This is a genomic window from Enterobacter sp. B79-1, from assembly GCF_057444735.1.
Genome location: NZ_JBYAZJ010000012.1, coordinates 1 through 57,671 on the forward strand (window position 1 = coordinate 1; position 57,671 = coordinate 57,671).

The following is a 57,671-nucleotide window of genomic DNA, read 5'->3' on the forward strand; positions in this document are numbered from 1 at the left end:
TGCCTGGCGGCTTTAGCGCGGTGGTCCCACCTGACCCCATGCCGAACTCAGAAGTGAAACGCCGTAGCGCCGATGGTAGTGTGGGGTCTCCCCATGTGAGAGTAGGGAACTGCCAGGCATCAAATTTAGTAGTAAGCCGGTGCATTAATCCGGTGGTTACAAGCAGTCTTCGGTGGAGCGGTAGTTCAGTCGGTTAGAATACCTGCCTGTCACGCAGGGGGTCGCGGGTTCGAGTCCCGTCCGTTCCGCCACTTATTAAGACATCAAGCCTGCCTTTTAGGCAGGCTTGATGGTAAGAAACTTTAGGGGCGTAGCTCAGTTGGTAGAGCACCGGTCTCCAAAACCGGGTGTCGCGAGTTCGAGTCTCTCCGCCCCTGCCATATAGAATCCTTTGCTTCGGCAAAGGATTTTTTTTGCCTGTAATACGACAAACACCTCTTCTAATAAAGAAGCCTGCATCTCTGCAGGCTTTTTGTGTTAGTCCATGATATTGATTTTTAGAAGATCTTTAATCTGCGACTGCTTATCGCTGTTCTGCAGCCAAATAGCATATAACGGTCTGGAAAGGGTCGTGGAATCTGCGACGGTATGCAGACCCGGTCTGCTGTCTGCCCAGCGAGTAGGTAGCCAGGTGCAGCCCTTTAATAAAGGCAGCTGCTGGCAGGCAATCTCCGCAGAGCTTGTTGTTAACTGGGGGACATCATCGCTGGCAATCAACCCTGACTCATGTTGCTGAAAATCCGGGCCCCATTCCAGGCGCAGATAACTCAGATCGGCTTTCATCATTGACGGCTCAGACGCATAAAGCGCAAGACCAAACTGCCCTACGATCTGGCTGCTAAATTCGTCCATCTTGGGGGCTTCGGTCGTGATCAGAAGATCAAGTTGGCGCTCATGGAGTTGCTTAACCAGCGACTGACGTTGCGCAATTCTGGCCTCAAATTGCAGATGCCCATGTGAATGATACAACCGGCTCAACCATTGACTGAGCATGCATTCCCACAGGGATGCGCTGGCCCCAATCGAGAATTCATTGTGTCTTGAGGTATGCGCAACCTCTTTACGCGCCGCTTGCCAGGTGTTCATCAATGTCTCCGCATACGGAAGCAGTTTTTCACCGGCAGGCGTGAGGCGGATATTGTTGCGATGGCGGGTAAAAAGATTCACACCCAGTTGATTTTCCAGCTGTCGAATACGAAAACTGACTGCTGACTGCGTCAGGTAAAGGGCTTCAGCGGCTCGCCCGAAGTGACGCGTTCTGCTCACTTCAAGGAAAGTTTTTAACAATTCCGTATCCACATCTTTCTCCACAAAATTATTTGTCGTTATGATTTAAATGTTTTGTTTTACACTCTGTCAAGCGTAACTAATACTCCGCGCCATAAATAGCTCGGCCAAAGAATTAGGAGCGTGTAGGATGGCGGAAAGCTTTACGACGACTAATCGTTTTTTCGACAATAAACATTATCCGCGCGGGTTCTCTCGTCACGGCGATTTCACCATCAAAGAAGCTCAACTGCTTGAGCGCCATGGTTATGCCTTTAACGAGCTGGATCTGGGTAAGCGCGAACCTGCTACCGAAGACGAGAAACAGTTTGTTTCTGTATGCCGTGGTGAGCGTGAGCCGGAGTCTGAAGCAGAACGTGTATGGATCAAGTACATGGCACGCATTAAGCGTCCAAAGCGCTTCCATACGCTGTCTGGCGGTAAGCCGCAGATGGAAGGTGCAGAAGACTACACAGAGTCTGACGACTAAGATGGTGAGAAGGGGCTACGGCCCCTTTTTTATGCCAGCAACTTCTGCAGATGCAGCAGCAAACGGTCGATAGCGCGATAGCTCAGCGCTTCCTGCAGATGTTTCCTCTCAATATCATCACACCCCTCCACGTCAGCAATGGTTCTGGCCACTTTCAACAGACGCTGCCACGCACGTATGGACAGCCCAAACCGCGTCAACGTCTCTTCCAGCCACCCCGCATCCTCACCGTTAAGTGAACAAAACTGTCGGATCCCGGCATTATCCAGCCGCGCATTCAGTCTGTTCTGACGAGCATACTGTCGCGCCTGCGCCGCGATAACCCGCTCGCGAACATTCGCAGAGCTTTCACTCTGTATACCCGTCTGCCTGAGTATGCCAGGCGGTGGAAGCGGGATTTCCAGTGATAAATCGAAACGATCGAGGAACGGGCCGGACAGCTTTCCCAGATAGCGCAGCGTCTGCTCTGGCGTACAGCGGTTATGATTCCCCTGATAGTGTCCCGTGGGGCTGGGGTTCATCGCCGCGACGAGCTGAAACCTGGCGGGATAGCTTATTTTGGCACGCGTGCGTGAGATATGTATCTCGCCGGATTCAATGGGTTCCCTCAGTGCATCCAGCACGCGGCGCTCAAATTCAGGCAGCTCATCGAGAAACAGAATGCCATTGTGCGCCAGTGAGATCTCACCCGGCCCCGGAATAGACCCACCGCCGACCATTGCCGTCAGTGAAGCGCTATGATGCGGGGAACGAAAAGGACGTCGACGCCACTGTTTTTGCAGCGACGTAGAACCGATCAGGCTATATATCGCGGCGCTTTCCAGCGCTTCATGATTATTAAGCGGTGGGAGCAACCCACTCAACCTGCTCGCCAGCATGGTTTTACCCGTACCCGGTGGGCCAATCAGCAGAAGATTATGTCCACCCGCCGCCGTGATCTCCAGCGCCCGTTTCCCTTGCTCCTGTCCCATAATCTCGCTGAGATCCTCTGGTACATCCGTTACCTCATCGTCACACTCCTCCGGTTCGGACAGCTCATGTCGCCCTTCCAGCCAGGCACACACTTCCTGAAGATGCCCCGCTATAAGGCATCCCTTTTCTGCAATAAGACTCACCTCTGATGCGTTTTCATTGGCGACAATGATTTGCCGCCCAGCACGGATTGCCTCCAGCGCTCCGGATATTGCACCGGGAACGCCTCTTAACGCGCCTGTGAGCGCGAGTTCGCCCACAAACTCGTACGAGCCTAGCCTGGTTGTATTAAGCTGCTCAGAAGCCGCGAGAAGCGCAATCGCGATAGGTAAATCGTATCGTCCCCCCTCTTTGGGTAGATCGGCGGGGGCAAGGTTGATGGTGATCTTCTTCGCGGGGAAGGTATAACCGCTATTTATTATTGCGCTGCGAACGCGATCCCTCGCCTCTTTAACCGTCGTTTCCGGTAGCCCGACAAGCGTGAGTCCCGGCAGCCCATTACTCAAATGAACCTCTACGGAAATCAGCGGTGCCTTCACCCCGAGAGCCGCACGCGTATAAACAACTGACAGTGACATTTGCACTACCTCCTGGTGTGACTATGCCAGCGCCTGTATGGAATTTTTAGCGTCATTTTGTGAATTTACGGCACCTGTTCAGGTATTTTTATGCCACATTCATACCATTGCATAATCATGGAAGCCTTCTCGCAGAACGTAAAAAACCGCGTTTTGACGCTGTAGTCCGCCGTGAAAAAAATGAAAAATATTCATTTTCTATTTTCCTCATATAAAACAACGATTTTAAGAAATATGATTTGCTGGCTAATCAAATGAGCCATAAATAAATCTTGTGTTTGTTTTGAATTCTGTGATAACTCTTTAGGTATTCCTTCGAACAAGATGCAGAAAGAACTGAAAATGACAGCCCTTCTACGAGTGATTAGCCTGGTCGTGATTAGCGTGGTGGTGATTATTATCCCACCGTGCGGGGCTGCACTTGGACGAGGAAAGGCTTAGAAATCAAGCCTTAACGAACTAAGACCCCCGCACCGAAAGGTCCGGGGGTTTTTTTATGACTAAAAAACGTAAACGAGGAGCAGAGCATGACGACTAGCACAAAATTCTGTTTCTCCAGTTTTATGACGGGGAACTAACTATGAATGGGGCACAATGGGTTGTACATGCGTTGCGCGCGCAGGGAGTGGAAACCGTATTCGGTTATCCGGGTGGCGCAATTATGCCGATTTACGATGCACTGTATGACGGCGGCGTGGAACACCTGTTGTGCCGACACGAGCAGGGTGCAGCGATGGCGGCCATTGGTTACGCTCGTGCCACGGGCAAAACCGGTGTCTGCATGGCCACTTCAGGCCCAGGCGCAACTAACTTAATCACCGGTCTGGCGGATGCCCTGCTGGATTCCGTTCCCGTTGTCGCCATCACCGGCCAGGTGGCGTCTCCGTTTATCGGTACCGATGCTTTCCAGGAAGTCGACGTCCTTGGTTTATCGCTGGCCTGCACCAAACACAGCTTCCTCGTCCAGTCTCTGGAAGAGCTGCCGCGCGTAATGGCAGAAGCGTTCGAAGTGGCAAGCTCCGGTCGTCCTGGTCCGGTTCTGGTCGATATCCCGAAAGATATCCAGGTGGCACTCGGCGATCTGGAACCGCACTTCTCCACCGTTGAAAGCGACAATGCGTTTCCGGATGCGGAAGTTGAAGAGGCTCGTCAGATGCTGGCGCAGGCGAAACAGCCGATGTTGTACGTCGGCGGTGGCGTCGGCATGGCGCAGGCCGTTCCAGCCCTGCGCGAATTTATCGCAACAACGCAGATGCCAGCGACCTGCACCCTGAAAGGTCTGGGCGCTGTCGACGCGGATTACCCATACTATCTGGGCATGCTGGGGATGCACGGCACCAAAGCGGCAAACCTGGCGGTGCAGGAGTGCGATCTGCTCATCGCCGTAGGCGCCCGTTTTGACGACCGCGTTACCGGCAAGCTGAATACCTTTGCGCCGAACGCCAAAGTCATCCATATGGATATCGACCCGGCGGAGATGAACAAGCTGCGTCAGGCGCACGTCGCGCTGCAGGGCGATCTCAACGCGTTGTTACCGGCACTGCAGCAGCCGCTGGATATCAACGCGTGGCGTCAGCACACCGCAGACATGCGCGCCGAGCACGCCTGGCGTTACGACCATCCCGGCGAGGCCATCTACGCACCGCTGCTGTTGAAGCAGCTGTCCGACCGTAAACCGGCTGACAGCATCGTCACAACCGACGTAGGCCAGCACCAGATGTGGTCCGCGCAGCACATGACCTACACCCGCCCGGAAAACTTCATCACCTCCAGCGGGTTAGGGACGATGGGCTTCGGTCTGCCAGCAGCCGTTGGCGCGCAGGTTGCCCGCCCGAACGATACCGTTATCTGTATCTCCGGTGACGGCTCCTTCATGATGAACGTTCAGGAGCTCGGCACCGTTAAGCGTAAGCAGTTGCCGCTGAAAATCGTCTTGCTCGACAACCAGCGTTTAGGGATGGTTCGCCAGTGGCAGCAGCTGTTCTTCCAGGAGCGTTACAGCGAAACGACGCTCACCGATAACCCCGATTTCCTCACCCTGGCCAGCGCCTTTGGCATCCCTGGCCAGCACATCACCCGTAAAGATCAGGTTGAAGCGGCGCTCGACACCATGCTGAACAGCGATGGGCCTTACCTGCTTCATGTCTCAATCGACGAACTCGAGAACGTCTGGCCGTTGGTACCGCCTGGTGCCAGTAACTCACAAATGATGGAGAAATTATCATGATGCAGCATCAGGTCGCCGTACAGGCTCGCTTCAACCCGGAAACCTTAGAGCGCGTTTTGCGCGTGGTGCGTCATCGTGGTTTTCAGATTTGCTCTATGAATATGGAAACGGCCACAGACGCCCAGAACATCAGTATCGAATTAACCGTTGCCAGCCCGCGGCCGGTCGACTTACTGTTTAGCCAATTATCAAAACTGGTAGACGTTGCCCATGTTGCCATCTGCCAGAGCACAACCACATCACAACAAATCCGCGCTTAAGCGTGACAGGACGAAAAAATGACGACAAAAAAAGCTGATTACATTTGGTTCAACGGTGAGATGGTTCGCTGGGAGGACGCGAAGGTCCACGTGATGTCCCACGCGCTGCACTACGGTACCTCCGTGTTTGAAGGCATCCGTTGCTACGACTCTCACAAAGGACCAGTGGTGTTCCGCCATCGCGAACACATGCAGCGTCTGCATGACTCAGCCAAAATTTATCGTTTCCCGGTTTCTCAAAGCGTTGATGAGCTGATGGAAGCCTGTCGCGAAGTGATCCGTAAAAACAACCTGACCAGCGCCTATATTCGTCCGCTGGTCTTCGTGGGCGACGTCGGCATGGGCGTGAACCCGCCAGCCGGTTACAACACCGATGTGATCATTGCCGCGTTCCCATGGGGTGCCTACCTGGGTGCTGAAGCCCTGGAGCAGGGGATCGACGCAATGGTCTCTTCCTGGAACCGCGTGGCGCCAAACACCATCCCGACAGCCGCGAAAGCAGGCGGTAACTACCTTTCTTCCCTGCTGGTCGGTAGCGAAGCGCGCCGTCACGGCTATCAGGAAGGTATCGCCCTGGACGTGAATGGCTACATCTCTGAAGGTGCGGGCGAAAACCTGTTTGAAGTGAAAGACGGCATCCTCTTCACGCCGCCATTCACCTCGTCCGCGCTGCCGGGCATCACCCGTGACGCCATCATCAAGCTGGCGAAAGATCTGGGTATCGAAGTGCGCGAGCAGGTGCTGTCCCGCGAATCCCTGTATCTGGCTGATGAAGTGTTCATGTCCGGTACCGCGGCTGAAATCACGCCGGTGCGCAGCGTAGACGGTATCCAGGTGGGCGAAGGCCGCTGTGGCCCGGTCACCAAACGTATTCAGCAAGCGTTCTTTGGCCTCTTCACCGGCGAAACAGAAGATAAATACGGCTGGTTGGATCAGGTTAATCACTAAGTATAAATTTGGGACGGCACGCACCGTCCCATTAAATAGTCAGACGGGAGTAAATAAAGCATGCCTAAGTATCGTTCAGCCACCACCACCCACGGCCGTAATATGGCGGGTGCCCGCGCACTGTGGCGCGCCACCGGAATGACCGACGCCGATTTCGGCAAGCCGATTATCGCCGTGGTGAACTCCTTCACCCAGTTCGTACCGGGCCACGTGCACCTGCGCGATCTCGGCAAACTGGTTGCCGAGCAAATCGAAGCCTCCGGCGGCGTGGCGAAAGAGTTCAACACCATTGCGGTGGATGACGGTATCGCGATGGGGCACGGGGGCATGCTCTATTCACTGCCATCGCGCGAGCTGATCGCCGACTCGGTTGAGTACATGGTTAACGCCCACTGCGCCGATGCGATGGTCTGCATCTCCAACTGCGACAAAATTACCCCGGGGATGCTGATGGCCTCCCTGCGCCTGAATATTCCGGTGATCTTCGTCTCCGGTGGTCCAATGGAAGCGGGGAAAACTAAGCTCTCCGACAAAATCATCAAGCTCGACCTGGTCGATGCGATGATCCAGGGCGCGGACCCGAAAGTCTCTGATGAGCAGAGCGACCAGGTTGAGCGCTCCGCGTGTCCGACCTGCGGCTCTTGTTCCGGTATGTTTACCGCCAACTCCATGAACTGCCTGACCGAAGCGCTGGGCCTCTCTCAGCCGGGTAACGGCTCGCTGCTGGCGACCCACGCCGACCGCAAACAGCTGTTCCTTAACGCCGGTAAGCGCATCGTTGAATTGACTAAACGCTACTACGAGCAGGACGATGCCAGCGCGCTGCCGCGCAACATCGCCAGCAAAGCCGCGTTTGAGAACGCCATGACGCTGGATATCGCCATGGGCGGTTCCACCAACACCGTTCTGCATCTGCTGGCCGCCGCGCAGGAAGCCGAAATCGACTTCACCATGAGCGACATCGACAAGCTGTCCCGTAAAGTGCCGCAGCTGTGTAAAGTCGCGCCGAGTACCCAGAAATATCATATGGAGGACGTACACCGCGCGGGCGGCGTGCTGGGCATTCTGGGCGAGCTGGATCGTGCGGGCCTGATGAACCGTGAAGTGAAAAACGTGCTCGGCCTGACGCTGCCGGAGTCGCTGGACCAGTACGACGTGATGCTGACCAAAGACGATGCGGTGAAAAAAATGTTCCGCGCGGGTCCTGCCGGTATTCGCACTACCCAGGCGTTCTCCCAGGACTGTCGCTGGGACACCCTGGACGATGACCGCGCCGAAGGCTGTATCCGCTCGCTGGAGCACGCCTACAGCAAAGACGGCGGTCTGGCCGTGCTGTACGGTAACTTTGCGGAAAACGGCTGCATCGTGAAAACCGCAGGCGTGGACGACAGCATCCTGAAATTCACCGGTCCGGCGAAAGTGTACGAAAGCCAGGATGAAGCGGTAGAGGCAATTCTCGGCGGCAAAGTGGTGGAAGGCGACGTGGTTGTCATTCGCTACGAAGGGCCGAAAGGCGGTCCCGGCATGCAGGAGATGCTCTACCCAACCACCTTCCTGAAATCCATGGGACTCGGTAAGGCGTGTGCGCTGATCACCGACGGGCGTTTCTCCGGCGGCACCTCCGGCCTCTCCATCGGCCACGTTTCGCCGGAAGCGGCAAGCGGCGGCAACATTGCGATCATCGAAGACGGCGATCTTATCGAAATCGACATTCCGAATCGCGGCATTCAGCTCAAGCTGAGTGACCAGGAAATTGCGGCCCGTCGTGAAGCGCAGGAAGCCCGCGGCGATAAAGCCTGGACCCCGAAAGACCGCCAGCGCCAAGTCTCCTTCGCCCTGCGCGCCTACGCGAGCCTTGCCACCAGTGCAGATAAAGGCGCGGTGCGCGATAAATCTAAACTTGGGGGCTAATGATGGCCGAGTCACAACCCTTATCCGCCGCCCCCGAGGGGGCGGAATATCTGAGAGCGGTGCTACGCGCGCCGGTCTATGAAGCCGTGCAGGTCACGCCCCTGCAGAAAATGGAAAAACTCTCTTCGCGCCTCGACAACGTCATTCTGGTGAAGCGCGAAGACCGTCAGCCGGTGCACAGCTTCAAGCTGCGCGGCGCCTACGCGATGATGGCCGGGCTGACCGACGAGCAGAAAGCGCGCGGTGTGATTACCGCCTCGGCGGGAAACCACGCCCAGGGCGTTGCGTTCTCGTCTGCCCGTCTGGGGCTGAAAGCGCTGATCGTGATGCCGGTCGCTACCGCAGACATCAAAGTCGATGCGGTCCGCGGTTTCGGCGGTGAAGTGCTGCTCCACGGGGCTAACTTCGACGAAGCAAAAGCCAAAGCGATTGAGCTGGCGCAGCAGCAGGGTTTCACCTGGGTGCCGCCGTTCGACCACCCGATGGTGATTGCCGGGCAGGGCACGCTGGCGCTTGAGCTGCTGCAGCAGGATGCCCATCTCGACCGCGTGTTTGTGCCGGTCGGCGGCGGTGGCCTGGCTGCGGGCGTCGCGGTGCTGATCAAACAGCTGATGCCGCAGATCAAAGTCATCGCCGTTGAAGCGGAAGACTCTGCCTGCCTTAAGGCGGCGCTGGATGCGGGTCATCCGGTAGACCTGCCGCGCGTCGGGCTGTTTGCCGAGGGCGTGGCGGTGAAGCGCATTGGGGATGAAACCTTCCGCCTGTGCCAGGAATATCTCGACGACATCATCACCGTCGATAGCGACGCCATCTGCGCGGCGATGAAAGATCTGTTCGAGGATGTGCGTGCGGTGGCGGAACCTTCCGGCGCGCTGGCGCTGGCGGGCATGAAAAAATACATCGCGCAGCACAACATTCGCGGCGAGCGTCTGGCGCACGTGCTGTCTGGTGCAAACGTGAACTTCCACGGCCTGCGCTACGTTTCCGAGCGCTGCGAGCTGGGCGAACAGCGTGAAGCGCTGCTGGCGGTGACCATTCCGGAAGAGAAGGGCAGCTTCCTGAAGTTCTGCCAGCTGCTGGGCGGCCGTTCGGTGACGGAGTTTAACTACCGTTTTGCCGATGCCAAAGACGCCTGCATTTTTGTCGGCGTGCGTCTGAGCCGCGGCGTAGAGGAGCGCAAAGAGATCCTCAACCTGCTGCATGAGGGAGGCTATAGCGTGGTCGATCTCTCTGACGACGAGATGGCAAAGCTGCACGTGCGCTACATGGTCGGCGGGCGTCCATCGAAGCCGCTCAAGGAACGTCTGTTCAGCTTCGAGTTCCCGGAATCGCCGGGCGCGTTGCTCAAGTTCCTGCACACGCTGGGCACGCACTGGAACATCTCTCTGTTCCACTACCGCAGCCACGGCACCGACTACGGCCGCGTGCTGGCGGCATTTGAACTGGGCGAGCACGAGCCGGATTTCGAAACGCGGTTGAACGAGCTGGGCTATGAGTGTCACGACGAAACCCACAACCCGGCGTTCCGCTTCTTCCTCGCGGGCTAAGGGTTGAGCTGCGTGTAGGCCGGGTAAGCGCAGCGCCACCCGGCTTTAGTGGTTCGGCAATATCTTCCAGAACGCATCAATAAGCGGCTCATGCAGCCGCTTTTTTTGTGCGCACACGCCAAGCTCAAACGGCGTTTTCTCGTCGCTGCGCTCTAAAATCATCACGCGATTGCGCACCGGCTCCGGGCTGTTGTCCAGCACCACTTCCGGCAGCAGCGCCACGCCGCAGCCCAGCGCCACCATCGACACCATCGCCTCATGGCCGCCGACCGTGGCGTATATCGACGGGTTGCTGATCTTCTGACGGCGGAACCACAGCTCAATGCGGCGGCGCACCGGCCCCTGATCGGCCATGATAAACGGCACCGTGGACCAGTCCGGTTTCTCCACCGACACCTGATTACGCACCGGGCAGGGCAGCGCCGGGGCAATCAACACCACTGCCAGATTTTCCAGCATGGAGAACGCCACCGCGCCAGGCAGGGTTTCGGGTTTCCCGGCAATGGCGAGATCCGCTTCGCCCGTCACCACTTTTTCCATTGCGTCGGCGGCATCGCCGGTGGTGAGCTTAATTTCGACCGACGGATGCGCCGCGCGGAAGCGGTCGAGAATGGGCGGCAGATGGCTATAGGCGGCGGTCACGGAGCAGAAAATATGCAGCTCGCCGGAAAGCGACGGCCCTTGCTGGTCGATGGTGTGTCGCAGCTGCTGGTACTGCAACAAGGTCTGCTGGGCAAAGACGCGCAGTTCTTCACCGGCCTCCGTCAGCGTGACGGTGCGGTTATCGCGCACGAACAGCGGCTGGCCGAGGTCTTCCTCAAGGCGCTGGATCTGGCGCGAAAGCGTGGAGGGGCTGACGTGCATCGCCCGGGCGCTGCGGCCAAAGTGACGGCTTTCCGCCAGGTGCAGGAACATTTTCAGATCGCGTAAATCCATCGATTCCACTCCCTCTTTTTACATTGCAAAAACTGCAACGTGACGTTGTGAATATATCAATTTCCGCAATAAATTTCCTGTTGTAATGTGGGTACATTCTCGCTGAAACGCGAACCGAACAATAAGACACACAACATCACGAGGTATCACCCATGGCTAACTACTTTAATACACTGAACTTGCGCCAGCAGCTGGCGCAGCTGGGCAAATGCCGCTTCATGGCGCGCGACGAATTTGCCGATGGCGCGAGCTACCTTCAGGGTAAAAAAGTGGTCATCGTCGGCTGTGGCGCGCAGGGTCTGAACCAGGGCCTGAACATGCGTGACTCCGGGCTGGATATCTCCTACGCCCTGCGTAAAGAAGCGATTGCCGAAAAGCGTGCTTCCTGGCGTAAAGCGATCGAAAACGGCTTCAAAGTGGGTACCTACGAAGAGCTGATCCCGCAGGCGGATCTGGTGGTTAACCTGACGCCAGACAAGCAGCACTCAGACGTTGTGCGTTCCGTACAGCCGCTGATGAAAGACGGCGCGGCGCTGGGTTACTCCCACGGCTTCAACATCGTTGAAGTGGGCGAGCAGATCCGTAAAGACATCACCGTAGTGATGGTGGCGCCGAAGTGCCCGGGTACCGAAGTCCGTGAAGAGTACAAACGTGGCTTCGGCGTGCCGACCCTGATCGCGGTTCACCCGGAAAACGATCCGAAAGGCGAAGGCATGGCGATTGCCAAGGCATGGGCAGCGGCGACTGGCGGCCACCGTGCGGGCGTTCTGGAATCGTCCTTCGTTGCTGAAGTGAAATCTGACCTGATGGGCGAGCAGACCATTCTGTGCGGCATGCTGCAGGCCGGTTCTCTGCTGTGCTTCGACAAGCTGGTGGAAGAAGGCACCGACCCGTCCTACGCGGAAAAACTGATTCAGTTCGGCTGGGAAACCATCACCGAAGCGCTGAAGCAGGGCGGCATTACGCTGATGATGGACCGTCTGTCCAACCCGGCAAAACTGCGTGCTTACGCGCTGTCTGAACAGCTGAAAACCATCATGGCACCGCTGTTCCAGAAACACATGGATGACATCATCTCCGGCGAATTCTCTTCCGGCATGATGGCGGACTGGGCGAACGACGATAAAAACTTGCTGACCTGGCGCGAAGAGACCGGTAAAACCGCGTTTGAAAACGCTGCTCAGTTCGACGGCAAAATCAGCGAGCAGGAGTACTTCGATAAAGGCGTACTGATGATCGCGATGGTGAAAGCAGGCGTTGAGCTGGCGTTCGAAACCATGGTGGACTCCGGCATCATCGAAGAGTCTGCGTACTATGAATCACTGCACGAGCTGCCGCTGATCGCGAACACCATCGCCCGTAAGCGCCTGTATGAAATGAACGTGGTTATCTCTGATACCGCAGAATACGGTAACTACCTGTTCTCTTACGCCTGCGTACCGCTGCTGAAAGAGTTTATGACCACTCTGCAGGCAGGCGATCTGGGCAAAGCGATTGCAGAAGGTGCGGTTGACAACGCGCAGCTGCGTGACGTAAACGACGCGATCCGCAGCCACGAAATCGAGAAAGTGGGCCAGAAACTGCGCGGCTACATGACCGATATGAAGCGTATCGCGGTAGCAGGCTAAATCGACGAATCGGGTGGCGAAAGCCACCCGACATGTTTCAGCTACGCAGTACTGCGCCAGGGTATCCCAGCTGGCGCCACGCCTCATACACCACTACCGACACCGCATTCGACAGGTTCATGCTGCGGCTGTCCGGCATCATCGGAATACGAATTTTTTGCTCGGCTGGCAAGGCATCAAGAATGGTGGCTGGCAGGCCGCGCGTTTCCGGGCCAAACATCAGATAATCCCCGTCCTGATAGCTCACCGCGCTGTGCGCTGGGGTGCCTTTGGTGGTCAGGGCGAACATGCGCTGCGGTTTTTCGGCTTCCAGAAACGTGGCGTAATCGTGATGGCGAACGACGGCAGTAAATTCATGGTAATCCAGCCCCGCGCGACGCAGGCGCTTGTCGTCCCACGCAAAGCCCATCGGCTCAATGATATGCAGACGAAAACCGGTGTTGGCGCACAGTCGGATGATGTTGCCGGTATTGGGTGGTATTTCTGGTTCGAATAAAACGATGTTAAGCATGCTGCCCCCTTAATTGCGGGGGCAGAATAGCATCCCCTCACCCCTTTGGGGAGAGGGCCAGGGTGAGGGGATCAGACCTTAAGCAGCGTCGCCATGCGACAGCGGGGCCAGCGCCGCAGGCAGTTTACTCAACTCCTGCACCAGCGAATCCTTGCTAATTTCGCTAATCGTCTTCGCACCGGTCAGCGTCATCGCCACCTTCATCTCTTTCTCGATCAGGTTCAGCAGGTTCGCCACGCCCGCCTGACCGCTGGTGGCCAGCGCGTACAGGTACGCGCGACCCAGCAGCACGCTGTCTGCCCCCAGGGCAATCATGCGCACCACATCCAGCCCGTTACGAATGCCGCTGTCGGCCAGAATCGCAATGTCCCCTTTCACCGCATCGGCGATGGCGGGCAGCGCGCGGGCAGAAGAGAGCACGCCGTCGAGCTGGCGTCCGCCGTGGTTAGAGACCACGATCCCGTCCGCGCCGAAGCGCACCGCGTCGCGGGCATCTTCCGGGTCGAGGATCCCTTTGATCACCATCGGGCCGTCCCAGAATTCGCGGATCCACTCCAGGTCTTTCCACGAGATGGACGGATCGAAGTTATTTGCCAGCCAGCCGATGTAATCTTCCAGTCCGGTTGGTTTGCCGAGATAGGTCGAAATATTTCCCAGATCGTGTGGACGTCCGTTCAGACCCACATCCCACGCCCACTGCGGGTGGGTGACGGCCTGCCAGTAGCGGCGTAGCGCGGCGTTTGGGCCGCTCATGCCGGAGTGCGCATCACGGTAGCGCGCGCCGGGCGTTGGCATATCGACGGTAAAGACCAGCGTGGAGCAACCCGCCGCTTTCGCGCGCTCCAGCGCGTTACGCATAAAGCCGCGATCGCGCAGGACGTACAGCTGGAACCACATCGGGCGCTTGAGGGTCGGGGCGACTTCTTCAATCGGGCAGACGGACACGGTGGAAAGCGTAAACGGAATGCCTTTAGCATCCGCCGCGGCGGCGGCCTGCACTTCGCCACGACGGGCGTACATACCGCACAGGCCTACGGGCGCGAGCGCTACCGGCATGGAGAGCGTTTCGTTAAACAGCTTCGTCTCAAGGCTCAGGTCAGACATATTTTTCAGCACGCGCTGGCGCAGGGCCACCTCAGACAGATCTTCCACGTTGCGGCGCAGGGTGTATTCGGCATACGCCCCGCCGTCAATGTAGTGGAACAGGAAGGGGGGCAAAATGCGCTGTGCCGCGGCGCGATAGTCACTGGCTGCTGAAATAATCATGCTTTGTTCTCCCTGGAAATATCACTCTCGCCAGGCAGACGGGTAATGCGCGCCTGTCGGGCCTGATCTTCATCGAATCGTTTAATGGTGGTGTGCACGAAGCCGAGATGCGCCATCATCGCCTTGCGCGCGGCCTCGGCATCGCCCACCAGAATGGCGTTGAGCACCGCCTCGTGCTGTTCGGTTAGCTGAGCAAAAACCGGCGGGACCAGATACATACGCTGGCGGCTCTGCTTTACGGAGGACTGCAGCAGGTCGAAGAACCCGCGCATGGTCTGCAGCAGAACCACGTTGTGCGACGCCTCGGCAATCGCCAGGTGAAACCGCACGTCAGCCTGCGAGGCGATGTCCGGATCGCTGCTTTGCGTGGCTTCGAAACAGGCTTTGAGCTTCTCTTTGTCGGCCTCGGTTGCCCGCATTGCCGCGTGCCACGCGGTGCTGGTTTCGATGGCGTGACGCGCTTCAAGGATGTCAAAGCTGTAGTCCGGGTCGTTTTCCATCAGCGTTTTCAGCGGCTGGACGATATTTTGCTCGGACCAGTCATCATGCTGCCAGCGCACGAAAGTACCGCCGCCGCGACGGCTCAGCAGCACCCCTTCGTTAACCAGCGTCGCCAGCGCCTCGCGCAGTGAATTGCGCGACACGCCAAGCTGGGCGGCAAGCTGGCGTTCGGCGGGCAATTTCATGCCCGCTTCCAGATGTTGTTCTTCAATCAGCGCCCGCACGCGAGTGGCAATCTCGTCGGAGAGGCGTCTGGGCATCACTATCATGGAATCATCCAGGTTAAGACATAGGCCTGCAGCGTGGTAATAACGCCCACCATGCAGGTAAATATCAGACTGTGTTTAACGGTAAAGCGGAACAGATCTGACTCTTTACCCACCAGTCCCACCGCGGCACAGGCAATGGCGATGGACTGCGGGGAAATCATCTTCCCGGTCACGCCGCCGGTGGTGTTAGCGGCGACCAGCAGCACGTCCGACACGCCAATCTGCTGCGCTGCCGTCGCCTGCAGGGCGGCAAACAGGGCGTTTGATGAGGTATCGGAACCGGTCAGGAACACGCCCAGCCAGCCGAGGAACGGCGAGAAGAAGGTAAACGCGTGGCCGGTATGCGCCAGCGCTAACGCCAGCGTCGAAGACAGGCCGGAGTAGTTCGAGATAAACGCGAACGCCAGCACCATGCCGATGGAGTAGATCGGCAGCATCAGCTCTTTAATCGTTGCCGCAAAGGTCTGCACTGCGGCGGCAGGCTTCATGCGCAGCCACACCACGGAAAGGATAGCGGCAAACAGAATGGCCGTGCCGGTAGCGGAGAACCAGTCAAATTTGAACACCGCCGCGTACGGCGTGGCGTCGTGCACCACCGGCGGCATACGCGCAACCATCTTGTCGAGGAACGGCACGGAGATGTTAATCACCATGTCGTACAGCGCGCCGCCAGGCGCGAACAGCGCTTTAAACGGTGGAACGCTCCACAGCGTCACGGTGGCGGTCAGGAACAGGAACGGTGACCAGGCGCGGACGATCTGCCCGGCCGTATAGCCCGTGCGGGCCAGAGTCTGATCCACATGTGAGGCACCCATATCGGCAAAGCGGAAGATGCGCACCGGCTGCCAGCGTTTCAGGAACAGCGTCAGACAGACCAGCGACACCAGGGAAGAGATAATGTCCGGCAGTTCAGGGCCGAGGAAGTTGGAGCTGAGATACTGGGCAATCGCGAACGAACCGCCCGCCACCATCACCGCGGGCCAGGTCTCTTTCACGCCGCGCCAGCCGTCCATAATCGCCATGATCCAGAACAGCACGATGATGGTCAGGAACGGTAACTGGCGGCCCACCATCTGGCCGATCTCAAAGCTGTCCAGCCCGGTGACCTGTCCGGCCACCAGAATCGGGATCCCCATCGCGCCGAAGGCTACCGGCGCGGTATTCACAATCAGGCACAGGCCCGCGGCATACAGCGGGTTAAAGCCCAGACCCACCAGCAGCGCCGCGGTGATCGCCACCGGTGCGCCAAATCCTGCCGCCCCTTCCAGAAATGCTCCGAAGGAGAAGCCGACGATCAGCATCTGCAAACGCTGGTCCGGCGTGATGGAGAGAATCGACGAGCGAATGATGTCGAACTGCCCGGTTTTTACCGAGATTTTGTAGACAAAGACGGCGGCGATGATGATCCACGCAATCGGCCACAGTCCGTAGAAGAAGCCATAGACGACGGAGGCCAGCGCGCGATCGACCGGCATTTTGTAGAAGAACAACGCCACCATCAGAGCGATGGCAACGGTATAGGTCGCGGCGAGGTAGCCCTTCAGCTTGAGCTTAATCAGCGCAAAGAAGAAGAACAGGATCGGAAGCGATGCGATCAGGCTCGACAGCCAGATATTCCCGGCCGGATCGTAGTTTTGTTGCCAGAGGCTCATGCAGGTCTCCTGGGGACCACACAGTTAGCGTTGCGGGTGAGTCTCCGCTCATCTCTGCATCACAGTCTGTGTAAAAGTGGTCCTGCCAATGTTGTGTTGTAGGGTTAATGACAACAAATAGTTAACCAAATGTTATGGTCAGGCAATGAGTTTGTGAGCGAAAATAATGGAATTGTGAACCAAGGGAGGAAGAAAAGGGGAATTGGTTGGGCCAATTTGAAGCGGGGTGGGGTCTGATGCCCTCACCCCGGCCCTCTCCCACAGGGAGAGGGAGAATTATCAGAACGCGGTCTTACAAAAGCCCGTCATCTCTTTCAGGCCCATTTCGCGGCCAAGCTCGGTCATCGGGTGCACCACCACCAGGCCACGGACGCTTTTTTTCAGCTTGCCCATGTCGGCTTGCTCTTTTTTGGTGATCGCACGGCGGTGCGGCATGTTCATCAGCTTTTGCGCTTCTTTGCTCAGCTTCTGGCCCTTCACTTCGCGCAGACGCTCGATTTCTGTTTCCAGCGTGGCAGCTTCTTTCTCCAGCTCGGCGTACTTCTCAGCGGAATCAACCAGGGAAAGGCCAGCCATCTGGTGACGGATCAGATCCAGACGGTCGCTCAGGCGTTTAATTTCGTTCTTTTCGACTTCTTTCATGACAAATGACTCTAAATCGGGGGAATTTACAGGAAGGATACACCAATGTGCGCAGGCTTACTTCTGAAACGCTTTTTTTAAGCTGATTCGCGAAATCAGCTCAGTCAGGGAAAGTACCATGGTGGAACGGACAACCTGTTGATAACGCAGCTTTTGCATCGCGTACAGCTCAGGGTCGCTGTTATCAAAATGGGGCGCAGGGGGCAATGCGGTGACGCAGTGTAATTCGCCGAAGGGCCCAAGAATTTCATCATCAGTAAAGGTGTACTCATTACCGTCATGATTTAACTCTTCGCGTAATGCCATCAGCAATTCAGCGTCTTCATACTCTGGCCTGCTTAGCACGCCAAGGCCGTAAATCAGCTTCAGACGCACTGAAAGATCGCCCAGCGGTCCGTCTCCGTCCAGTAACGGTTCTACAGCATATTTTACCGCGTAGTCGTCTTTGCGAAACACCTGAAGCACCAGGATATTGACCGCCTCAGTTAACAGCTCGACGGCGGCAATCAGGAAACTTCGTACGGTTTTGCCAGCATTCAGACGCTCAAGCACACGGTTTTCAAAGGCCTGGGTTTGTTCCATTATTGCCTGCATATCTGACAATCTGTTATTCGGGCGCAGGCTAACCTGCGCCGGACTCTGTATCATTTGGTTGCGTTATATGCGCTTACCGCCTCCGCCACCACGTCGCTGTTGGCGTCCAGACCGGAAATCTGCGCCAGCGCAGCCTGCGCGCCGTTGTCATCAATCAGCTGAGCCAGCTCAATCGCCTGCGGATCCTGCTCGCTGCGGTAGTGCATTGCGGCCGCGATCCCTTTCACCAGGTTGGCGTGCGGCAGGCCGTATTCCAGCGTGCCCAGCAGCGGCTTAATCAGGCGATCGCCCGCGCTCAGTTTACGCAGCGGCTGACGACCCACGCGCTCAACGTCATCTTTCAGATACGGGTTTTCAAAACGACCGAGGATTTTCTGGATGTATGCTGCGTGTTTATCAGCATCAAAACCGTAGCGTTTGATCAGCACCGCGCCGCTCTCTTCCATTGCCCTTTTCACCACCGCGCGGATCTTCTCATCGAGGATCGCGTCACGAATGGTCTGATGACCGGCCAATTTTCCGAGGTACGCGGTTATAGCATGACCCGTGTTCAGCGTGAAGAGTTTACGTTCGACAAATGCCATCAGGTTATCAGTTAATTCCATCCCCGGGATGGTAGGCAGGGTGCCTTTAAACTGGGTTTTATCGACGATCCACTCGCTGAAGGTTTCAACGGTCACTTCCAGCGGGTCGTTGGTTGCAGATTCTGATGGCGGTACGATACGGTCAACGGCGGAGTCGACAAAGCCGACGTGCGCTTCAACCCATGCTTTGTCTTCGTCAGCGACAGCCGCCAGAACGTGACCTTTCAGCTGCGTGGTGCCACGCACCATGTTTTCGCAGGCGATGATATTCAGCGGAGCATCGTTGCCCTGTGCTTTACGCTTCGCCAGACCTTTTGCCACCGCAGGCGCGATACGCTCAAGCACCACCGGACCTACCGCCGTGGTGACCAGATCAACGCTGGCAATCAGGTCGATAACGTCGTCGCCAATGCTGCTTACCGCATTCACGCCCGACACGGTTTCAACCTGCTCGTTTTCACCCACTACGTGGACCTGATAGCTATGACGGGCATTCAGGGCATCCAGGACCACCTGATTCACATCGGCAAACGTCAGCGTAATGCCCGCGTCTGCCAGCAGTTTGCCGATAAAACCACGGCCAATGTTACCTGCGCCAAAATGTAATGCTTTCATAGTATTAACCTTCATTAATGTTTTTACCCGAGAGGGCTGGGGTGAGGCTTTTCCCTCACCCTAACCCTCTCCCAAAGGGAGAGGGAATAGTTGGAACTTACTTGTTCAGCAGTGCCAGAACTTCGTCAACGCTTTCAGTCTGTGCCAGGCGCTCGATAACAGACTCATCGTCCAGCGCGTTGGTCAGGCTGGTAATCACCTGAATGTGCTCGTTGTTGCGTGCGGCAATACCAATCACCAGACGGGCGATGTCATCTTCTTCTTCGCCGAAGCGCACGCCGTCAGGGTACTGACAGAACACCACGCCCGTTTTCAGCACGCGGTCTTTTGCTTCAACCGTACCGTGCGGAACCGCGATGGATTCACCCAGGTAGGTTGGGGTCAGTTTTTCACGTTCCAGCATTGCGTCAACGTATTCTGGCTGAACGTAGCCGCCTTTCACCAGCTGCTCACCGGCAAAGCGAATCGCTTCTTCCTTGTTGGTCGCGGTACGACCGAGGAAGATGTTTTCCGCGCCCAGTTTAAACAGGTGAGCGTTGCTCTCGTCGAAGCTGTCCTGCAGGCTGCTACGCACTTTGACTTCGTTATCTTCGTGACGCTGGGCCGCAACCAGACGCTCTGTCAGGCTGGTGTACAGGCCGCTGTCGAGGAAGTTAGTCAGCGAAATGTGCTGCGCCTGAGGCACCTGACGCATGGCGCGTTCGGTCAGATCGCGGTGCGTGATCACCAGGTCAACGTCCGGCGGCAGGCTGTTAATCGCGCTGTTAGTGACAGAGATATTGTTCAGACCCGCATCCTGTACTTTCTTACGCAGCACGCCTGCACCCATTGCGCTGGAGCCCATACCGGCGTCACAGGCAACGATGATTTTACGCACGTGGCTCAGGTCGTTAGAGACATCGCCAGCGGCCAGCGGGGTAGCGCCTTTGGATTCCGCTTTCATGTCGTGCATACGACGGGTTGCCGCTTCGATATCGTCGTCTTCTTTCACTTTGCTGGTTTTCAGCAGGATAGACGCCACCACGAAGGAGACCGCCATCGCCGCACAGATCGCCGCGATGTTAGCGAAGTAAGCCCCTTTTGGCGTCATCGCCAGTACCGCCAGGATAGAGCCCGGAGACGCTGGAGAAACCAGACCACCGCCCAGCACGCTCAGGGTGAACACACCGGTCATACCGCCGAGGATAACGGCCAGGATCAGACGTGGGTTCATCAGCACGTACGGGAAGTAAATTTCGTGGATACCGCCCAGGAAGTGGATGATAGCCGCGCCGCCCGCAGACTGCTTAGCGCTGCCGCGACCAAAGAACATGTACGCCAGCAGAACGCCCATACCCGGACCCGGGTTCGCTTCAATCAGGAAGAAGATGGACTTGCCGAGGTCATGGGACTGCTGAATACCCAGCGGTGAGAAGATACCGTGGTTGATGGCGTTGTTGAGGAACAGGATTTTCGCCGGTTCAACAAAGATAGACGCCAGCGGCAGCATGTCGTGCGCAACCATGAAGTTAACGCCTGCTGCCAGAATTTTGGACAGCACTTCAACCGCAGGGCCAATGCCCATGAACGCCAGAATCGCGAGGATCATCCCGATGATGCCCGCAGAGAAGTTGTTCACCAGCATTTCGAAGCCGGATTTGATCTTGCCATCAACCCAGACGTCGAATTTCTTAATCGCCCAGCCGCCCAGAGGACCGGCAATCATGGCGCCGAGGAACATCGGCATATCCGCACCGACGATAACACCCATGGTTGTGATGGCACCCACGACGCCACCACGGTCACCGCCGACCAGACGACCACCGGTGAAACCGATGAGCAGCGGCAGCAGATAGGTAATCATTGGACCAACAAGCTTCGCCAGCGTTTCGTTAGGCAACCACCCTGTCGGAATGAACAATGCAGTGATGATACCCCACGCGATAAACGCGCCGATGTTTGGCATCACCATGTTGCTGAGGAAACGACCAAAGCTTTGAACTTTGATCTTGAAATCGGATGACATAAAACACCCCTTCTTATGTTTACGCTTAGGCTTGCGGCCCGAGGTTTATCGTTAATGTGCGGCGGCAGAGGTAGCCGGGCCCTGTTCTGATGCTGTGAAATCTGGCACTGAATCGTTCAACTGTCCAGACAGCGAAAATTTGTGTGATCTCAGTCACGTAAATGTAGGGGGTGGGGCGAATAATGAAGTGATCTCCATCACAAAATCAGTGTGTAAAATAAATACAACGCGTAGAAAAGAAGCAAAACCACCCCTGTTTTGCGATCAGTGTCACATTTCTCCGCCGCGTGTTTGTTTCTGAGATGTGACTGGATTCACAAAATATTTTTATGCAGATTTGTCTGCATGTGATCCCTGGCAAACTTTGCTTTGCCATTCGACGCCAGGATGAAAGCAAGCAACACGGAAAGCTAAAAAACCACTTTTAAGATGTGGTATGGCAAAAAAAGAAAAGGTAGATTACGCTCATAATGTAAGGTTAAGTATATTATTATTCAGGATATATTTTGACACGCTTATAAACTTGCATGGAGATATTATAAAAACCGATACTCCCCGCCTTTGAAATAAAAGCATTGCTCTTTTGTTTAAAAATAAATTAATTAGGCTGCACACTGTTTTATTAATTTAATGAGTTGACGTTGTTTAAGTGAGGAGAATATGTTTCTCAACTATTTTGCGCTGGGTGTATTGATTTTTGTATTTCTGGTTCTGTTTTACGGAATCATCGCTATTCATGACATCCCTTATAATATGGCGAAAAAACGTAACCATCCCCATGCCGATGCTATCCATACGGCGGGGTGGATAAGCCTGTTTACGCTCCATGCCATTTGGCCGTTTCTGTGGATCTGGGCGACCCTGTACCGTGAAGATCGCGGTTGGGGGATGCAGAACCATATCGCCACGCCTGACGAGGTTCCCGGCATGGATGCGTTGACCAGGCGCGTGGCAGAATTAGAACAAAAGCTGGCCGCGTCACAACCCGCTATTGATAAGAACACGCTGGAGCACTGATCATGGATCTGTTAATTATTCTGACCTATGTGGCCTTTGCGTGGGCTATCTTTAAAATATTCCGTATTCCGGTAAATCAGTGGACGCTCGCCACCGCCACGTTAGGTGGGGTATTTATTGTTGCGGGCCTCATCTTATTAATGAACTATAACCATCCTTATACCTTTACGGCGCAAAAAGCGGTTATTTCCATTCCGATTACGCCGCAGGTTACGGGGATAGTTACAGAAGTCACCGATAAAAATAACCAGCTTATTAAAAAAGGCGAAGTGTTATTTAAACTGGACCCGGGCCGCTATCAGGCACGCGTCGACAGGCTGAAGGCAGACCTGGTGACCGCCACGCACAATATCGACAATCTGAAAGCACAGCTCTCGGAAGCGGTCGCTAATACGACACGCGTGTCTGCTGAACGCGATCGTCTGTTTAAAGATTATCAGCGCTACCTGAAAGGCAGCCAGGCGAAGGTGAATCCGTTCTCTGAAAGCGATATCGACAACGCGCGTCAGAACTACCTGGCACAGGATGCGATGGTGAAAGGCTCCGTTGCCGAACAAACGCAGATTCAAAGCCAGTTGGACAGCATGGTAAATGGCGAACAGTCGCAGATTGCTTCTCTGCGCGCGCAGTTAGCCGAAGCGACCTATAACCTCGATCAGACCGTGGTGCGTGCGCCAAGCAATGGGTATATCACCCAGGTGCTGATCCGTCCGGGTACTTACGCCGCCGCGCTGCCGCTGCGCCCGGTGATGGTCTTCATTCCTGAACAGAAACGCCAAATCGTGGCGCAGTTCCGCCAGAATTCGTTACTGCGTTTGAAACCGGGCGACGAAGCGGAAGTGGTGTTCAATGCGCTTCCGGGCCAGGTGTTCACCGGTAAACTGACCAGCGTTCTGCCGGTAGTGCCGGGAGGGTCTTACCAGGCGCAGGGCGCGCTGCAGGCGCTGACGGTCGTACCGGGCACCGATGGCGTGCAGGCGCTGATCGAACTGGAGCCAAACGCGGACGTTGATGCACTGCCTGATGGTATCTACGCCCAGGTGGCGGTCTATTCCGACCACTTCGCCCACGTCTCGGTGATGCGTAAGGTCTTGTTACGTATGACCAGCTGGATGCACTACCTCTACCTCGATCACTAATCTCTCCCGAGGCAGGAATGCGATATGCATACCTGCCTTTTTTCGCTGCTTGATCCATACTGACCTCTTTGTGAGCATTCAGGAGCAGGCAATGAAACTCATCGGCAGCTATACCAGTCCCTTCGTGCGTAAAATCTCGATTCTCCTGCTGGAGAAAGGGATTGAATTTGAATTCGTCAATGAACAGCCCTACAACGCCGAAAATGGCGTTGCGCAGTACAATCCGTTGGGCAAAGTCCCTGCACTGGTGACCGATGAGGGTGAATGCTGGTTTGATTCGCCGATAATTGCGGAATACGTCGAACAACTCGGCGTTGCGCCAGCCATGCTGCCGGCCGAACCAAAAGCGGCGCTGGCCATGAAGCAAATCGAAGCGCTGGCGGATGGCATCATGGATGCGGCGTTAACCTCCGTGCGGGAGCAGGCACGGCCAGCCGCACAGCAGTCGGAAACGGAGCTGCTGCGCCAGCGTGAAAAAATCAACCGCAGTCTGGATATGTGCGAGCAGCTCATTCGGGAAGGAAAAATTCAGGTCGATAGCGTGGATCTGGCGACCATTGCCATCGTCTGTGCCATCGGTTATCTCAACTTCCGCCACGTTTCCCCGGGATGGTGCGTCAACCGTCCGTTGCTGGTTAAGCTCGCGGAAACGCTTTGTCAGCGCGAGAGCTTTGCCCGTACCGAACCGCCAAAGGCTTGACGCGGGATATAACACTTCCCGCCAGGAGGCGGTACAATCCCGCCACATGTTAACTCCCTCTCCCGTCGGGAGGGGGGAAGATATTTACTCGCCGGGCGCATTATGACTACTCATCATTCCCTCTATAGCCAAATTCCTGCCACCGATCGTCTGCTTCGCGAACCGCGTATTCAAACCGCTCTGGAACAGTTCGGTCATACCGCGACGGTCGACATGCTACGCCAGCTTCAGGACGAAGCCCGACGCCATATTCAGGCTGAAAATGCGCTGCCCGCCTGGTGTGAGCAGTGGGGTGAGGAAGCGCAGAGAAGGCTGGGAGAGAAAACGCAAAGCGCGTTACGGCCGGTCATCAACCTGACGGGGACCGTGCTGCATACCAACCTGGGTCGCGCGCAACAGGCTGAAGAGGCGGTCGCGGCGGTGGTGCAGGCTATGCGCTCGCCGGTGACGCTGGAGTACGATCTGGACGGCGCTGGGCGCGGTCACCGCGACCGGGCGCTGGCGGAACTGCTATGCCAACTGACCGGGGCGGAAGATGCCTGCATTGTAAATAACAACGCGGCAGCGGTACTGCTGATGCTGGCGGCGACCGCCAGCGGCAAAGAGGTGGTGGTTTCCCGCGGCGAGCTGGTGGAGATTGGCGGAGCGTTTCGCATTCCGGATGTGATGCGCCAGGCGGGCTGTACGCTGCATGAAGTCGGCACGACCAACCGCACGCATGCTAAAGACTACCGCGCGGCGGTGAATGACAATACCGCGCTGCTGATGAAGGTCCACACCAGCAATTACCATATAGAAGGCTTTACCAAAACCGTTGATGAAGCGGAACTGGCGGCGATGGGGCGCGAGCTGAATGTGCCGGTGATTGCCGATCTCGGCAGCGGTTCGCTGGTAGATTTAAGCCAGTACGGTCTGCCAAAAGAGCCCATGCCGCAGCAGATGATTGCCGCTGGCGTGAGCCTGGTGAGCTTCTCCGGCGACAAACTGCTGGGCGGGCCGCAGGCGGGGATTATCGTCGGCAAGCGCGAGCTGATAGCCCAGTTGCAGCAACATCCGCTGAAGCGCGCGTTACGCGCCGATAAAATGACGCTCGCCGCGCTGGAAGCGACCCTGCGGCTCTACCTGCACCCGGAGAAGCTGGCCGAGCGCCTGCCTACGCTGCGCCTGCTGGGCCGTGACGCCGCCTCGATTCGCGCGCAGGCTGAATTGCTGTTGCCGCAGGTTGCGCCGCATTACCCCGATTTTGCCGTGCGCATTGAGCCCTGTCAGTCGCAGATTGGCAGCGGATCGCTGCCGGTAGACCGCCTGCCGAGCGAAGCGCTGACCTTCACGCCGCGTGATGGACGCGGTAGCCACCTTGAGGCGCTATCGGCGCGCTGGCGTGCGCTGCCAACGCCCGTGATAGGCCGTATTTACGATGGCCGAATGTGGCTGGATTTACGCTGTCTTGAAGATGAAGCGCGATTTCTGGAGATGCTGTTGAAATGATTATTGCCACCGCCGGTCACGTCGACCACGGAAAAACTACGCTGTTGCAAGCCATTACCGGCATTAACGCCGATCGCCTGCCGGAAGAGAAAAAGCGCGGCATGACCATCGATCTGGGTTATGCCTACTGGCCGCAGCCCGATGGCCGCGTGCTGGGCTTCATTGATGTACCGGGACATGAAAAATTTCTCTCCAACATGCTCGCAGGGGTGGGGGGGATTGACCATGCCCTGCTGGTGGTCGCCTGCGATGATGGCGTGATGGCGCAAACGCGTGAACATCTTGCGATCCTGCAGCTGACGGGCAACCCGCAGTTAACCGCCGCACTCACGAAAGCCGATCGCGTAGATGAGGCGCGCCTGGATGAGGTGCGCGATGAAGTACAGTCTACCCTGCGTGAATATGGTTTTGCTGATGCACCGCTGTTTGTCACCGTGGCGACAGAAGGGCGTGGTATTGACGAACTTCGCGATCGTTTGCAGCAGCTTACGTCACGTGAGCACCCCAGCCATCACCGCTTCCGTCTGGCTATCGACCGGGCCTTTACCGTAAAAGGTGCGGGACTGGTGGTGACCGGCACCGCGCTGAGCGGTGAAGTAAACGTAGGTGATACGCTCTGGCTGACGGGAGTGAATAAACCAATGCGCGTGCGTGGGTTACATGCGCAAAATCAACCCACTGAGCATGCCCATGCCGGGCAGCGTATTGCGCTGAACATCGCCGGGGATGCGGAAAAAGATGCCATCAACCGTGGTGACTGGCTGCTGGCCGACGCCCCGCCTGAGCCCTCCGGACGGGTGATTGTTTCTCTCCAGACCCATGCGCCGCTGACCCAATGGCAGCCGCTGCATATACACCATGCAGCCAGCCATATTACCGGGCGCGTATCATTGCTGGAAAACGATCTCGCCGAGCTGGTGTTCGATGCGCCGCTCTGGCTTGCGGATAACGACCGCCTGGTGTTGCGCGATATCTCGGCGCGGGAGACGTTGGCCGGGGCGCGCGTGGTGACGCTCAATCCGCCACGTCGTGGCAAGCGTAAGCCAGAGTACCTGCAATGGCTGGCGGCACTGGCGCAGGCCAGCGATGACAAGGCCGCACTGCGGATCCATCTGGAGCGTGGGGCGGTGAATCTCGCTGATTTTGCCTGGGCGCGCCAGCTGAGCGCTGAAGGGTTGCGCCAGTTAACCCGGGAGCCTGGCTTTATTCAGGCCGGTAACAACATGCTGAACGCGCCGGTTGCCGCACACTGGCAGCGCAAGATACTGAGTACGCTCGCTATCTACCATGAACAGCATCAGGATGAACCCGGTCCGGGGCGTGAACGTCTGCGACGCATGGCATTGCCGATGGAAGACGATGCGCTGGTGCTGCTGCTGATTGAAAACATGCGGGAAAGCGGGGTGATTAAAAGCCATCACGGCTGGCTGCATTTGCCGGATCACAAGGCTGGTTTTACCGCCGAGCAAGAGGCGGTCTGGCAAAAAACGGCACCGCTGTTTGGCGATGAACCCTGGTGGGTCCGCGATCTCGCGCGTGAAACCCATACCGACGAGCAGGTGATGCGACAGGTATTGCGTCATGCCGCACAGCAGGGGCTGATTGTGGCGATCGTTAAAGATCGCTATTACCGTAACGATCGGATCGTGGCATTCGCGAATCTGATCCGCGAGTTGGATCAGGCTCGCGGATCTACCTGTGCGGCAGATTTCCGTGACCAGCTGAACGTGGGTCGCAAGCTGGCGATTCAGATCCTGGAATATTTCAACCGTATTGGGTTTACGCGCCGTCGGGGTAATGACCATCTGCTTCGCGACGCGCAGCTGTTCCCTTAAGCGTTACGCATGACGAGCGAGTTTCTGCTTCGCCAGCCATACCGCGCCCAGTCGTCCTGCCTGGTTACCCAGTTCACAGGGCAGAATGGGCACCTTAAGCGCCTCCCACTCCTCGAATCGCTGTAGGTACTTATCGAGCAGGAGATAAATTTTTTCCTGCTCGCTTATCCCGCCGCCAATCAGCACTGCCTGGGGATCGAACATCGAGATCACGCTGTAAACGCCGCGCGACAGAAAATGCGCCCAGGCTTCAATGGCTTCGCGCAGATGCACGTCACTTTCCATACGTTTAAACAGCTCTTCCCCGTGGGGCATTTCGTCTTCCGACAGCGCCAGCGCACGGCTGCAGGCTTTCATCAGGCCACTGGCAGAGGCCACCTCATGCATCGGTTCGCCCTTGTCCCCTACGGGCAGCACGCCAAATTCACCCGCACGGTAATGCGACCCGCGATAGAGATCGCCTTCCATCACAATCCCGCCGCCAATGCCCGTGCCGATGGTGATGCAGACGAAATGTTCATAGTCCTTACCTGCGCCCTGCCAGCGTTCGCCCAGTGCCGCACAGTTGGCGTCATTTTCCACGGTAACGGGAAGATCGGTCAGCCCGGCAAACAGCTCGCACAGGTTTTCACCATCAAGATACTCAAGTGCCCCCGCTTTTGCCGCTTCGCCGGTATGGTGGTTAATATGGCCGGGAAAACTGACGCCGATACCGACAATGTCATTTTCCTTCCGGTACTCTTCGACAACGCTTTTCCAGTTCTCTTTGAATGTGTTTGCATCCTCAGGGGTATCGTACTCATCGGACGTGAGTTCCTTGCCGTTTTCATCAATCACGCCGTGTTTGATGTGGGTTCCGCCCACGTCAAAGCCGATAAATAGCTGCATCGCATCGTTCCTCATGAGCCCTTGAGCTGTTAAGTATGGCTCAGCGGCAGAAACGAAACGTAAAGTACGGTAATCCGTGATACGCCTCGTAAACCCGTCACCGGTTGGCGAGAAAATCGCCAACGGGAGCTACCCTTGTTGTACACCAACAGCAAGGAGACGGTCATGACAAACAATCCTCCCTCATCACGTATCCAGCCTGGCGAGTATGGTTTTCCCCTCAAGCTGAAGCCCCGTTATGACAACTTTATTGGCGGCGACTGGGTGGCGCCCGTCGACGGTGAATACTATTCCAACCTCACGCCCGTCACTGGCCAGCCGCTGTGCGAGATAGCCAGTTCCGGCAAGCGCGATATCGACCTGGCGCTGGATGCTGCGCACAGAGCTAAAGATAAATGGGGGCAGACTTCCGTTCAGGACAGAGCCGCGATGTTGTTCAAAATCGCCGACCGGATGGAGCAGAATCTGGAGCTGTTAGCCACGGCTGAAACCTGGGACAACGGCAAACCGATCCGTGAAACCATGGCGGCAGATGTGCCGCTGGCGATTGACCATTTCCGTTATTTTGCCTCCTGTATTCGTGCTCAGGAGGGGGGAATAAGTGAAGTTGATAAAGACACCGTGGCGTACCATTTCCACGAGCCGCTGGGCGTGGTGGGGCAAATCATCCCGTGGAACTTCCCGCTGCTGATGGCGAGCTGGAAAATGGCGCCCGCGCTGGCGGCCGGGAACTGCATCGTGCTCAAACCGGCGCGTTTAACCCCGTTGTCGGTGCTGCTGTTGATGGAGGTGATTGGAGACCTGCTGCCGCCAGGCGTCATTAACGTCGTCAACGGCGCCGGGGGCGAGATTGGGGAATATCTCGCCACCTCAAAACGCATCGCTAAGGTGGCGTTTACCGGGTCGACGGAAGTGGGCCAGCAAATCATGCAGTATGCGACCCAGAACATCATCCCGGTGACGCTGGAGCTGGGCGGAAAATCACCGAACATCTTCTTCGCTGACGTTATGGATGAAGAGGATGCGTTCTTTGATAAAGCGCTGGAAGGATTTGCGCTGTTTGCCTTCAACCAGGGGGAAGTGTGTACCTGTCCAAGCCGCGCGCTGGTGCAGGAGTCCATTTATGAGCGCTTTATGGAGCGGACAATCCGTCGCGTGGAGTCGATTCGTAGCGGTAACCCGCTCGATAACGTCACGCAGATGGGCGCGCAGGTCTCGCACGGACAGCTGGAAACCATTCTTAATTACATCGATATAGGTAAAAAAGAGGGCGCAGAGATCCTGACCGGTGGCCGCCGCAAGGTGCTGGGGGGGGATCTGCAGGAGGGTTACTACCTTGAACCGACCATCCTGTCCGGTCAAAACAACATGCGCGTCTTCCAGGAGGAAATTTTCGGACCTGTGCTGGCCGTAACGACCTTCAAAACCATGGAGGAGGCGCTGGAGATTGCTAACGATACGCCGTATGGCCTGGGGGCGGGCGTCTGGAGCCGTAACGGAAATCTGGCTTACAAAATGGGGCGCGGTATTCAGGCCGGACGCGTTTGGACCAACTGCTATCACGCCTATCCGGCGCATGCGGCATTTGGTGGTTACAAGCAGTCGGGTATTGGGCGAGAAACCCACAAAATGATGCTGGAACATTACCAGCAAACTAAATGTCTGCTGGTCAGCTATTCCGATAAACCGCTGGGCCTGTTTTAGGTGCCTAAATCAGGCCGTCCCTGGACGGCCTGGTTGATTTGCTGGCGCAGGCAGTTCAGTACACCGTCCAGAACATATTGTACGCGCCAGGGTTGATATTCGCGCTTGCGGAATATTGCTGTCAGATCGAGCCACCACTCTTCCTGATGTGGGAAACAGGGGACCAGCATGCCATGCGTCAGTTCTTTTTTTAGACTTTCTTTTGGCGCGAAGACAATACCAAGATTATTTCGAGCCAGTTCAAGCGCCGTCTGCGTATTATCACAAATATAATTTCCGGTCACTTTATAGTCTTGCGCCTCTTCACTGCCGTGTACGCGGAAGCGCCAGATGTTGGCATCATCTACTAACATCGAGTCTATTAATATACACGAATGATTTATTAAGTCTTCCGGCCCTTTAATGGGGTGTTTAGTTAAATACTCTTTGCTGGCAAATGCGGTGACGGAATATTTTGTCAGCACGCTGGCGACCAGGTTTTCATCTTTTGGCTGGGCGTAAGTAATGAGAATGTCGCAATCGTCTGGAAACGTCACACCGTCGGAAAACTCGTTCCGATCGAGGTTATAGGTTTTTAACGACAGGCGAATATCACCAATCTCTTCAATCTTATGGATCACATGACGCGCCAGATAGGTCACGATACCTGTCGGGGCGTAAATCGTCACTTTGCCGCGTTTTTCATGTTTATAATCGGCAATAAAATTAATAAGTTGGCTATTTTTATCCAGTGTGGCATTCACATAAGGCAGCAACGCCTCACCGAATTGCGTCAGCGCCAGCTGGCGTGTTGTACGTTCAAACACCTTGAGTCCAACGCGGGTTTCAAAATCGGACAAATATTTGCTGACATTGGCCTGCGCCATCCCCAGCAGGGCAGCGGCATCACCAATACTGTGGGTGGCGGCGATGACGGAAATAATTTTTAATTCACGCGGTTTCAACTGCAAGCTATTCATCATGCACGCCCATCTATATGATTTTATATATAGTATTATATAAACGGCAGCGTTGCTTTGGCAAATTTGTAACCATTATTATGCGCCTCGCTTGTTCGGCGTTTAAATGGATTGTATAGAATGACTGTTAAATATAATTTACTCATCGCTGCCGCATTATTTTCGACATCATCGGTAATGGCTGGCGACTTTTCACTAGGGGCGGGGGCGGTATTTAACGAGTCGCCTTACAAAGGGTATAACGAAAATACCACCGCTGTACCGTTAATTAGCTACGAAGGCGATAACTTCTATGTGCGTCAAACCACGGGAGGATGGATCCTGTGGAAAGACAGTAAGAATGAATTCAGCCTGACCGCATCCTGGATGCCGCTGCATTTCGACCCGGATGACAATGACGATCATCAGATGAAGCATCTTGATGAGCGTAAAGCTTCGGCATTCCTCGGCGGCGCGTACTACCGCCATGAAAAATGGGGTTCCCTGAAATTTGCCGTTTCCGGTGACGCGATGGATGAAAGCGGCGGCGTGGCGGGTGAAATTTCTTACTTCTACCCAATCCGCATGGAACGCCTGACGCTGACGCCTTCTGTGGGCATTTTCTACAGCGATGAAAGCTATAACGACTACTACTACGGCGTGTCCGGCAGCGAGTCTCGCCGCTCAGGTCTGGATGAATACACCGCAGGCGACACCTGGACGCCATACGTTGGCCTGGCGGCAAAATATCAATTAACCCAGAACCTGTACCTGAATGCCAGCGCGGTCTACACCGTGTTGCCTGACGACGTGAAGAACAGTCCGATGATTGACCGCGACGACAGCTTCGCGCTGATGACCGGCCTGACCTGGCGTTTCTGATAGCCTAAAGCCGGGTGGCGGCTCTGCCTTACCCGGCCTACGTGGGGCATGGGGCACATCGTAGGCCCGGTAAGGCGAAGCCGCCACCGGGCAGCTAACCGCAGTTAATTATGCTTCATCCACCCATATCCGCATTTCCCCTTCTCCCCGGTTAGCCCAGCTAAACCAGGGAATAAAGGTCAGCGTCTGGGGCTGACGTTGCACCGGCGAGCGGTCGTACTGCCACAGCGCATCCGTGTCCTTCACGTGACACCCGATCCCCTCTGCCTGAATCAGCATCTTGTGCGCGAAAATTCCTTTCCCTTCAAAGACCCTGAACTCGCTGTTTTCAGGCAGAGAAAGGTGATGAAGATTGGCACCGTTATCGGCCTCTTCCAGGCAGTAAACCAGCGGTCCGCGCTGCAGGGCGACTTTCCCCGCCTGCTGGCGGACCTGTGGGTTGCCATACACTCGGCGAACCGGCATAGGTAACGTTAGCTTAATAACGTCACCCTCCTGCCAGCTGCGGGTCAGATAAAGGTATCCACGGGAGATCTCGCCCGTTACCGCTTCACCATTTAATAAAACGTCAGGCGAGGTGCACCAGTCCGGCAGCCGCAGGGCGAGCGTATGCGTGACGGGAGCAGGCGAGGTAATGTCGATTTTTACCTGTTCATGCCACGGATAGTTACCGCTAATTCGCAGCGCCAGGGTTTCGTCGTCAACCGGTATGGCGACATCGTTGCCCACGTAAAGGTTAATAAAAAGCGCATCCTGGCGGACGGTATAAATGTAGTGCCCCAGCGAGGTCAGCACGCGGGCGATATTCGGCGGGCAACAGGCGCAGCCAAACCAGCGTTGGCGGACGGGTTTCACGTGATCGTAGATATGGTTGAACGCCAGGGTTTTCGGGTGCACTTCCAGCGGATTCACATAAAAGAAATGCTTACCGTCCAGCGCCATTCCGCCCAGTACCGTGTTGTATAACGCGCGCTCCATCACGTCGGCGTAGTGGCCGTCGGCCTCCATCTCCAGCATCCTTCGGGCAAACATCATCAGACCGATGGAGGCACAGCTTTCGGCATACACCGTATCGTTGGGCAGATCGTAATCGCTGCTGAATGCCTCGCCGCTGCTTTGCGAGCCGATTCCACCGGTAATGTACAGCTGGCGCTGTGCCATATTTTTCCACAGCCGCAGACAGTCCTGCCGTTTACCCTCGTCATGGCTCAGGCGCGCCAGATGCGCCATGCCCGCCATCAGGTAGACAAAACGCACCGCGTGGCCGATGGCCGTTTGTTGTTCAGAAAGCGGCTGATGCGCCTGGCTGTAGGCTTTGTCCTTGACCATCCAGGCCGGACCATAGGTGTTCCAGTAGGACGTTCTGCCGCGTCTCTCGTATTCGATATCATAAAAGTGAGGCTGAACACCGCGTTGCTCGATGAAATATTTCACCAGCGTGAGATAGCGGGGCTCCTGCGTGATGTCGTAAAGCCTCATCAGCGCCAGCTCAATTTCCGGGTGACCGGGATAACCGTGTAGCTGGTTTTCGCCGGGGCCAAACACGCTGTCAATATGGTCCGCTAGTCTGCAGACAACATCCAGCAGATGGCGTTTCCCTGTGCCCTGGAAATACGCCACGCCCGCTTCAATCATATGTCCGGCGCAGTACAGCTCGTGACATTCGGCCAGATTCGTCCAGCGCTCGTTGGGCGCTTTCACCGTAAAGTACGTGTTGAGATAGCCATCGTCACATTGCGCCGCCGCGACCAGCGCAATCACCTCGTCGGCGGTTTTTTCCAGTTCAGCATCCGGTTTCTGGCACAGCGACCACGCCACGGCTTCGAGCCATTTCGCGACGTCGCTGTCCTGAAATACCATGCCGTAGAAATCGCCTTGCTCCAGGCCCGCCGCTATGCGGAAGTTGGTGATGGCGTGGCTGGGTTCGGCTTCCGTCACGCGATCGTTTAGCGCATCCCACTGGTAGGGGATCACCACCTCACGCACCAGCCGTTGATACTGCCCGAGAAACGGGTCGTTAATTTTCAGTTTATGCAGGTCGGCTTCCATAATGGACATCATGTTCTCCTCAAGAGGGTATGTGACGCTGGCGCAGGTCGGTTGCAATGCGCGACATCATAGGGTTGTTGAGTCTGCACCAGCGGATAGAGACGGCCAGCAGCAGATGAAAAAGGGCAGGCAGCAGCGTCTCCATGGCGGTGATGCCCTGCAGCGAAGCAGGCGTCTGATTGCCCGCGCCTGGCTGGTAGGCGACGGCGATAAACACCAGGCTGATGATCCCGGCGCTGGACGCCCACGCGAGCTTGATGAAAAACAGGTTGAAGGCGAAGTTCATCCCCGACGAACGCACGCCGGTTTTCCACTCGCCATAGTCGTCGGCAAACGCCATCAGCGAGAAGTGCAGCGGCAGGGTGAAGCCCAGGATCACGCCGTTACTCAAAATCACGACCAGCCAAAGCGTCTGGTGCGCCGGGCCACCCGGCAGGAACCACATTCCCACCGCGAGCGCTGCGAGGACCAGGTTGGTGTAGTAGTAGAGTTTGACGGTATCAATACGGCGCGACAGCGGGCTGACAATCACCGCGCCAAGAATGGCGGCAAAGGTCACCATGGTGAAAAACAGCGAGGTGTACGCGGTGCTGCCCTGAAGCACGTAGGTGATGAAGTACATGTATCCGCCGCCGCGAATATTGAAGACATTGATCAGCAGGAACGACATCACCAGCATCAGCAGCAGCTGATCGTTTTTACGCAAACCGGCCAGATGCTCACGCAGGGTGAATTTGCCCATCAGCGCCAGCGGGACGCGCTCGCGTACCCAGAAGAAGCAGCACAGGAACATCACTACGGCGACAGCGCACAGCACCCCAACGCCAAGCTGGTAACCTTTTGCGGCATTGCCCTGGCCCAGCTCCGCGACCAGCCACGGCAGACCGACCGAGACCAGGAAGCCCGCAACGCCGCAGAGTACAAAGCGCCATGACTGGCAGGAGATCACCTCATTGTGACGGGTCGTCATGGTGTTGATCAGCGCGCAGTAGGGAACGTTGATGGCGGTATAGCCAACAGACAGCATCAGATAGGTGCCGAACGCCCACGCGATTTTCACCCCCATGCTGGCTTCCGGAACGGTGAACGTCAGTACGCCGATAATCCCGATCGGGAAGGCGACCCACAGCTGCCACGGGCGAAAACGTCCCCAGCGGCTTTGCGTGCGGTCGGCAATAATGCCCATAACCGGATCGGAAATGGCGTCAAATACGCGCAAGGCAATAAAGAGCGTGCCAACGAGCGCAGGCGTCAGACCAAAAATATCGGTATAGAAGAAGGTCAGAAAATTCATTATCAGGCAGGTAATCACCGTCCCGCCCGCATCACCCAGGCCGTAGCCAATTTTTTCGCGGACGGACAAGTGGCTATCTGTTGCCCCTTGTGTCACGTCTGATTCTGTAATCGGTGTGGAAGTCATGAAGTAACTCCTCAGTAATCGAATTTATTATCGTATTTGTGCAAGGTACTCATTTATTCTGCACCGAACGGAAAGGCCAACAAGGGAAGGGAAAAGTATAAAAAGATGACGATTCCGACCTGATGATAAAAATGTGATTCCGATCGGACAGTTATTCGAATATTGATTAATAATCAAAGCGTAAGTTGAATATCAACGGCAATAAAAGCGGAATGGTGAATATCCATGCTTGAATTATCCATAGCGCTTCCGATTAAGGTCCAAAATGGTGGGTTATTTATCTCCCGGGGCGTGGGCCGCCATCCTGCGCGTAAATTAACGTCGTGGGAGATTATTTTTGTCGAAAAAGGGACATTAACGATTCAGGAAGAAAGCACGTTATTTGAGGTAAAAGCAGGAGAGAGTTTGCTGCTTTGGCCAGACCGACGCCATGTGGGCGTGGGCGACTTTCCGGCCGATCTTAAATTTTACTGGCTGCATTTTGAGGTTGAGCATCACCCGCCCCGGTTGCCAAATTTGGTAATAGAGCAACATTGCCGAGTGAGGGATGCACAGTATGTGATTTCCCTTTTTCGCCAGTTCCTGAGTGAGCAGGAGAAATTACAGCGAAGCGTGGCGCTGGAAATCATTTTTTTACTGATTTTGCAGCAAATTTCCATTTCATCAGGATATGAAGATAATGCTGATGAAGCCGGTGCGGCGATGGCGTGGAAGGCGAAGCAGCTTATTCGCACGCAGTTTCATTTGCCCCTTTCGACGTCGCAACTGGCAAAAGCGTTGCACTGCAATCCCGATTATCTCGGGCGCGTATTTCGCCGGACTTTCCATTTAACCCTGACGGAGGCGATACATCGCCAGCGCGTCAGGGCAGCGGAAAAGCTGTTGCTGGATGGCTCTGCCTCCCTCACCGAAGTGGCAACCCGCTGCGGCTTTAATGACGTGGGCTATTTTCGGCAGATATTTTCAAAACATACGGGATTAACCCCCGCCGTCTGGAAACGGCGGTACTGTAAAGAGCATATCAATTCCGGCTGATCACTGGCCGTAATAGGCATTCACCCCGTGCTTGCGCAGATAGTGCTTGTCGAGCAATTCCTGCTGCATAACCGGTAACTGCGGCGCAAGCTGGCGTGAGAACAGGCCCATATAGGCGCACTCTTCCAGTACCACGGCATTGTGGACCGCATCGGCAGCGTCTTTGCCCCAGGCGAACGGACCGTGGGAGTGCACCAATACTGCCGGGATCTGCATCGGGCTTAAGTCGCGCTCCTCGAAGGTATTAATGATCACTTCACCCGTCTGGTATTCGTACTCGCCCGCGATTTCAGCCGTGGTCATCCGTCGCGTGCAGGGGATCGCCCCGTAGAAATAGTCTGCGTGCGTGGTGCCCCACGCCGGTAAATCCTGACCCGCCTGCGACCAGATGGTAGCGTGGCGGGAGTGGGTATGCACGATGCCGCCAATCTCCGGGTAACGGCGGTACAGCGCGAGGTGGGTCGGCGTGTCTGAAGAGGGCTTTTTGCTGCCTTCAACCACCTGGCCGGTGGCGATATTCACCACCACCATATCCTTCGCCGTCATAACGTCGTACTCCACGCCGGACGGCTTGATCACCATCAGGCCGCTTTCGCGATCCACCGCGCTGACGTTGCCCCAGGTGAAGGTCACCAGCTGGTGGGCGGGCAGCGCCAGGTTTGCCGCCAGCACCTCGGCTTTGAGTTGTTCTAACATGTCATGCCTCCTTCCTGCATACGGGCTTCAATCCAGCGGCGCGCCTGGATGATTTCCAGCACCGGCTCTTTTGCTTTTTCAGTCCACATTTCAATCAGAAACGCGCCGCGATAGTTCAGCTTATTCAGCGTGTTAAACACGCCAACGAAATCGACGCAGCCTTCTCCAAACGGCACGTCGCGGAACTGTCCGGGACTTTGTGCGGTGACGGGCTGGGTGTCTTTCAGGTGAATTGCCGCAATGCGGTCAATGCCCAGCGTCAGCTCGGCGGTGACGTCGTTGCCCCACGCGCTCAGGTTGCCGACATCCGGGTAAACGCTGAACCACGGCGAGGCGAGCATGTCGTCCCACTTTTTCCACTTGCTGATGGAGTTCATAAACGCAGTGTCCATGATCTCCACCGCCAGCATCACCTGCGCGGCGGCGGCCTGCTCGACGGCCCACGCCAGCCCTTCGGCAAAGCGCTGCTGCGTGCCTTCATCATGCTCTTCGTAATAAACGTCATAACCCGCAAGCTGGATGGTGCGAATGCCTAAGTCACGCGCCAGCCTGATGGCTTTGGTCATGATCTCACGGGCGCGTTGGCGCACGGTTTCATCCCGGCTGCCAAAGGGAAAACGGCGGTGGGCAGAAAGACACATCGACGGGATCGCCACGCCGGTTTCCAGCATCGCTTCAACCAGCGAAGCGCGCTGCGTGGTGCTCCACTCGAGGCGTGACAAACGCTCGTCGGTCTCGTCGACTGACATCTCAACAAAATCGAACCCGCAGCTTTTCGCCAGCACCAGGCGTTCCGGCCAGGAGAGATCTTTCGACAGCGCTTTTTCGTAAATACCTAACGGATGTTGACGCATGGTTACGCTCCCCAGATGTCGCGGATTTGCGAATGGAATGCCTGTGCCACCTGCGGCGGATTAGCGGCGCCTGCCAGCGCGCGTCCTGCAATAAACGCTTTTACGTTGATCTGCTTAAACAGCGGCAGGTCGGCAGGGGTGATACCGCCGGTGATCGAAAGCTGTAAACCGATGTCGGAGAGCGCTTTCATTTTCGCGAGATCCGCTTCGCCCCACTGCTGACCGCTGGCCTGCGCGTCGCGCCCGCGGTGGTAGATAGCCTGCTTCACGCCGACGCGATGCCACGCGCGCGCGTCGTCCAGCGTCCAGTTGCCAAACAGCTCCATCTGGATTTCTCCCCCGCAGCGCAGTGCGACCTCGTGGCCTCGCTCAACGGTTGCCAGCGGGGCGGCGCAGATGATGGTCATCCAGTTCGCGCCCGCGCCAAACGCCTGCTCAGCCAGCGTTTCTCCGGCATCGGCGACTTTCCAGTCCGCCACGATGATTTTATCCGGACACTGTTCGCGCAGGGCGCGTACGGCGCTCAGCCCTTCGGTCAGGCACAAAATGGTGCCCGCTTCGACGATATCAACGTGATCTGAAAGCGCCGCGACGTCGCGCTGGGCGGCCTGAAGTGAGGTATGGTCGAGCGCCAGCTGCAGTAATGGTCGGCTCATAGGTCGTACTCCTTAATACGGGCGTGATAGTCCTGAAGTGCTGAAATCAGTAACTGGTAACGGTGATATTTGCGCTGGTAGGCCGCATGGGCGCGCATGTCGGGTTCAATCACCCGAATGTCGTGTTTGAGGGTGCGCTGCGCAGCGTGGAAATCGGGGTAGACGCCGGTGCCTACCAGCGCCGCCAGCGCCGCGCCGGAGCAGCCGGTCTCTTCCACCTGCGGTAGCTCTATCGCCAGCCCGCTGACGTCGGCGAGCATTTGCATCCACACGTCCGAATGGGTCGGGCCACCCGTGACGCGCAGCGCCTGCACCCGGGTAAAACGCTCAAGCATGCGGTTGAGGTGGGTCATGTGGCTGAACACTACGCCCTCGTAAACGGCCTGCAGAAGATGCGCGCGGGTATGCAGCGCCTGCATGCCGTAAAAACCACTGGTCATCTCCAGCCCGGCGTTGCTGCCGTAGAGGAACGGCAGGAAGAATACCTCGCTTTCCGCTTTCGGCAGGCTGGCGACGGCATGGTTGATCTCATCGAATGACATGTCGCCCCATTGGGCAGTGAGCCACTCAAGATTGCCGGATGACGTCGGGCTGGCTTCATGAACGATGTACTGCTGCGGGTGGACGTAACGGCCATACACATAGGGGAACGGCTCGTTATCGCGAAGCGCATTGGCGATCCCGCTGGTGACGGCCCAGGTACCCATGACGGCATTCAGCGTGTGTTCGTCGTGCAGCCCGGCGCAGATCGCGGTGGAAACCACATCAAACAGACCGCCAACGACGGGTGTGCCCGCCGCGAGACCGGTCAGTGCGGCTGCCTGAGGGGTGATTTCCCCGCAAATTTCTGCTGAACCGACAATCGGCGGCAGGGCGCCGTCAATTTCGTTGATACCGAGCCAGCGCGTGAGCTGGGGATCGTACTGCCCGGTATTCATGTTGTAGAGGTTTGACTCGGAGATGTTGCTCTCCTCGCAGCCCTTCACGCCGGTCAGACACCAGCGTAGATAGTCGTGCGCCATCATCACGCAGCCTATCTGCTGATACCGCTGCGGCTCGTTCTCTTTCACCCAGCGCAGGAGCGAGGCCGGGTGCCCTGTCCACAGCGTCTGGCGCGTATGCGGATAGAGCTTTTCGGGAATGCCGTCCTGCTGCCAGCGCTGCACGATCTCCAGCGCCCGGCGGTCTGAGGAGAGCATGGCGTTGCCCAGCGGTTGGTCTTGTTTATCGAGCAGAAACAGTCCTTTGCCCTGAGCAGAAATGCCAACGCCTTTGATCTGCTCTCCGTCGATGCCTGAATGTTTGAGCAGCGTGGCGACGGTAGCGTAGCAGTGCTGCCAGAGCTGGGGCATATCCCGCTCTGCGTAACCTGCGCGCGGGCTGAGCGTGGCAACGGAGCGGCGCTCGATGCAGATTTCCTTGCCCTGGCTGTTGTATAAACCGGCTTTCAGATAAGTACCGCCACAATCGATACCCAGCCAGAAGGGCTCTTTTTCACTCATCTTCATCTCACTTAATTGCCGGGTGGCGCTTCGCTTACCCGGCCTACGGTTCGGTTTTCTCCCTCTCCCCGTGGGAGAGGGCTGGGGTGAGGGCATCAGGCCGCACGCTTGTGCGAATTCACCGTGGGATTAGGCTCTGCACCGGCATCACATTTCGCCGGTAACAGCAGGGCCAGCAGCGACGCCAGCGCCAGAGAAACCGCCAGGCAGTAAACGCCCGCGTCTTTGCTGTACAGGGTGATCAGCACCCCAACCGCATACGGGCCGCAGAAGCCACCGAGGTTGCCCAGGGCGTTGATCACGCCGCGCGCGCCGCCCGCCATCTCTGCGCTGAACAGACGCGCCGGGATGGTCCAGAACACGCCCGCTGCGGATTGCAGGAAGAACCCGCAGCCCACCAGTGCGGAATACGCCAGCCAGGTACTCTCTTTCAGCGCCACGGAGAGGAACATGCAGAGCGCAAAGCCAATCAGCGGCAGGGAGACAAACAGCTTGCGCTTGCCGGTGCGGTCAGAAAGCGTTGAGAACAGGAACATCCCCGCAATGGCCCCGATGTAAGGCAGGATGGCGAGCATGCCCACCTGACCGATGCTGGTGTGTGTCAGCTCCTTCAGGATGGTCGGCAGCCAGAGCGTGTAGCCGTAAATCCCGGTCTGGTAAAAGAAGTTCAGAGCGATCAGCTGCCACATGGTTTTGTCGGAAAGCACTGCGCCGAGTGACGCGTTTTTCACCTCTTTTCCGGCGATGGCCTGCTGTTCAGCCGCCAGCGTTTGCACCAGATAGTTTTTCTCTGCTTCTGAAATCCAGCGGGCTTCCTGCGGACGGTCGTAAACGGTGAACGCCCACAGCACCAGCACAACGACGGACATCAAACCTTCAATGATGAACAGCCAGCGCCAGTCGAGCGCGGTGATGATCCAGCCCGAAAGCGGGGCGGTGATAATCCCGGCGATGGGGACAAACATAATCACAATGGCATTGGCACGACCGCGTTCGGCATCCGGGAACCAGTTGCTGATCATGGTGAGCACGACAGGCAGCATCCCGCCTTCCGCCACGCCGAGTAAGAAGCGCAGCACCAGCAGCTGATACTGATTCGTCACCAGGCCCGTGAGCACAGAGATCACCGCCCAGGCAACCAGCGACCAGCCGATAAACTTCTTGCCGCTGCCGTGGACGGCAATCTTGCCGCCGGGAACCTGCAGGAACAGATAGCCGATAAAGAAGATCCCACCTGCAAGGCCCGCCATAGTGGCGGTAATACCTAGCTCTTCATCCATACCGCCGGGCATGGCAAAGGCGATATTTACGCGATCCATATACGAAATGATGCAGGCGATAAGAATAGGAGGAATGATTCTTAGCCAGCGCTGGCGCGGAATGTCCGCTTGTAGAGTATTCGAGTAAGTGTTCATATTTACTGTCTCAGTCAATGTAACCGGAATAGGGATATTTTTTATTGTTATTGTGTTGCTTTATTCATTTCGCTAATGCCGTCGCGCAAAATAGCGATGCGATGGCTGACGTCAGCATTAGCATTTATTTCCAGTAATTTAATACCGGAGAATTTCAACGTTGCGGCGCTCGCCGCAGTAAAGAGTGATTTTGCGTGTTCAGTAGACATCAAACTGTCGGCGCAGAATGAAGAAAACGGCGCGTGCAGATCCTGCCATTCACCGTATTCCCCGCGGGTAGTCGTGCCCGAAAACATCAGTGCACCCAGCTTTCCGGCACGGAGTGCCGCCTGAACATGGTCAAGCGGGAGCGTCGTATTACGGCCTTCGATAGCCGAGCGCGCCCAGTTGATACAGACGCTGATATCGGTGTCTTTCACCACCTCCAGCACCTGCGCTAAAGGCAAGAAGCCCTTGCGCGGTGCGGGGCCGGTCATGGCATCGCAGTGTTCCAGCACGAGATCGCAGTCCCAGTCCCAGCCCGCAATTTCACGGATGGAACGGGCGAACGCCTCGGTAGCCTGCTCAACTGAAGCATTGCCCACCTGCGGCGCGGCCTGCATCTCCAGGGCAATGACTTTTCCGGGAAAACGGGCGTGAACGGCAGCAATCTTCTGATGCAGATGGCGGTAAAATTCGACGCTGGCTTTACGCTGATCTTCATCGGCGGAGGCCAGGCCAAACGCACCGTTTGTGCCGCGGCGGCGCATGGTTTCCATGACTGCCGTGACGACGATTTGCCAGTCGCCCGGCGTATGACGGAACAGCCATTCGTCGCCAAGAGGATGCAGATTTTCAAGGCAAGGCTGTTCCAGCCCCCGAATGTTCGGCGTGTCGGAAAGTTCCCGCCAGAAGGTTTGTTCTTCTTGTTCCCCTTTCTGGTGAAACGAGGGTGCGCAGGGGTACGCACCAATAATAAAAGCGGTGTTGGACATTTCGCATTCCTGTATATATCAGAAAATTAATCTAATTCGCTGACTGCCACTTTCACCACAATTTTACGAATTGCGGCTTCCTTGTTTTTAATACAGGCAGGACGGTGTACATCCTGCGGGAAAAATATGGCGTAACTGCCGGGGATCATTTCGATAAACGATTCATGTTCGCTGTCGTGATAAAAAATAATATCCCGCTGTTCCAGTAATGATTCGCTTATTTCGTTATTACCGGTATCAATGGCAATACCGATTTTTTCTTCACCCCATGCTAAAAACTGAATATCCAGATAGCGGCGGTGCACTTCCGGGCGGTTCTCGTGCGGCTCCTTTGTCGTCAGGTCGAGAACCTGGGCAAAAATAGTGCGGCCTTCAATTTCCACCACGCCTGGCGGCAGGGTGGTGAAATCCGTAGCGCGCAAAAAATGAAGCGCTTTTTCAATCGCCCGCGGCAGACGGCACGGATTGGGCTGGGAAATATGTCCGAATATCATGGTCCACTCCTTACAGAGACTGGATTTTCGCCCACACGCTGTCGTCGATGGTGATGCCGTCGCGGCGGTTCTCTTCCAGCAGGCGCGTGAATTCATGGCCCGGAAGGCGGACGGCAACGTTTTCATCAGACCGCTGCGCGGTGGTGATAAAGTCCATAATGCGCTGCAGCTTCGCATCGCGGGTTGGGCCGTCGATCAGGCGATCAACCTCGATGGCGATAAAGATCTGCGACACGCCATACTCGTCGCTGTTGTCCTGGGTCACTTCCGCGACGGAGGATCCGTTGGAGAGCAGGGTGGCAATCATGTCGAGCACGATGGATAAGCCAGACCCTTTCCAGTAGCCCATCGGCAGAATGCGGCGGTTTTTCTCAATCACGCCTGGCTCTCGGGTGAGATTACCCTCGTCGTCAAAGCCGCCATCGACCGGCAGTTCGCGCCCGGCCAGGCGATTCACCTCCAGCATGCCGTAGGAGAACATCGACATCGACATATCGACCATGGTGATTGGGCTTGATGGAATAGCCACGATCAGCGGGTTGGTGCCGATGCAGCACTCTTTTGATCCCCATGCGGGCATGACGGCAATAGAGTTGGTCCAGCATATGCCGATATAGCCCTTCTCCGCCGCCTGCCAGCCGTAGCTGCCGCCGCGCATCCAGTGGTTCGCGTTACGCAGTGCCACCAGGCCAATACCGTGGTCGGACGCCAGCTCGGTGGCGCGATCCATCATCTTTTTCGCCGTCAGGTTGCCGATAGAGCGCTGGGCATCCCACTGTTCGATGGCACCCAGCGTCATCACCCGTTTTGGCTGAGCGTCAGGAATGATATCGCCAGCATCAAGCTGCTGAATGAAACGCGGAAAACGGTTAACGCCGTGCGAATAAACGCCGGATTCCGTGGTGCGGGCGAACATCTCGGCGCAGGCGTCTGCGGTTTCCGCTTTCACGCCGCGATCGAGCAGAACCCGATTGAACGCCGCTTTTAACTCTTCAAAGGTCACTTTCATCCCTGTTCTCCTGTTCTTTTTCGGGGCAAGTGCGAGTGCTTTTTTATCGCTAAATTTCACTATGCGAAATCTGATTTCAAATATAGCGATCAAATTTTGCCAGATCAACGACATTCATGTTTTTCAAAATCGATTAAAATCAATTGGTTGTGTTTTTTCTGTTGAGATCGTGAACTGAACCACACTTTGCGCTACCATCAGGGCGCGACAAAAAGGAGCCATTTGATGAGCATGAAAGAGAGCGAAATGACGCAAGAAAAAGAGAGGCCAGCAGGTAGCCAGAGCTTGTTTCGCGGCCTGATGCTGATTGAGATCCTCAGCAACTATCCGAACGGGTGTCCGCTTGCGCACTTATCTGAACTGGCGGGGCTGAATAAGAGCACCGTGCACCGCTTGCTGCAGGGGCTACAGTCGTGCGGATACGTGACCCCGGCACCCGCGGCGGGCAGCTATCGCCTGACCACCAAATTTATCGCCGTCGGGCAAAAGGCCCTGTCGTCGCTGAATATCATTCACGTGGCCGCTCCGCACCTTGAGGCGCTGAACATTGCCACCGGTGAAACGGTGAACTTCTCCAGCCGTGAGGACGACCACGCGATCCTGATTTATAAGCTCGAACCGACAACCGGTATGCTGCGCACGCGTGCCTATATCGGCCAGCATATGCCGCTCTACTGCTCCGCAATGGGCAAAATCTACATGGCGTTTGGTCATCAGGATTACGTGGCGAGCTACTGGGAAAGCCATCAGGAACAGATCCAACCCTTGACCCGCAACACCATTACCGAGCTGAGTGCGATGTATGATGAGCTGGCGGAAATTCGCGATCGCAGCATGGCGATGGACAAAGAAGAGAACGAGCTGGGGGTTTCCTGCATTGCCGTGCCGGTCTTTGATATCCACGGGCGCGTGCCGTATGCGATCTCCATTTCGCTGTCGACGTCGCGCATGAAGCAGGTGGGCGAGAAGAACCTGCTCAAGCCGCTGCGCGAAACGGCAGAGGCTATCTCAAAAGAGCTGGGTTTTAACGTGCGCGAGGCGTAACAGATGAACCGATTTATCATGGCGGATTCGGAAAAATGCATTGGGTGCCGCACTTGCGAAGTGGCCTGTGCGGTTTCGCATCAGGAATTCGTCACCGCAAATGATTTCATGCCCCGCATTCGGGTGGTGAAAGGGGATTCTTATACCACCGCGGTCGGGTGTCATCAGTGCGAGGATGCGCCCTGTGCAAATGTGTGCCCAACCGGGGCAATCCGACGCTCAGCCGGAGCCTGGCTCGTTGAGCAGGCGCGCTGCATCGGGTGCAAAAGCTGTATGGTGGCGTGCCCGTTTGGGGCGATGCAGGTACAGAGGGTGGGGGATCATGCGCAGGCGCTGAAATGTGATTTATGCGCGCATCGCGAGGGCGGACCTGCCTGCGTTGAGGCTTGCCCGACCCACGCGTTAAGCTGTGTTGATCCCACCAGATTACGCACCGAACGGCTGCATCATCTGGCGTAAGAACTTACTGACCGTTTTCGCGCCAGGCGTTCTCAATCTCTTCCGCGAGAATTTTCACGCCCGCTTCGATTTTTTCTGGATCAGGCACATAGTTCATGCGCATGCACTGGTGCGTGTGCGGCCACGGTTTATCCAGCCCCGGGAAGAAGTAATCGCCCGGCACCATCAGCACACCACGCTTTTTCAGTCGCTGGTAGAGAAGTTCCGTCGTAATCGGCAGATCCTTGAACCAAAGCCAGAGGAAAATTGCCCCTTCTGGTTTGTGGATCAGGCAGCGTTCTTCCGGCAAATAGCGGCGAAGTATCGCGATCGTATCCTGAACACGCTGGTAATAGAATGGCTTAATCACGTCATTCGACAGGCGCAGCAGGTCGTTGCGCTTAATCATTTCGCACATCATCGCCGGGCCGATGCCGCCGGGTGAAAGGCTGATAATGCCGTTCATGTTGGTAATGGCGGTGATGATTTTTTCATTGGCAATGATGATGCCGCAGCGGCTGCCCGGCAGGCCCAGTTTAGACAGGCTCATGCACAAAACGATGTTTGGGTTCCACAGCGGGCGGGCTTCGCTGAAGATTATCCCCGGGAACGGCACGCCGTAGGCGTTATCGATCACCAAAGGGATGCCGTGCTGATTGGCCAGCGCGTCCAGTTTCATCAGCTCGTCATCGGTAATCACGTTGCCCGTTGGGTTGGTAGGACGTGATACGCAGATCATGCCCGTCTCTTCACCAATATGCAGGTGTTCAAAATCGACGTGATATTTGAACTGGCCTTCTGGCAGCAGTTCGATGTTCGGGCGCGCGGAGACAAACAGGTCTTCTTCGAGGCCGGAATCGGCATAGCCGATATACTCCGGTGCCAGCGGGAACAGCACTTTTTTGGTCGTGCCGTCGGCGCGACGTCCTGCGAACAGGTTAAACAAGTAGAAAAACGCGCTCTGGCTGCCGTTTGTCAGTGCAATATTCTGTGGCTCAATATCCCAACCCAGCTCTTCACGCAGCATATCGGCGAGGAGTTTCAGCAGCTCGGTTTTACCCTGAGGGCCGTCATAGTTGCAAAGTGCATCGGTTGCTTTGCCGCTTTCCAGCATCTGAACGAGCAGGCTCTGGAAATAGGTCGTCATCTCCGGGATTTGAGCCGGGTTTCCGCCGCCGAGCATGATTGCGCCCGGTGTGCGCAGCCCGTCGTTGAGGTCCTCCATCAGGCGGGTAATGCCTGAATGGCGGGTAAATTTGTCGCCGAAAAGTGAAAACGTCATAGCAGGTGATCTGTCGGGCTTATTATGAAAGGGGGTAACCATAACGCTAGCACCGTGCTGGTGCAAATCAGGTGATGTGGTCGGATTTGTTGTTTTATAGGGTAGGTTTGGATTTGTGCAGTGAATCGTTCTGGTTTGTTTCCCCTCACCCTAACCCTCTCCCCGGAGGGGAGAGGGGATTGCACGGTGCGGTTTTAACCCCCTCGCCCCTCCGGGGAGAGGGACGGGGTGAGGGGGAGAACGTTTATTGATTACCCGCCCATACCACCATCACTTTATCGCCCTTGTGCTCGCGCACGAAGCCGTAGCCTTCCTTCAGTGACAGCGTGGTTTGCTTGCCTTCACCAATCGCCGGGTGACGGGCGCGGAACTGACCCAGAGTTTGCCAGTGAGCGACGGTTAAGGCCTGTTTGCCCGTCACATCCTGCCAGTTCATGTCCGAGCGTGTGCCCTGAAGCGGGTCGGAGCCTGTTGGGCCGAACGGACGTTCAGATTCATCGCCGTAGTAAATCTGCACGCTGCCCGGCGCCAGCATGAGCAGCTCCGCCGCGCGCTGGCCTCCTTCGCGGAACAGTCGCGTATCGTGTGACGAGAGATAGCTCAGCACATTGAAGCTTTGCAGTTTCTCCGCCATCTGCTGCCACGTCATATCGATATCAGCCAGACAGTCCACCGCTTTCGCCGCCTGCTCCTGATAGTCAAAGTTGATCATTGCGTCGAAACCGTGGCGGTAATAATCGCTCTGCATCACGCCGTGGCCCCATGCTTCACCGGTCATCCAGAAGGGCGCATTGTCGAGTTTTTTATCGGGGTTGGCCGCTTTCCACGCTGCCAGTGCCTGGCCTGCCTGATCTTTCAGCTGCTGCCACGCGTCGAGTTCAACGTGCTTCGCGGTATCAACCCGGAAGCCGTCGATACCGTAGTCACGAACCCACTGGCTGAGCCAGTGGGTCAGGTAATCCCGGGGCGTGAAATTCGTCACCGCTTTTGCGCCGGTGTCGGGCTTGTGTTGATAAAAGTTCGGCAAACCGGATGGGGTCGTCGATTCCGTTTTCAGATCCGGCAGGAAGGCCAGCGACATGGTCAAATCGTCGAAGCCCGGGTTGTCGTAATCACCAATGTCGGTGCGGATCCATTTCTTGCCCCACCATTTTTCCCATGCAGCTTTGTCGCTAAAGTTGATGTAGTCGTTAAAGCTGTGCCAGCTTTGGCCCGCGCCGGGCTTCCAGTCCGTCCAGCGTTCACCCAGCGTTTTCTTGAGCTCATCACCCTGCAGATACAGCGCGCCAAACTGGTACTCCTGCATGTCCGCAAGGGTCGCGTAGCCAACGTGGTTCATGACGATATCAAACAGAATACGGATACCGCGCTTGTGCGCTTCGTCAACAAGCTGGCGCAGGTCATCTTCGGTGCCCATGTTGGCATCGAGCTTCGTCCAGTCCTGCGTGTAGTAACCGTGATAGGCGTAGTGAGGGAAATCACCTTTGGTTCCGCCTCCCACCCAGCCGTGGATTTGCTCCAGCGGGGAGCTTATCCACAGCGCGTTGACGCCCAGTTGCTGCAGGTAGTCGAGCTTGCCGGTAAGCCCCTTGAGATCGCCGCCGTGGAAGGTGCCGATCTCCTGCATGCCATCTTTATGACGGCCATAGCTGTTGTCGTTGCTCGGGTCGCCATTCACAAAGCGGTCGGTCAGCACGAAATAGACGGTGGCGTTTTGCCAGCTGAAGGGCGCGGGCTGGTCGGTTTCGGCACGCTCAAGCAGCAGCAGGCCGTTGCTGTTGGCGGCAGGCTGTAGGGTGATTTTGCCGTTTTGCACCGTCGCCGTCTGTTTGCTGTAGAAATCACGCACCACCGTGCCTTCAGGGAAGGTACTGCTTACCTCCAGCGTCAAAGGCTTGCCGTCCCACGTTGGACACTGACGTGCGACGTTCGCGACAGGTTGCTCAACTGTACTCTGAATGGTCAGCATCAGGGTTGGTGTCCCGGAGCGGGTATCGACACGCATCTGATAATCACCGTCACGGAATAGCCGCCACTGGGGCGGTGTGCCCTCACAGTGTTTGAGCGACAGCATCTCATTGAGTTTTATGGAGCCCGTAGGCTGCCAGCACGTGTTGTCAAAACTCACTGTTAAAGGACGGGTACCCTTCGCGAGCTTTGCCTGGCTGGTGAAGACCCCGGTTCCTTCCGCGCGAAATGCGCTAAATCCCGGCGATGACCAGTCTGCATGTGCCAGTGTGGGTAACATCAGGAGAGCCAGTGCGGTGCGTTTCATTCCATTTTCCTGTCGCGGCTTTTTTGACCAGTGTGCCACCGGGTACTGAGGAAAAACTCCTCCTCCGACGGTTTCTGCCAGGAGGACGCGAAGGGATGAGTGATCCCGCGCAAAATTAGGCAGTTATCTGCGATATCGCACACATTTTTTCAGAATTGATGCTTTAGTGAGCATGTTTCAGGTGACATAGTTTCGGATTTGGACTATTTCTATACGTGCTCTGGAAGACTATTTTTGATATGATTTGAGATTCCGCTCTCAAATTTGTGAAAAAAATAAGGTGTTGGGATGATTACATCCGACCAGGAGACCTAATGATATCGACTCCCATTCGACGATATGGGGCTGCGATACTCATGTTACTCACCACGGCATTTTCGGGTGAGGTGCTTGCGAAGACGCACACGGATACAACGAGTAAGAAAGCCCACGTAATAAAGACGACAAGTAGTAAGGTTAGCAGTAAACAAGAGTATTCTCGCAATAGTGCAAAGAGTAGTTCACTTCCTGATTTGCGAAAATACCCTTCCGGAACACCAAGGAAAAAAGCGTTTCTCCGGACGGTAATGCCTTACATCACGAGTCAAAATGCCGCGATTACTGCGGATCGTAACTGGCTGATCTCAAAACAGTACGATAGCCGCTGGTCGCCGTCTGAGCGCACGCGCCTGAAAGAGATTTCCAAACGCTACAAGGTGAAATGGAATGGCAACACGCGTCGTGTGCCGTGGAATTCACTTCTGGAGCGTGTAGACATCATTCCGGGCAGCATGGTGGCAACGATGGCCGCCGCTGAAAGCGGTTGGGGTACCTCGAAGCTGGCGCGCAATAACAACAATCTTTTCGGCATGAAATGCGTGAAAGGGCGTTGTAACAATGCTCCCGGTAAAGTGAAAGGCTACTCGCAGTTTGAATCGGTCAAAGATTCCGTGAATGCCTATGTCGTGAATCTGAACACGCATCCGGCCTACTCTTCGTTCCGTAAGTCTCGCGCCCAGCTGCGTAAAGCGGATCAGGAAGTGACGGCCAGTACGATGATCCACAAGCTGAAAGGTTATTCCACCCAGGGGCAGCGCTATAACAACTATCTGTTTGCGATGTACCAGGATAACCAGCGCTTAATTGCCGCGCATATGTAATCCCCAAAAAAACGCCTTCCATCTGAAGGCGTTTTTCTTTTTATATCAGCACTTCGCTATACCGTTCCCGGTACTCTTTCGGCGTGGTCTCATACTCCTTTCTGAACACCGAGTAGAAATACTGCAGCGACGGGTAGCCGCACATTTGTGAAATTTCATTGATGGAAAGCGACGTGGAGATCAGCAGGCTGCGCGCTTTCTCCAGTTTTTCCGCATGAATAACGGCGTGAATAGTTTCACCCACTTCCTCTTTAAAGCGTTTTTCCAGGTTTGAGCGAGAAATGCCGACCGAATCCAGTACCTGATCCACCTTAATGCCTTTGCAGGCGTGGTTGCGAATGTAGTGCATTGCCTGAATGACGGCCGGGTCGCTTAAGGAACGATAATCGGTTGAGCGGCGTTCGACGACACGCACAGGCGGAACCAGCAGGCGCTGAAGCGGCAAGGCTTCGTTGTCCAGCAGGCGGTGCAGGAGCTTCGCGGCCTGATAGCCCATTTGACGGGTTCCCTGAGCGACAGAGGAGAGCGCCACGCGAGACAAATAGCGGGTTAACTCTTCGTTATCGATACCAATTACGCACAGCTTTTCAGGCACCGGAATATGCAAATGTTCGCAGACCTGCAGCACGTGGCGCGCACGAGCATCTGTTACCGCAATAATCCCGGTCTGGGGCGGCAGCGTTTGCAGCCAGTCCGCCAGGCGGTTTTGCGCGTGCTGCCAGTTTTCCGGTGCGGTTTCCAGCCCCTGATACACCACACCACGATATTTCTCCTTTGCGACCAGCTGGCAGAACGCATGCTCGCGCTCTACCGCCCACCGTTTGCCGCTTGAAGAGGGCAACCCGTAAAACGCAAAGCGATGCACGCCTTTCTCTTTTAAATGGAGAAAAGCGGCCTCGACCAGCGCATGGTTATCGGTTGCGATGTAGTGGACCGGTGGATAGTGATCGGGCGAATGATACGAGCCGCCGACGCCCACAATGGGAACGTCGACGTCTGTTAGCAATTGCTCAATGACGGGATCGTCATAGTCAGCGATAACGCCATCGCCCAGCCAGTCTTTGATGTTCTCCAGACGGGTGCGGAAATCTTCTTCAATGAAAATATCCCACTCGGATTGCGACGCCTGCAAATATTCACCAACCCCTTCAACCACCTGACGGTCGTAGGCTTTGTTGGCATTGAATAACAACGTAATGCGGTGACGCTTTTCAAACATGGCTCACTTTCCCAAATAAGTAACAATACTGTTCTCAGGCACGTCGCTTGGTTGCCGAGTCCATCCAGACTGCCAGCAAAAGAATCGCTCCCTTCACGATATACTGCCAAAACGTTGGGACGTCCATCATGCTCATCCCGTTATCCAGCGAAGCCATAATAAATGCGCCCATCACCGCGCCTGCCACGCTGCCGACACCGCCTGCGAGACTGGTCCCGCCGATGACACACGCAGCGATGGCATCCAACTCGGCAATGTTTCCTGCCGACGGTGAACCGGCCCCCAGACGTGAGCTGAGGATCAGCCCTGCAATCGCCACCATCAGGCCGTTGATGGCAAAGACAGCGAGTTTGGTGCGTTCGACGTTGATCCCTGACAGACGTGCCGCCTCAAGATTACCGCCAATGGCATAAATACGACGACCAAACGCGGTGCGCGTCGCCATAAACATGCCGCCCAGCAGCAGGAGCGCCAGCAGCAGAACGGGCGTCGGGACACCGCGGTAATCGTTCAGCAGCCAGATGGCACCCAGCACAATCACGGCGGTGAGCGCCTGAGGACCGACCACGGAGGTCGATGCCGGAGAAGCCAGCCCCAGCGCCTGACGGCGCATACGGCCACGCCACTGCCATGCGATGAAGGCCATCATGCCCACCACGCCAATCGTAAAGCCGATGCCATCAGAGAGGTAGCTCTGCCCAATCTGCGACATAGACGCGCTGGTGGGAGAGACGGTGGTACCGTTGGTGATGCCAATCAGAATCCCACGGAAGGCCAGCATCCCGGCCAGGGTGACGATGAATGACGGCACCTTACGGTAGGCAACCCACCACCCGTTCCACGCCCCCAGTACCAGACCCAGCGCCAGCGTCACGACAATGGTGAGCGGCAGCGGCCAGCCGAGCCAGACATCAAATATCGCCGCCACGCCGCCGAGCAGGCCCATCATCGACCCGACCGACAGGTCAATCTCCGCTGAGATAATCACAAACACCATCCCCACGGCCAGAATGCCGGTGATGGCAGTCTGGCGCAGCAGGTTAGAGATATTACGAGCACTCAAATAGGAGCCATCGGTCATCCAGGTAAAGAACAGCATGATGGCGATAATCGCCGCGATCATCACGAAGACCTGCAGGTTTAGCGCTTTCAGCCCTGCGAACGCGCCGGGTGTCGGCACAGCGACTTTGATATCAGACGGATTGCTTTTCGACATGACGTTCGCTCCTTAGGGCGGCTTCCATCACCTGTTCTTGCGTCAGGTTCTGGTTAATCAGATTGGCTTTCAGTTTCCCCTCGTGCATAACCAACACGCGGTCGCTCAGGCCGAGCACTTCAGGTAATTCAGACGAGATGACAATGACGGCAATGCCTTGCTGCACAAGCTGATTAATCAGCTTGTAGATTTCATACTTCGCGCCAATATCAATCCCGCGAGTCGGTTCATCCAGGATTAAAATTCGCGGGTTGAGAAGCAGGCAGCGCGCCAGAATCGCCTTTTGCTGGTTCCCCCCGCTGAGGCGTCCAATGGCCAGTTCCGGGGAGGAGGTTTTGACCTTGAGCTTGGCGAGTGACTGAAGAATACACTGCTGCTCGGCAGCGTCGTCCAGGCTCGTCAGGGCGCCGGAGAACTGGTTTAGCGCCGCCAGCGTGATGTTTTTCCCGACAGCCATTACCGGCACGATGCCGTCTTTTTTGCGATCTTCTGGCACCATGGCAATGCCATGGGCAATCGCCTGCTGGCAGTTGTCGATTTTCACCGGCTGACCATCGATGTAAATGCTGCCTTCCCAGCGTCCGGGCCACACGCCAAACAGGCACTGCACGGCTTCGGTTCGACCTGCGCCCACTAAACCCGCAATGCCAAGGATTTCACCGCGGTGAAGGGAAAAGGAGACGTCGTTAACTCGCCTGATATGGCGATTCACGGGATGCCATGCAGTGAGATTTTCCACGCGCAGGATTTCGTCTCCCACGGCATGGGGTTCGTTCGGATAGAGCGCAGTGAGTTCGCGCCCTACCATCATGGTGATGATGTCATCTTCACTCATGCCCTCCGCTTCACGCGTGCCGATGTGTTGCCCGTCGCGGATCACGCAAATGGTGTCCGAAATGGCTTTCACCTCATTAAGCTTGTGCGAAATATAGATGCAGGCGATACCGTGGTTTTGCAGATCGCGGATGATATTGAGCAGAACAGCGGTTTCCTGTTCAGTGAGCGAGGCCGTTGGCTCATCGAGAATCAGCAGTCTTACCTGCTTGTTCAGGGCTTTGGCGATTTCGACCAACTGCTGCTGCCCCAGGCCAAGATCCCCCACGCGGGTATCCGGTGAAATGCTGAGGCTCACCTGCGCCAGCAGCTTTTCACAGCGCAGCGTCATGGTGTCGTAATCCAGTACGCCGTGACGTGAGATTTCGGCCCCCAGGAAGATATTTTCCAGCACGGTGAGGTGCTTCACCAGTGCCAGTTCCTGATGAATAATGGCGATACCTTTACGCTCAGTATCGCGAATGTGTGTGGCCTGAATGACCTCACCGGCAAAGACGATTTCACCCTCATAGCTGCCATGTGGATAGATCCCGCACAGCACTTTCATCAGCGTCGACTTGCCTGAACCGTTTTCACCGCACAGCGAGACCACTTCGCCAGGGTTTAGCCGCAGGCTCACGTTATCGACCGCTTTCACCGCGCCAAAGGCTTTGGTGATGCTCTTCATTTCTAGTAAATAAGACATAACTGCTCCACGTGACCTGAGGGAGAACAGGACAGACCGGTGCGCCCCTGCCGGGCAGGGGCAGCGCGGGATTACAGTTCACTCTTCTTGTGGAAACCGTCTTTAATGACAGTGGCGTCAATATTCTCTTTATTGACTTCAATCGGGGTGAGCAGACGAGCCGGAACATCTTTGAGTCCGTTGTTTAACGTCGCGTCAGATTTAGGCTGTTGACCCTCACCCAGCTCAACGGCAATTTCAGCCGCCGTATTCGCAAGTTCGGTGATGGGCTTGTAAACCGTCATGGTTTGGGTGCCAGCAATGATGCGTTTTACCCCGGCGAGATCGGCATCCTGTCCGGAGATAGCGACTTTGCCAGCCAGCCCCTGGGCGCTCAGGGCCTGGATCGCGCCGCCAGCGGTGGCATCGTTAGAGGCCACGACTGCATCAATTTTGTTGTTGTTGGCCGTCAGCGCGTTTTCCATGATTTTTAGCGCGTTTTCAGGGAGCCAACCATCAGCCCACTGATCGCCAACCACTTTAATTTTCCCGTTGTCGATGTACGGTTTAAGGACTTTCATTTGCCCTTCGCGGAACAGTTTGGCGTTGTTATCCACTGGCGAACCACCCATCAGGAAATAATTCCCTTGAGGCACTTTATCGACCAGGCTTTTGGCTTGTAATTCACCCACTTTTTCGTTGTCGAACGAAATATAATAATCAATGTCTGCGTTATTAATCATGCGGTCATAGGCCAATACTTTTATGCCTTCTTGTTTGGCTTCTTTCACCACGTTACTTAATACCTGGCCGTTGTACGGGATAATGACCAGAACATCGACGCCACGGTTGATCATATTCTCAATTTGCGACATTTGCGTTTCTTCGTTGCCGTTAGCCGACTGAACAAACACGCTTGCGCCGAGAGATTCTGCTTTTTTTACAAAAATATCGCGATCTTTTTGCCAGCGCTCCAGGCGCAGGTCGTCAATGGCCATGCCGATTTTCACCTCTTTGGCATGCCCGGCAAAGCTTGCAAGCAGGAGAGTAGTACAGAGTGTAAGGGACAGGTTCTTTATCTTCATAATTATTAGGCCTTTTTGTAGGGGATGTGTCGCTGAGATAAAAGAAACATTCACTGCTGAGACGCAGCAAATTTTTAACGTGGAAAGGCCCGCTGGCAATTACAGATTTTTATCTTCTCATTATGATATTTGGTTTATTTCTGAATTTATGACCGCGATCGGATTTTAAAATACGTAACTTATTAATTACATTTGATTCTGGAATCTGCACCGAAAAATAGTTTGTCTGCGCATTATTTTGCGAGCCAGCGCACAGTTGTGCATTCTCTCAATAGCAGTGTGAAATAACGTAATTGAGCAAGCCGGAATGTGTATTCACTATTACTCCTGTATCTACGACTCGCCGCATACCCTGATTATGGAGCTCAATATGCAAGCTTATTTCGACCAACTCGATCGCGTTCGTTACGAAGGCACGAAAACGACCAATCCTTTAGCATTTCGTCACTACAACCCGGACGAGCTGGTGCTGGGTAAGCGCATGGAAGATCATCTGCGCTTTGCCGCCTGTTACTGGCATACGTTCTGCTGGAATGGTGCCGATATGTTCGGTGTGGGTTCTTTTGACCGTCCATGGCAACAGCCTGGCGAAGCCATCGAACTGGCGAAGCGTAAAGCGGATGTCGCGTTTGAATTCTTTCACAAGCTGAACGTGCCGTACTACTGCTTCCACGATGTGGATGTCTCTCCGGAAGGCGCGTCGCTGAAAGAGTATCTGAACAACTTCGCGCAAATGGTGGACGTGCTGGCGGCAAAACAGCAGCAGAGCGGCGTGAAGCTACTGTGGGGCACGGCAAACTGCTTTACTAACCCTCGCTATGGCGCGGGTGCGGCAACGAATCCGGATCCCGAAGTGTTCAGCTGGGCGGCCACACAGGTGGTGACGGCGATGAACGCCACGCATCAGTTGGGCGGCGAGAACTATGTGCTGTGGGGCGGCCGTGAAGGGTATGAAACCCTGCTGAACACCGATCTGCGCCAGGAGCGTGAGCAGATTGGTCGCTTTATGCAGATGGTTGTCGAGCATAAACACAAAATTGGTTTCCGCGGTACGCTGCTGATTGAACCTAAGCCGCAAGAGCCGACCAAGCATCAGTACGATTATGACGTCGCAACCGTGTACGGCTTCCTGAAACAATTTGGTCTGGAAAAAGAGATCAAAGTGAACATTGAGGCTAACCACGCTACGCTTGCGGGCCACTCTTTCCATCACGAAATTGCGTCCGCCATTGCGCTGGGCATCTTTGGTTCTGTGGATGCAAACCGTGGTGATGCACAGCTAGGCTGGGACACCGACCAGTTCCCGAACAGCGTGGAAGAGAATGCGCTGGTGATGTACGAAATCATCAAAGCGGGGGGCTTCACCACCGGCGGTCTGAATTTTGACGCCAAAGTGCGTCGCCAAAGCACCGATAAGTACGATCTGTTCTACGGTCATATTGGCGCGATGGACACCATGGCGCTGGCGCTGAAAATCGCCGCCCGAATGATTGAAGACGGTGAGCTGGATAAACGCGTGGCGAAGCGTTATAGCGGCTGGAACAGTGAGCTGGGCCAGCAAATTTTGAAAGGCCAGTTATCGCTTGGTGAGATCGCGAAGTACGCTGAACAGCATCAACTGGCACCGCAGCATCAGAGCGGACACCAGGAACTGCTGGAAAACCTGGTCAATCATTACCTGTTCGATAAATAACAGCATGCAGGCCCGGTAAGCGCAGCGCCACCGGGCATTTCTGTCAAAGGAGTCACCACAATGTATATCGGGATCGATCTTGGCACATCGGGTGTGAAAGCCATCCTGTTAAGCGAACAGGGCGACGTGTTAGCCACGCAGACGGAAAAACTGCAGGTTTCACGTCCGCATCCGCTGTGGTCTGAACAGGACCCGGAGCAGTGGTGGCTGGCGACGGATCGCGCAATCACAGCCTTAGGCGCGCAGCACAGTCTCCGTGACGTAAAAGCGCTGGGGATTGCCGGACAAATGCACGGCGCAACGCTACTGGACAGCCAGCACCGCGTGTTGCGTCCAGCGATCCTCTGGAACGACGGTCGCTGTGCAGAAGAGTGCGCGCTTCTTGAAGAACGCGTACCGACCTCTCGTGACATCACCGGCAACCTGATGATGCCAGGCTTCACCGCACCAAAACTCTTGTGGGTACAGCGCCATGAACCTGAGATTTTCCGTCAGGTAGCGAAAGTTCTGCTGCCGAAAGATTATCTGCGTTTTCGCATGACGGGTGATTTCGCCAGTGATATGTCTGACGCGGCGGGCACGATGTGGCTCGATGTGGCGAAACGCGACTGGAGCGAGGCGATGCTGGATGCCTGCCATCTGACTCGTGACCATATGCCTGCGCTCTTCGAAGGCAGCGAGGCCA

The 57,671-nt window shown here is 56.0% G+C and carries 50 protein-coding genes, 2 tRNA genes and 1 rRNA gene (1 of these 53 running past the window's edge); 24 read left to right on the forward strand and 29 right to left on the reverse strand.

Going from position 1 to position 57,671, the window contains the following annotated elements:
* Positions 1–2: 2 nt before the first annotated feature.
* From rrf to AC2T6E_RS21830, 3 genes are all read left to right on the forward strand, one after another.
* Positions 3–118, forward strand: a 5S ribosomal RNA gene (rrf, locus tag AC2T6E_RS21820).
* A gap of 56 nt (positions 119–174) precedes the next feature.
* Positions 175–251 (forward strand) — tRNA-Asp (locus AC2T6E_RS21825).
* A gap of 53 nt (positions 252–304) precedes the next feature.
* Positions 305–380, forward strand: a tRNA-Trp gene (locus AC2T6E_RS21830).
* Between the two features lie 97 nt (positions 381–477).
* Here the strand turns inward: AC2T6E_RS21830 and hdfR are convergent.
* A complete protein-coding gene (gene hdfR, locus AC2T6E_RS21835; protein ID WP_089599716.1) occupies positions 478–1,299 on the reverse strand; it encodes an HTH-type transcriptional regulator HdfR in 822 nt (273 codons plus the stop codon).
* 118 nt (positions 1,300–1,417) lie between these two features.
* Here hdfR and AC2T6E_RS21840 point away from each other — a divergent pair, with 118 nt between their 5' ends.
* Positions 1,418–1,756 (forward strand): MaoP family protein, encoded by a 339-nt coding sequence (locus tag AC2T6E_RS21840; protein ID WP_023309658.1) that lies wholly within the window; start codon positions 1,418–1,420, stop codon positions 1,754–1,756.
* 29 nt (positions 1,757–1,785) lie between these two features.
* On the opposite strand, the gene AC2T6E_RS21845 is transcribed toward AC2T6E_RS21840, so the two are convergent.
* On the reverse strand, positions 1,786–3,306 hold the full coding sequence (locus AC2T6E_RS21845; RefSeq protein WP_454540220.1) for a YifB family Mg chelatase-like AAA ATPase: 1,521 nt from the start codon (positions 3,304–3,306) through the stop codon (positions 1,786–1,788).
* 342 nt (positions 3,307–3,648) lie between these two features.
* Between AC2T6E_RS21845 and ilvL the strand changes: the two genes are divergently transcribed.
* From ilvL to ilvA, 6 genes are all read left to right on the forward strand, one after another.
* The gene (gene ilvL / locus AC2T6E_RS21850; RefSeq protein WP_001311244.1) at positions 3,649–3,747 is read left to right on the forward strand and encodes an ilv operon leader peptide; all 99 of its coding nucleotides are present in this window, start codon (positions 3,649–3,651) and stop codon (positions 3,745–3,747) included.
* Positions 3,748–3,886: 139 nt separating this feature from the next.
* A complete protein-coding gene (ilvG, locus tag AC2T6E_RS21855) occupies positions 3,887–5,533 on the forward strand; it encodes an acetolactate synthase 2 catalytic subunit (protein ID WP_260663396.1) in 1,647 nt (548 codons plus the stop codon).
* Positions 5,530–5,793 carry an acetolactate synthase 2 small subunit gene (gene ilvM, locus AC2T6E_RS21860; protein WP_003860184.1) on the forward strand — a complete coding sequence of 88 codons (264 nt, stop codon included), beginning with the start codon at positions 5,530–5,532 and terminating at the stop codon, positions 5,791–5,793. Before ilvG ends, ilvM begins: the two co-directional genes overlap by 4 nt.
* A gap of 18 nt (positions 5,794–5,811) precedes the next feature.
* The gene (ilvE, locus tag AC2T6E_RS21865) at positions 5,812–6,741 is read left to right on the forward strand and encodes a branched-chain-amino-acid transaminase (protein WP_014885677.1); all 930 of its coding nucleotides are present in this window, start codon (positions 5,812–5,814) and stop codon (positions 6,739–6,741) included.
* 60 nt (positions 6,742–6,801) lie between these two features.
* Positions 6,802–8,652, forward strand: a complete 1,851-nt coding sequence (gene ilvD, locus AC2T6E_RS21870) for a dihydroxy-acid dehydratase (RefSeq protein ID WP_108418114.1) — start codon at positions 6,802–6,804, stop codon at positions 8,650–8,652.
* 2 nt (positions 8,653–8,654) lie between these two features.
* Positions 8,655–10,199, forward strand: a complete 1,545-nt coding sequence (gene ilvA, locus AC2T6E_RS21875) for a threonine ammonia-lyase, biosynthetic (protein WP_010436672.1) — start codon at positions 8,655–8,657, stop codon at positions 10,197–10,199.
* A 45-nt stretch (positions 10,200–10,244) separates the two neighbouring features.
* On the opposite strand, the gene ilvY is transcribed toward ilvA, so the two are convergent.
* Positions 10,245–11,135 (reverse strand): HTH-type transcriptional activator IlvY, encoded by an 891-nt coding sequence (ilvY, locus tag AC2T6E_RS21880; protein WP_010436673.1) that lies wholly within the window; start codon positions 11,133–11,135, stop codon positions 10,245–10,247.
* Between the two features lie 152 nt (positions 11,136–11,287).
* Between ilvY and ilvC the strand changes: the two genes are divergently transcribed.
* On the forward strand, positions 11,288–12,763 hold the full coding sequence (gene ilvC, locus AC2T6E_RS21885) for a ketol-acid reductoisomerase (protein ID WP_486693229.1): 1,476 nt from the start codon (positions 11,288–11,290) through the stop codon (positions 12,761–12,763).
* Positions 12,764–12,800: 37 nt separating this feature from the next.
* On the opposite strand, the gene trmL is transcribed toward ilvC, so the two are convergent.
* The 8 genes from trmL to AC2T6E_RS21925 form a co-directional block, all read right to left on the reverse strand.
* Complete coding sequence (gene trmL / locus AC2T6E_RS21890) at positions 12,801–13,274, reverse strand: tRNA (uridine(34)/cytosine(34)/5-carboxymethylaminomethyluridine(34)-2'-O)-methyltransferase TrmL (RefSeq protein ID WP_120159839.1); 474 nt, start codon at positions 13,272–13,274, stop codon at positions 12,801–12,803.
* A gap of 78 nt (positions 13,275–13,352) precedes the next feature.
* A complete protein-coding gene (gene lldD, locus AC2T6E_RS21895) occupies positions 13,353–14,540 on the reverse strand; it encodes an FMN-dependent L-lactate dehydrogenase LldD (protein WP_108418115.1) in 1,188 nt (395 codons plus the stop codon).
* Positions 14,537–15,310: a transcriptional regulator LldR gene (gene lldR / locus AC2T6E_RS21900; protein WP_120159841.1), complete on the reverse strand. Its 774-nt coding sequence runs from the start codon at positions 15,308–15,310 to the stop codon at positions 14,537–14,539. The genes lldD and lldR overlap by 4 nt, the downstream gene beginning before the upstream one ends.
* Complete coding sequence (gene lldP / locus AC2T6E_RS21905) at positions 15,307–16,962, reverse strand: L-lactate permease (RefSeq protein ID WP_010436678.1); 1,656 nt, start codon at positions 16,960–16,962, stop codon at positions 15,307–15,309. The genes lldR and lldP overlap by 4 nt, the downstream gene beginning before the upstream one ends.
* Positions 16,963–17,241: 279 nt before the next feature.
* Positions 17,242–17,604, reverse strand: a complete 363-nt coding sequence (locus AC2T6E_RS21910; RefSeq protein ID WP_010436679.1) for a YibL family ribosome-associated protein — start codon at positions 17,602–17,604, stop codon at positions 17,242–17,244.
* Between the two features lie 57 nt (positions 17,605–17,661).
* Positions 17,662–18,252: a mannitol operon repressor MtlR gene (gene mtlR, locus AC2T6E_RS21915; protein WP_010436680.1), complete on the reverse strand. Its 591-nt coding sequence runs from the start codon at positions 18,250–18,252 to the stop codon at positions 17,662–17,664.
* Positions 18,249–19,397 carry a mannitol-1-phosphate 5-dehydrogenase gene (gene mtlD, locus AC2T6E_RS21920; RefSeq protein WP_486693230.1) on the reverse strand — a complete coding sequence of 383 codons (1,149 nt, stop codon included), beginning with the start codon at positions 19,395–19,397 and terminating at the stop codon, positions 18,249–18,251. The genes mtlR and mtlD overlap by 4 nt, the downstream gene beginning before the upstream one ends.
* A 97-nt stretch (positions 19,398–19,494) precedes the next feature.
* A complete protein-coding gene (locus AC2T6E_RS21925; RefSeq protein ID WP_316384628.1) occupies positions 19,495–21,402 on the reverse strand; it encodes a PTS mannitol transporter subunit IICBA in 1,908 nt (635 codons plus the stop codon).
* Between the two features lie 660 nt (positions 21,403–22,062).
* Here AC2T6E_RS21925 and AC2T6E_RS21930 point away from each other — a divergent pair.
* From AC2T6E_RS21930 to selB, 5 genes are all read left to right on the forward strand, one after another.
* The gene (locus tag AC2T6E_RS21930; protein WP_108418119.1) at positions 22,063–22,419 is read left to right on the forward strand and encodes a DUF3302 domain-containing protein; all 357 of its coding nucleotides are present in this window, start codon (positions 22,063–22,065) and stop codon (positions 22,417–22,419) included.
* A 2-nt stretch (positions 22,420–22,421) separates the two neighbouring features.
* Entirely contained in the window at positions 22,422–23,558 is a 1,137-nt protein-coding gene (locus AC2T6E_RS21935; RefSeq protein WP_126817128.1) for an HlyD family secretion protein, read from the forward strand.
* A 91-nt stretch (positions 23,559–23,649) separates the two neighbouring features.
* Entirely contained in the window at positions 23,650–24,258 is a 609-nt protein-coding gene (locus tag AC2T6E_RS21940) for a glutathione S-transferase (RefSeq protein WP_174339963.1), read from the forward strand.
* A gap of 102 nt (positions 24,259–24,360) precedes the next feature.
* A complete protein-coding gene (selA, locus tag AC2T6E_RS21945; RefSeq protein ID WP_108418122.1) occupies positions 24,361–25,746 on the forward strand; it encodes an L-seryl-tRNA(Sec) selenium transferase in 1,386 nt (461 codons plus the stop codon).
* Positions 25,743–27,581: a selenocysteine-specific translation elongation factor gene (gene selB / locus AC2T6E_RS21950; RefSeq protein WP_486693231.1), complete on the forward strand. Its 1,839-nt coding sequence runs from the start codon at positions 25,743–25,745 to the stop codon at positions 27,579–27,581. Before selA ends, selB begins: the two co-directional genes overlap by 4 nt.
* 3 nt (positions 27,582–27,584) lie before the next feature.
* On the opposite strand, the gene AC2T6E_RS21955 is transcribed toward selB, so the two are convergent.
* A complete protein-coding gene (locus AC2T6E_RS21955) occupies positions 27,585–28,469 on the reverse strand; it encodes an ROK family protein (protein WP_316468611.1) in 885 nt (294 codons plus the stop codon).
* 165 nt (positions 28,470–28,634) lie between these two features.
* On the opposite strand from AC2T6E_RS21955, the gene exaC reads away from it, so the two are divergent.
* Positions 28,635–30,173: an acetaldehyde dehydrogenase ExaC gene (gene exaC, locus AC2T6E_RS21960; protein WP_486693232.1), complete on the forward strand. Its 1,539-nt coding sequence runs from the start codon at positions 28,635–28,637 to the stop codon at positions 30,171–30,173.
* Here the strand turns inward: exaC and AC2T6E_RS21965 are convergent.
* On the reverse strand, positions 30,170–31,135 hold the full coding sequence (locus tag AC2T6E_RS21965) for a LysR family transcriptional regulator (protein ID WP_010436707.1): 966 nt from the start codon (positions 31,133–31,135) through the stop codon (positions 30,170–30,172). The genes exaC and AC2T6E_RS21965 overlap by 4 nt on opposite strands.
* A gap of 117 nt (positions 31,136–31,252) precedes the next feature.
* Between AC2T6E_RS21965 and AC2T6E_RS21970 the strand changes: the two genes are divergently transcribed.
* The gene (locus tag AC2T6E_RS21970) at positions 31,253–31,993 is read left to right on the forward strand and encodes a MipA/OmpV family protein (RefSeq protein ID WP_316468614.1); all 741 of its coding nucleotides are present in this window, start codon (positions 31,253–31,255) and stop codon (positions 31,991–31,993) included.
* Positions 31,994–32,101: 108 nt separating this feature from the next.
* On the opposite strand, the gene AC2T6E_RS21975 is transcribed toward AC2T6E_RS21970, so the two are convergent.
* Together AC2T6E_RS21975 and AC2T6E_RS21980 are read right to left on the reverse strand one after the other, a co-directional pair.
* Positions 32,102–34,051, reverse strand: coding sequence for a glycoside hydrolase family 127 protein (locus AC2T6E_RS21975; RefSeq protein WP_486693245.1), 1,950 nt, complete (start codon positions 34,049–34,051; stop codon positions 32,102–32,104).
* A 10-nt stretch (positions 34,052–34,061) separates the two neighbouring features.
* Positions 34,062–35,462, reverse strand: a complete 1,401-nt coding sequence (locus tag AC2T6E_RS21980) for an MFS transporter (protein WP_486693233.1) — start codon at positions 35,460–35,462, stop codon at positions 34,062–34,064.
* Positions 35,463–35,687: 225 nt separating this feature from the next.
* Here AC2T6E_RS21980 and AC2T6E_RS21985 point away from each other — a divergent pair, with 225 nt between their 5' ends.
* Positions 35,688–36,497, forward strand: a complete 810-nt coding sequence (locus tag AC2T6E_RS21985; RefSeq protein ID WP_486693234.1) for a helix-turn-helix domain-containing protein — start codon at positions 35,688–35,690, stop codon at positions 36,495–36,497.
* On the opposite strand, the gene araD is transcribed toward AC2T6E_RS21985, so the two are convergent.
* From araD to yiaK, 8 genes are all read right to left on the reverse strand, one after another.
* Positions 36,498–37,193, reverse strand: coding sequence for an L-ribulose-5-phosphate 4-epimerase (gene araD, locus AC2T6E_RS21990; RefSeq protein WP_337257214.1), 696 nt, complete (start codon positions 37,191–37,193; stop codon positions 36,498–36,500).
* A complete protein-coding gene (locus AC2T6E_RS21995) occupies positions 37,187–38,047 on the reverse strand; it encodes an L-ribulose-5-phosphate 3-epimerase (RefSeq protein ID WP_010436719.1) in 861 nt (286 codons plus the stop codon). The genes araD and AC2T6E_RS21995 overlap by 7 nt, the downstream gene beginning before the upstream one ends.
* Positions 38,048–38,049: 2 nt before the next feature.
* Positions 38,050–38,703, reverse strand: coding sequence for a 3-keto-L-gulonate-6-phosphate decarboxylase UlaD (gene ulaD / locus AC2T6E_RS22000; RefSeq protein WP_100165417.1), 654 nt, complete (start codon positions 38,701–38,703; stop codon positions 38,050–38,052).
* Positions 38,700–40,205: an FGGY-family carbohydrate kinase gene (locus AC2T6E_RS22005; RefSeq protein WP_486693235.1), complete on the reverse strand. Its 1,506-nt coding sequence runs from the start codon at positions 40,203–40,205 to the stop codon at positions 38,700–38,702. The genes ulaD and AC2T6E_RS22005 overlap by 4 nt, the downstream gene beginning before the upstream one ends.
* 95 nt (positions 40,206–40,300) lie before the next feature.
* Positions 40,301–41,620, reverse strand: coding sequence for an MFS transporter (locus AC2T6E_RS22010; RefSeq protein WP_278436161.1), 1,320 nt, complete (start codon positions 41,618–41,620; stop codon positions 40,301–40,303).
* 47 nt (positions 41,621–41,667) lie between these two features.
* A complete protein-coding gene (locus tag AC2T6E_RS22015) occupies positions 41,668–42,594 on the reverse strand; it encodes a DUF4862 family protein (protein ID WP_486693236.1) in 927 nt (308 codons plus the stop codon).
* Between the two features lie 26 nt (positions 42,595–42,620).
* Positions 42,621–43,088: a YhcH/YjgK/YiaL family protein gene (locus tag AC2T6E_RS22020; RefSeq protein WP_120159859.1), complete on the reverse strand. Its 468-nt coding sequence runs from the start codon at positions 43,086–43,088 to the stop codon at positions 42,621–42,623.
* A 10-nt stretch (positions 43,089–43,098) separates the two neighbouring features.
* Positions 43,099–44,097: a 3-dehydro-L-gulonate 2-dehydrogenase gene (gene yiaK / locus AC2T6E_RS22025; RefSeq protein WP_042716584.1), complete on the reverse strand. Its 999-nt coding sequence runs from the start codon at positions 44,095–44,097 to the stop codon at positions 43,099–43,101.
* A 225-nt stretch (positions 44,098–44,322) separates the two neighbouring features.
* On the opposite strand from yiaK, the gene yiaJ reads away from it, so the two are divergent.
* A complete protein-coding gene (gene yiaJ, locus AC2T6E_RS22030; RefSeq protein WP_021242452.1) occupies positions 44,323–45,141 on the forward strand; it encodes an IclR family transcriptional regulator YiaJ in 819 nt (272 codons plus the stop codon).
* A 3-nt stretch (positions 45,142–45,144) separates the two neighbouring features.
* Positions 45,145–45,600 carry a 4Fe-4S dicluster domain-containing protein gene (locus tag AC2T6E_RS22035; protein WP_278436158.1) on the forward strand — a complete coding sequence of 152 codons (456 nt, stop codon included), beginning with the start codon at positions 45,145–45,147 and terminating at the stop codon, positions 45,598–45,600.
* A gap of 4 nt (positions 45,601–45,604) precedes the next feature.
* Here the strand turns inward: AC2T6E_RS22035 and avtA are convergent, their stop codons facing one another.
* Together avtA and AC2T6E_RS22045 are read right to left on the reverse strand one after the other, a co-directional pair.
* Complete coding sequence (gene avtA, locus AC2T6E_RS22040; protein WP_486693237.1) at positions 45,605–46,861, reverse strand: valine--pyruvate transaminase; 1,257 nt, start codon at positions 46,859–46,861, stop codon at positions 45,605–45,607.
* Positions 46,862–47,105: 244 nt separating this feature from the next.
* Complete coding sequence (locus tag AC2T6E_RS22045) at positions 47,106–49,136, reverse strand: alpha-amylase (RefSeq protein ID WP_486693238.1); 2,031 nt, start codon at positions 49,134–49,136, stop codon at positions 47,106–47,108.
* 314 nt (positions 49,137–49,450) lie between these two features.
* Between AC2T6E_RS22045 and AC2T6E_RS22050 the strand changes: the two genes are divergently transcribed.
* On the forward strand, positions 49,451–50,275 hold the full coding sequence (locus tag AC2T6E_RS22050; RefSeq protein WP_100165422.1) for a protein bax: 825 nt from the start codon (positions 49,451–49,453) through the stop codon (positions 50,273–50,275).
* 40 nt (positions 50,276–50,315) lie between these two features.
* Here the strand turns inward: AC2T6E_RS22050 and xylR are convergent, their stop codons facing one another.
* The 4 genes from xylR to xylF form a co-directional block, all read right to left on the reverse strand.
* Complete coding sequence (gene xylR, locus AC2T6E_RS22055; RefSeq protein WP_089599673.1) at positions 50,316–51,494, reverse strand: D-xylose utilization transcriptional activator XylR; 1,179 nt, start codon at positions 51,492–51,494, stop codon at positions 50,316–50,318.
* Positions 51,495–51,528: 34 nt separating this feature from the next.
* Positions 51,529–52,710, reverse strand: a complete 1,182-nt coding sequence (gene xylH / locus AC2T6E_RS22060) for a xylose ABC transporter permease XylH (protein ID WP_486693239.1) — start codon at positions 52,708–52,710, stop codon at positions 51,529–51,531.
* A complete protein-coding gene (locus AC2T6E_RS22065; protein WP_486693240.1) occupies positions 52,688–54,229 on the reverse strand; it encodes a xylose ABC transporter ATP-binding protein in 1,542 nt (513 codons plus the stop codon). The genes xylH and AC2T6E_RS22065 overlap by 23 nt, the downstream gene beginning before the upstream one ends.
* Before the next feature lie 71 nt (positions 54,230–54,300).
* Positions 54,301–55,293 (reverse strand): D-xylose ABC transporter substrate-binding protein, encoded by a 993-nt coding sequence (gene xylF / locus AC2T6E_RS22070; RefSeq protein ID WP_108418137.1) that lies wholly within the window; start codon positions 55,291–55,293, stop codon positions 54,301–54,303.
* Between the two features lie 370 nt (positions 55,294–55,663).
* On the opposite strand from xylF, the gene xylA reads away from it, so the two are divergent.
* Positions 55,664–56,986, forward strand: a complete 1,323-nt coding sequence (gene xylA / locus AC2T6E_RS22075) for a xylose isomerase (RefSeq protein WP_089599718.1) — start codon at positions 55,664–55,666, stop codon at positions 56,984–56,986.
* Positions 56,987–57,046: 60 nt separating this feature from the next.
* Positions 57,047–57,671, forward strand: the 5' portion of a protein-coding gene (gene xylB, locus AC2T6E_RS22080; protein ID WP_486693241.1) for a xylulokinase. It continues 830 nt past the right edge of the window; 625 of the gene's 1,455 nt are visible here — the first part of the coding sequence; it begins with the start codon at positions 57,047–57,049; its stop codon lies off the right edge, out of view.

Excerpts from the sequence above, each read along its gene's own strand:
- AC2T6E_RS21840 (WP_023309658.1), top strand. The coding sequence starts at position 1,418 with ATGGCGGAAAGCTTTACGACGACTAATCGTTTTTTCGACAATAAACAT.
- AC2T6E_RS21845 (WP_454540220.1), bottom strand. The coding sequence starts at position 3,306 with ATGTCACTGTCAGTTGTTTATACGCGTGCGGCTCTCGGGGTGAAGGCA.
- ilvL (WP_001311244.1), top strand. The coding sequence starts at position 3,649 with ATGACAGCCCTTCTACGAGTGATTAGCCTGGTCGTGATTAGCGTGGTG.
- ilvG (WP_260663396.1), top strand. The coding sequence starts at position 3,887 with ATGAATGGGGCACAATGGGTTGTACATGCGTTGCGCGCGCAGGGAGTG.
- ilvM (WP_003860184.1), top strand. The coding sequence starts at position 5,530 with ATGATGCAGCATCAGGTCGCCGTACAGGCTCGCTTCAACCCGGAAACC.
- ilvE (WP_014885677.1), top strand. The coding sequence starts at position 5,812 with ATGACGACAAAAAAAGCTGATTACATTTGGTTCAACGGTGAGATGGTT.
- ilvD (WP_108418114.1), top strand. The coding sequence starts at position 6,802 with ATGCCTAAGTATCGTTCAGCCACCACCACCCACGGCCGTAATATGGCG.
- ilvA (WP_010436672.1), top strand. The coding sequence starts at position 8,655 with ATGGCCGAGTCACAACCCTTATCCGCCGCCCCCGAGGGGGCGGAATAT.
- ilvY (WP_010436673.1), bottom strand. The coding sequence starts at position 11,135 with ATGGATTTACGCGATCTGAAAATGTTCCTGCACCTGGCGGAAAGCCGT.
- ilvC (WP_486693229.1), top strand. The coding sequence starts at position 11,288 with ATGGCTAACTACTTTAATACACTGAACTTGCGCCAGCAGCTGGCGCAG.
- trmL (WP_120159839.1), bottom strand. The coding sequence starts at position 13,274 with ATGCTTAACATCGTTTTATTCGAACCAGAAATACCACCCAATACCGGC.
- lldD (WP_108418115.1), bottom strand. The coding sequence starts at position 14,540 with ATGATTATTTCAGCAGCCAGTGACTATCGCGCCGCGGCACAGCGCATT.
- lldR (WP_120159841.1), bottom strand. The coding sequence starts at position 15,310 with ATGATAGTGATGCCCAGACGCCTCTCCGACGAGATTGCCACTCGCGTG.
- lldP (WP_010436678.1), bottom strand. The coding sequence starts at position 16,962 with ATGAGCCTCTGGCAACAAAACTACGATCCGGCCGGGAATATCTGGCTG.
- AC2T6E_RS21910 (WP_010436679.1), bottom strand. The coding sequence starts at position 17,604 with ATGAAAGAAGTCGAAAAGAACGAAATTAAACGCCTGAGCGACCGTCTG.
- mtlR (WP_010436680.1), bottom strand. The coding sequence starts at position 18,252 with ATGATACAGAGTCCGGCGCAGGTTAGCCTGCGCCCGAATAACAGATTG.
- mtlD (WP_486693230.1), bottom strand. The coding sequence starts at position 19,397 with ATGAAAGCATTACATTTTGGCGCAGGTAACATTGGCCGTGGTTTTATC.
- AC2T6E_RS21925 (WP_316384628.1), bottom strand. The coding sequence starts at position 21,402 with ATGTCATCCGATTTCAAGATCAAAGTTCAAAGCTTTGGTCGTTTCCTC.
- AC2T6E_RS21930 (WP_108418119.1), top strand. The coding sequence starts at position 22,063 with ATGTTTCTCAACTATTTTGCGCTGGGTGTATTGATTTTTGTATTTCTG.
- AC2T6E_RS21935 (WP_126817128.1), top strand. The coding sequence starts at position 22,422 with ATGGATCTGTTAATTATTCTGACCTATGTGGCCTTTGCGTGGGCTATC.
- AC2T6E_RS21940 (WP_174339963.1), top strand. The coding sequence starts at position 23,650 with ATGAAACTCATCGGCAGCTATACCAGTCCCTTCGTGCGTAAAATCTCG.
- selA (WP_108418122.1), top strand. The coding sequence starts at position 24,361 with ATGACTACTCATCATTCCCTCTATAGCCAAATTCCTGCCACCGATCGT.
- selB (WP_486693231.1), top strand. The coding sequence starts at position 25,743 with ATGATTATTGCCACCGCCGGTCACGTCGACCACGGAAAAACTACGCTG.
- AC2T6E_RS21955 (WP_316468611.1), bottom strand. The coding sequence starts at position 28,469 with ATGCAGCTATTTATCGGCTTTGACGTGGGCGGAACCCACATCAAACAC.
- exaC (WP_486693232.1), top strand. The coding sequence starts at position 28,635 with ATGACAAACAATCCTCCCTCATCACGTATCCAGCCTGGCGAGTATGGT.
- AC2T6E_RS21965 (WP_010436707.1), bottom strand. The coding sequence starts at position 31,135 with ATGATGAATAGCTTGCAGTTGAAACCGCGTGAATTAAAAATTATTTCC.
- AC2T6E_RS21970 (WP_316468614.1), top strand. The coding sequence starts at position 31,253 with ATGACTGTTAAATATAATTTACTCATCGCTGCCGCATTATTTTCGACA.
- AC2T6E_RS21975 (WP_486693245.1), bottom strand. The coding sequence starts at position 34,051 with ATGTCCATTATGGAAGCCGACCTGCATAAACTGAAAATTAACGACCCG.
- AC2T6E_RS21980 (WP_486693233.1), bottom strand. The coding sequence starts at position 35,462 with ATGACTTCCACACCGATTACAGAATCAGACGTGACACAAGGGGCAACA.
- AC2T6E_RS21985 (WP_486693234.1), top strand. The coding sequence starts at position 35,688 with ATGCTTGAATTATCCATAGCGCTTCCGATTAAGGTCCAAAATGGTGGG.
- araD (WP_337257214.1), bottom strand. The coding sequence starts at position 37,193 with ATGTTAGAACAACTCAAAGCCGAGGTGCTGGCGGCAAACCTGGCGCTG.
- AC2T6E_RS21995 (WP_010436719.1), bottom strand. The coding sequence starts at position 38,047 with ATGCGTCAACATCCGTTAGGTATTTACGAAAAAGCGCTGTCGAAAGAT.
- ulaD (WP_100165417.1), bottom strand. The coding sequence starts at position 38,703 with ATGAGCCGACCATTACTGCAGCTGGCGCTCGACCATACCTCACTTCAG.
- AC2T6E_RS22005 (WP_486693235.1), bottom strand. The coding sequence starts at position 40,205 with ATGAGTGAAAAAGAGCCCTTCTGGCTGGGTATCGATTGTGGCGGTACT.
- AC2T6E_RS22010 (WP_278436161.1), bottom strand. The coding sequence starts at position 41,620 with ATGAACACTTACTCGAATACTCTACAAGCGGACATTCCGCGCCAGCGC.
- AC2T6E_RS22015 (WP_486693236.1), bottom strand. The coding sequence starts at position 42,594 with ATGTCCAACACCGCTTTTATTATTGGTGCGTACCCCTGCGCACCCTCG.
- AC2T6E_RS22020 (WP_120159859.1), bottom strand. The coding sequence starts at position 43,088 with ATGATATTCGGACATATTTCCCAGCCCAATCCGTGCCGTCTGCCGCGG.
- yiaK (WP_042716584.1), bottom strand. The coding sequence starts at position 44,097 with ATGAAAGTGACCTTTGAAGAGTTAAAAGCGGCGTTCAATCGGGTTCTG.
- yiaJ (WP_021242452.1), top strand. The coding sequence starts at position 44,323 with ATGAGCATGAAAGAGAGCGAAATGACGCAAGAAAAAGAGAGGCCAGCA.
- AC2T6E_RS22035 (WP_278436158.1), top strand. The coding sequence starts at position 45,145 with ATGAACCGATTTATCATGGCGGATTCGGAAAAATGCATTGGGTGCCGC.
- avtA (WP_486693237.1), bottom strand. The coding sequence starts at position 46,861 with ATGACGTTTTCACTTTTCGGCGACAAATTTACCCGCCATTCAGGCATT.
- AC2T6E_RS22045 (WP_486693238.1), bottom strand. The coding sequence starts at position 49,136 with ATGAAACGCACCGCACTGGCTCTCCTGATGTTACCCACACTGGCACAT.
- AC2T6E_RS22050 (WP_100165422.1), top strand. The coding sequence starts at position 49,451 with ATGATATCGACTCCCATTCGACGATATGGGGCTGCGATACTCATGTTA.
- xylR (WP_089599673.1), bottom strand. The coding sequence starts at position 51,494 with ATGTTTGAAAAGCGTCACCGCATTACGTTGTTATTCAATGCCAACAAA.
- xylH (WP_486693239.1), bottom strand. The coding sequence starts at position 52,710 with ATGTCGAAAAGCAATCCGTCTGATATCAAAGTCGCTGTGCCGACACCC.
- AC2T6E_RS22065 (WP_486693240.1), bottom strand. The coding sequence starts at position 54,229 with ATGTCTTATTTACTAGAAATGAAGAGCATCACCAAAGCCTTTGGCGCG.
- xylF (WP_108418137.1), bottom strand. The coding sequence starts at position 55,293 with ATGAAGATAAAGAACCTGTCCCTTACACTCTGTACTACTCTCCTGCTT.
- xylA (WP_089599718.1), top strand. The coding sequence starts at position 55,664 with ATGCAAGCTTATTTCGACCAACTCGATCGCGTTCGTTACGAAGGCACG.